57 protein-coding genes and 1 pseudogene (2 of these 58 only partly in view) are annotated in these 56,020 nt (G+C 69.5%); 23 read left to right on the forward strand and 35 right to left on the reverse strand.

All coding sequences use genetic code 11. The annotated features are described in order from the left end of the window. The 3 genes in view from MCHUDSM44219_RS16690 to MCHUDSM44219_RS16700 are tightly spaced (each overlapping or abutting the next) and all read left to right on the forward strand, a layout consistent with a single transcriptional unit that may run on beyond the window. Positions 1-1,170: the 3' portion of a bifunctional o-acetylhomoserine/o-acetylserine sulfhydrylase gene (locus tag MCHUDSM44219_RS16690; protein ID WP_048419374.1), read on the forward strand. Its footprint begins 183 nt before the window's first position; only the last 1,170 of its 1,353 coding nucleotides appear in the window; its start codon lies beyond the left edge, outside the window; the stop codon is at positions 1,168-1,170. Next, on the forward strand, positions 1,167-2,294 hold the full coding sequence (gene metX, locus MCHUDSM44219_RS16695; protein ID WP_048419375.1) for a homoserine O-acetyltransferase MetX: 1,128 nt from the start codon (positions 1,167-1,169) through the stop codon (positions 2,292-2,294). Before MCHUDSM44219_RS16690 ends, metX begins: the two co-directional genes overlap by 4 nt. Then, on the forward strand, positions 2,291-3,022 hold the full coding sequence (locus MCHUDSM44219_RS16700; protein ID WP_048419376.1) for a class I SAM-dependent methyltransferase: 732 nt from the start codon (positions 2,291-2,293) through the stop codon (positions 3,020-3,022). The genes metX and MCHUDSM44219_RS16700 overlap by 4 nt, the downstream gene beginning before the upstream one ends. Before the next feature lie 21 nt (positions 3,023-3,043). Here MCHUDSM44219_RS16700 and MCHUDSM44219_RS16705 read toward each other — a convergent pair whose 3' ends face one another. The 5 genes and pseudogenes from MCHUDSM44219_RS16705 to MCHUDSM44219_RS16725 form a co-directional block, all read right to left on the reverse strand. Continuing rightward, complete coding sequence (locus tag MCHUDSM44219_RS16705; RefSeq protein ID WP_048419377.1) at positions 3,044-4,246, reverse strand: fatty acid desaturase family protein; 1,203 nt, start codon at positions 4,244-4,246, stop codon at positions 3,044-3,046. Between the two features lie 10 nt (positions 4,247-4,256). Further along, positions 4,257-4,772, reverse strand: a 516-nt coding sequence (locus tag MCHUDSM44219_RS16710) for a flavin reductase family protein (RefSeq protein ID WP_131722322.1), incomplete at its 5' end; no start/stop codon positions are given. A gap of 1 nt (position 4,773) precedes the next feature. Continuing rightward, positions 4,774-5,532: pseudogene (locus MCHUDSM44219_RS29020) on the reverse strand (ferredoxin reductase); the annotation flags it as partial. A 75-nt stretch (positions 5,533-5,607) separates the two neighbouring features. Then, on the reverse strand, positions 5,608-7,107 hold the full coding sequence (locus MCHUDSM44219_RS16720; RefSeq protein ID WP_048419379.1) for an FAD-dependent monooxygenase: 1,500 nt from the start codon (positions 7,105-7,107) through the stop codon (positions 5,608-5,610). Next, entirely contained in the window at positions 7,100-7,705 is a 606-nt protein-coding gene (locus MCHUDSM44219_RS16725; protein WP_048419380.1) for a TetR/AcrR family transcriptional regulator, read from the reverse strand. Before MCHUDSM44219_RS16725 ends, MCHUDSM44219_RS16720 begins: the two co-directional genes overlap by 8 nt. 103 nt (positions 7,706-7,808) lie before the next feature. Between MCHUDSM44219_RS16725 and MCHUDSM44219_RS16730 the strand changes: the two genes are divergently transcribed. Further along, entirely contained in the window at positions 7,809-8,585 is a 777-nt protein-coding gene (locus tag MCHUDSM44219_RS16730; protein WP_236695493.1) for a ZIP family metal transporter, read from the forward strand. Here the strand turns inward: MCHUDSM44219_RS16730 and MCHUDSM44219_RS16735 are convergent. Both MCHUDSM44219_RS16735 and MCHUDSM44219_RS16740 read right to left on the reverse strand, forming a co-directional pair. Further along, a complete protein-coding gene (locus tag MCHUDSM44219_RS16735) occupies positions 8,582-8,866 on the reverse strand; it encodes a DUF3017 domain-containing protein (RefSeq protein ID WP_048419381.1) in 285 nt (94 codons plus the stop codon). The two genes, MCHUDSM44219_RS16730 and MCHUDSM44219_RS16735, sit on opposite strands and share 4 nt — an antisense overlap. Further along, positions 8,863-9,720, reverse strand: a complete 858-nt coding sequence (locus tag MCHUDSM44219_RS16740; RefSeq protein WP_201778151.1) for a bifunctional methylenetetrahydrofolate dehydrogenase/methenyltetrahydrofolate cyclohydrolase — start codon at positions 9,718-9,720, stop codon at positions 8,863-8,865. Before MCHUDSM44219_RS16740 ends, MCHUDSM44219_RS16735 begins: the two co-directional genes overlap by 4 nt. A 27-nt stretch (positions 9,721-9,747) precedes the next feature. On the opposite strand from MCHUDSM44219_RS16740, the gene MCHUDSM44219_RS16745 reads away from it, so the two are divergent. Then, positions 9,748-10,953, forward strand: coding sequence for an NADH:flavin oxidoreductase (locus MCHUDSM44219_RS16745; RefSeq protein WP_048419383.1), 1,206 nt, complete (start codon positions 9,748-9,750; stop codon positions 10,951-10,953). Here the strand turns inward: MCHUDSM44219_RS16745 and MCHUDSM44219_RS16750 are convergent. Then, positions 10,937-11,500 carry a TetR/AcrR family transcriptional regulator gene (locus tag MCHUDSM44219_RS16750; protein ID WP_048419384.1) on the reverse strand — a complete coding sequence of 188 codons (564 nt, stop codon included), beginning with the start codon at positions 11,498-11,500 and terminating at the stop codon, positions 10,937-10,939. The genes MCHUDSM44219_RS16745 and MCHUDSM44219_RS16750 overlap by 17 nt on opposite strands. Positions 11,501-11,548: 48 nt before the next feature. Here MCHUDSM44219_RS16750 and MCHUDSM44219_RS16755 point away from each other — a divergent pair, with 48 nt between their 5' ends. The 3 genes from MCHUDSM44219_RS16755 to MCHUDSM44219_RS16765 all read left to right on the forward strand — a co-directional run bounded on the left by MCHUDSM44219_RS16755 (position 11,549) and on the right by MCHUDSM44219_RS16765 (position 15,220). Continuing rightward, a complete protein-coding gene (locus MCHUDSM44219_RS16755) occupies positions 11,549-11,950 on the forward strand; it encodes a nuclear transport factor 2 family protein (protein ID WP_048419385.1) in 402 nt (133 codons plus the stop codon). Between the two features lie 54 nt (positions 11,951-12,004). Next, positions 12,005-14,575 carry an FHA domain-containing protein gene (locus tag MCHUDSM44219_RS16760; RefSeq protein ID WP_048419386.1) on the forward strand — a complete coding sequence of 857 codons (2,571 nt, stop codon included), beginning with the start codon at positions 12,005-12,007 and terminating at the stop codon, positions 14,573-14,575. Between the two features lie 78 nt (positions 14,576-14,653). After that, the gene (locus MCHUDSM44219_RS16765; protein WP_048419457.1) at positions 14,654-15,220 is read left to right on the forward strand and encodes a TetR-like C-terminal domain-containing protein; all 567 of its coding nucleotides are present in this window, start codon (positions 14,654-14,656) and stop codon (positions 15,218-15,220) included. Here MCHUDSM44219_RS16765 and MCHUDSM44219_RS16770 read toward each other — a convergent pair whose 3' ends face one another. From MCHUDSM44219_RS16770 to MCHUDSM44219_RS16805, 8 genes are all read right to left on the reverse strand, one after another. Next, positions 15,221-16,444 (reverse strand): globin domain-containing protein, encoded by a 1,224-nt coding sequence (locus MCHUDSM44219_RS16770; protein WP_048419387.1) that lies wholly within the window; start codon positions 16,442-16,444, stop codon positions 15,221-15,223. It lies immediately after the preceding gene. Next, positions 16,441-16,899 (reverse strand): RrF2 family transcriptional regulator, encoded by a 459-nt coding sequence (locus MCHUDSM44219_RS16775; RefSeq protein ID WP_048419388.1) that lies wholly within the window; start codon positions 16,897-16,899, stop codon positions 16,441-16,443. The genes MCHUDSM44219_RS16770 and MCHUDSM44219_RS16775 overlap by 4 nt, the downstream gene beginning before the upstream one ends. 93 nt (positions 16,900-16,992) lie before the next feature. Beyond that, the gene (locus MCHUDSM44219_RS16780) at positions 16,993-17,343 is read right to left on the reverse strand and encodes a nuclear transport factor 2 family protein (protein WP_109777806.1); all 351 of its coding nucleotides are present in this window, start codon (positions 17,341-17,343) and stop codon (positions 16,993-16,995) included. A gap of 42 nt (positions 17,344-17,385) precedes the next feature. Further along, a complete protein-coding gene (locus MCHUDSM44219_RS16785) occupies positions 17,386-17,937 on the reverse strand; it encodes a pentapeptide repeat-containing protein (protein WP_048419390.1) in 552 nt (183 codons plus the stop codon). A 5-nt stretch (positions 17,938-17,942) separates the two neighbouring features. Further along, positions 17,943-18,512, reverse strand: a complete 570-nt coding sequence (locus tag MCHUDSM44219_RS16790) for a GTP-binding protein (RefSeq protein WP_048419391.1) — start codon at positions 18,510-18,512, stop codon at positions 17,943-17,945. Further along, the gene (locus tag MCHUDSM44219_RS16795) at positions 18,493-18,855 is read right to left on the reverse strand and encodes a DUF742 domain-containing protein (RefSeq protein ID WP_048419392.1); all 363 of its coding nucleotides are present in this window, start codon (positions 18,853-18,855) and stop codon (positions 18,493-18,495) included. The genes MCHUDSM44219_RS16790 and MCHUDSM44219_RS16795 overlap by 20 nt, the downstream gene beginning before the upstream one ends. After that, positions 18,852-19,238 carry a serine protease inhibitor gene (locus MCHUDSM44219_RS16800; protein WP_048419393.1) on the reverse strand — a complete coding sequence of 129 codons (387 nt, stop codon included), beginning with the start codon at positions 19,236-19,238 and terminating at the stop codon, positions 18,852-18,854. Before MCHUDSM44219_RS16800 ends, MCHUDSM44219_RS16795 begins: the two co-directional genes overlap by 4 nt. Further along, on the reverse strand, positions 19,231-21,720 hold the full coding sequence (locus MCHUDSM44219_RS16805) for a sensor histidine kinase (protein WP_048419394.1): 2,490 nt from the start codon (positions 21,718-21,720) through the stop codon (positions 19,231-19,233). The genes MCHUDSM44219_RS16800 and MCHUDSM44219_RS16805 overlap by 8 nt, the downstream gene beginning before the upstream one ends. 237 nt (positions 21,721-21,957) lie before the next feature. Here MCHUDSM44219_RS16805 and MCHUDSM44219_RS30335 point away from each other — a divergent pair, with 237 nt between their 5' ends. Together MCHUDSM44219_RS30335 and MCHUDSM44219_RS16810 are read left to right on the forward strand one after the other, a co-directional pair. Continuing rightward, positions 21,958-22,110 carry a hypothetical protein gene (locus tag MCHUDSM44219_RS30335; protein WP_165762021.1) on the forward strand — a complete coding sequence of 51 codons (153 nt, stop codon included), beginning with the start codon at positions 21,958-21,960 and terminating at the stop codon, positions 22,108-22,110. 39 nt (positions 22,111-22,149) lie between these two features. Beyond that, complete coding sequence (locus tag MCHUDSM44219_RS16810) at positions 22,150-22,614, forward strand: tRNA (cytidine(34)-2'-O)-methyltransferase (RefSeq protein ID WP_048419395.1); 465 nt, start codon at positions 22,150-22,152, stop codon at positions 22,612-22,614. A 1-nt stretch (position 22,615) separates the two neighbouring features. Here MCHUDSM44219_RS16810 and MCHUDSM44219_RS16815 read toward each other — a convergent pair whose 3' ends face one another. Beyond that, on the reverse strand, positions 22,616-23,257 hold the full coding sequence (locus MCHUDSM44219_RS16815) for a nitroreductase family protein (protein ID WP_048419396.1): 642 nt from the start codon (positions 23,255-23,257) through the stop codon (positions 22,616-22,618). Positions 23,258-23,281: 24 nt separating this feature from the next. On the opposite strand from MCHUDSM44219_RS16815, the gene MCHUDSM44219_RS16820 reads away from it, so the two are divergent. Next, complete coding sequence (locus MCHUDSM44219_RS16820) at positions 23,282-23,695, forward strand: TIGR03667 family PPOX class F420-dependent oxidoreductase (protein WP_048419397.1); 414 nt, start codon at positions 23,282-23,284, stop codon at positions 23,693-23,695. A 10-nt stretch (positions 23,696-23,705) separates the two neighbouring features. On the opposite strand, the gene MCHUDSM44219_RS16825 is transcribed toward MCHUDSM44219_RS16820, so the two are convergent. The 3 genes from MCHUDSM44219_RS16825 to MCHUDSM44219_RS16835 form a co-directional block, all read right to left on the reverse strand. Further along, positions 23,706-27,002, reverse strand: coding sequence for an error-prone DNA polymerase (locus MCHUDSM44219_RS16825; RefSeq protein ID WP_048419398.1), 3,297 nt, complete (start codon positions 27,000-27,002; stop codon positions 23,706-23,708). 31 nt (positions 27,003-27,033) lie between these two features. After that, positions 27,034-28,200 carry a GGDEF domain-containing protein gene (locus MCHUDSM44219_RS16830; RefSeq protein WP_048419399.1) on the reverse strand — a complete coding sequence of 389 codons (1,167 nt, stop codon included), beginning with the start codon at positions 28,198-28,200 and terminating at the stop codon, positions 27,034-27,036. Between the two features lie 117 nt (positions 28,201-28,317). Further along, positions 28,318-29,184, reverse strand: a complete 867-nt coding sequence (locus MCHUDSM44219_RS16835; protein WP_048419400.1) for a MaoC/PaaZ C-terminal domain-containing protein — start codon at positions 29,182-29,184, stop codon at positions 28,318-28,320. A 110-nt stretch (positions 29,185-29,294) separates the two neighbouring features. Here MCHUDSM44219_RS16835 and MCHUDSM44219_RS16840 point away from each other — a divergent pair, with 110 nt between their 5' ends. Continuing rightward, positions 29,295-31,292, forward strand: a complete 1,998-nt coding sequence (locus MCHUDSM44219_RS16840) for an SDR family oxidoreductase (protein WP_201778152.1) — start codon at positions 29,295-29,297, stop codon at positions 31,290-31,292. Then, positions 31,289-32,323: a nucleoside hydrolase gene (locus MCHUDSM44219_RS16845; protein WP_048419401.1), complete on the forward strand. Its 1,035-nt coding sequence runs from the start codon at positions 31,289-31,291 to the stop codon at positions 32,321-32,323. The genes MCHUDSM44219_RS16840 and MCHUDSM44219_RS16845 overlap by 4 nt, the downstream gene beginning before the upstream one ends. On the opposite strand, the gene MCHUDSM44219_RS16850 is transcribed toward MCHUDSM44219_RS16845, so the two are convergent. The 4 genes from MCHUDSM44219_RS16850 to MCHUDSM44219_RS16865 are packed head-to-tail and all read right to left on the reverse strand — an operon-like array spanning position 32,310 to position 35,488. After that, a complete protein-coding gene (locus tag MCHUDSM44219_RS16850; protein WP_048419402.1) occupies positions 32,310-32,732 on the reverse strand; it encodes an organic hydroperoxide resistance protein in 423 nt (140 codons plus the stop codon). The genes MCHUDSM44219_RS16845 and MCHUDSM44219_RS16850 overlap by 14 nt on opposite strands. Then, complete coding sequence (locus MCHUDSM44219_RS16855; protein ID WP_048419403.1) at positions 32,729-33,175, reverse strand: MarR family winged helix-turn-helix transcriptional regulator; 447 nt, start codon at positions 33,173-33,175, stop codon at positions 32,729-32,731. Before MCHUDSM44219_RS16855 ends, MCHUDSM44219_RS16850 begins: the two co-directional genes overlap by 4 nt. A gap of 48 nt (positions 33,176-33,223) precedes the next feature. Then, positions 33,224-34,801: a DNA polymerase Y family protein gene (locus MCHUDSM44219_RS16860; RefSeq protein ID WP_048419404.1), complete on the reverse strand. Its 1,578-nt coding sequence runs from the start codon at positions 34,799-34,801 to the stop codon at positions 33,224-33,226. Beyond that, positions 34,802-35,488 carry a DnaE2-dependent mutagenesis accessory factor ImuA' gene (locus MCHUDSM44219_RS16865; RefSeq protein ID WP_048419405.1) on the reverse strand — a complete coding sequence of 229 codons (687 nt, stop codon included), beginning with the start codon at positions 35,486-35,488 and terminating at the stop codon, positions 34,802-34,804. A gap of 157 nt (positions 35,489-35,645) precedes the next feature. Between MCHUDSM44219_RS16865 and MCHUDSM44219_RS16870 the strand changes: the two genes are divergently transcribed. The 5 genes from MCHUDSM44219_RS16870 to MCHUDSM44219_RS16890 are packed head-to-tail and all read left to right on the forward strand — an operon-like array spanning position 35,646 to position 40,805. Then, on the forward strand, positions 35,646-36,638 hold the full coding sequence (locus MCHUDSM44219_RS16870; RefSeq protein ID WP_172506325.1) for an alpha/beta hydrolase: 993 nt from the start codon (positions 35,646-35,648) through the stop codon (positions 36,636-36,638). Position 36,639: 1 nt separating this feature from the next. Beyond that, positions 36,640-37,479, forward strand: a complete 840-nt coding sequence (locus tag MCHUDSM44219_RS16875) for an SDR family NAD(P)-dependent oxidoreductase (protein WP_082162249.1) — start codon at positions 36,640-36,642, stop codon at positions 37,477-37,479. Positions 37,480-37,489: 10 nt separating this feature from the next. After that, on the forward strand, positions 37,490-38,419 hold the full coding sequence (locus MCHUDSM44219_RS16880) for a hypothetical protein (protein ID WP_048419406.1): 930 nt from the start codon (positions 37,490-37,492) through the stop codon (positions 38,417-38,419). A gap of 3 nt (positions 38,420-38,422) precedes the next feature. After that, positions 38,423-39,922, forward strand: a complete 1,500-nt coding sequence (locus MCHUDSM44219_RS16885) for a flavin-containing monooxygenase (protein WP_048419407.1) — start codon at positions 38,423-38,425, stop codon at positions 39,920-39,922. Positions 39,923-39,932: 10 nt separating this feature from the next. Then, on the forward strand, positions 39,933-40,805 hold the full coding sequence (locus tag MCHUDSM44219_RS16890) for a MerR family transcriptional regulator (RefSeq protein WP_048419408.1): 873 nt from the start codon (positions 39,933-39,935) through the stop codon (positions 40,803-40,805). Between the two features lie 7 nt (positions 40,806-40,812). Here MCHUDSM44219_RS16890 and MCHUDSM44219_RS16895 read toward each other — a convergent pair whose 3' ends face one another. The 5 genes from MCHUDSM44219_RS16895 to guaB all read right to left on the reverse strand — a co-directional run bounded on the left by MCHUDSM44219_RS16895 (position 40,813) and on the right by guaB (position 48,007). Then, positions 40,813-41,784, reverse strand: a complete 972-nt coding sequence (locus MCHUDSM44219_RS16895; protein ID WP_048419409.1) for an alpha/beta hydrolase — start codon at positions 41,782-41,784, stop codon at positions 40,813-40,815. 48 nt (positions 41,785-41,832) lie between these two features. Further along, on the reverse strand, positions 41,833-43,401 hold the full coding sequence (gene guaA, locus MCHUDSM44219_RS16900; protein WP_048419410.1) for a glutamine-hydrolyzing GMP synthase: 1,569 nt from the start codon (positions 43,399-43,401) through the stop codon (positions 41,833-41,835). 29 nt (positions 43,402-43,430) lie between these two features. Then, positions 43,431-45,197 (reverse strand): GMC family oxidoreductase, encoded by a 1,767-nt coding sequence (locus tag MCHUDSM44219_RS16905; protein ID WP_048419411.1) that lies wholly within the window; start codon positions 45,195-45,197, stop codon positions 43,431-43,433. A gap of 88 nt (positions 45,198-45,285) precedes the next feature. Beyond that, on the reverse strand, positions 45,286-46,413 hold the full coding sequence (locus MCHUDSM44219_RS16910) for a GuaB3 family IMP dehydrogenase-related protein (RefSeq protein WP_172506364.1): 1,128 nt from the start codon (positions 46,411-46,413) through the stop codon (positions 45,286-45,288). A 40-nt stretch (positions 46,414-46,453) separates the two neighbouring features. Continuing rightward, complete coding sequence (guaB, locus tag MCHUDSM44219_RS16915; protein ID WP_048419413.1) at positions 46,454-48,007, reverse strand: IMP dehydrogenase; 1,554 nt, start codon at positions 48,005-48,007, stop codon at positions 46,454-46,456. A 146-nt stretch (positions 48,008-48,153) separates the two neighbouring features. On the opposite strand from guaB, the gene MCHUDSM44219_RS16920 reads away from it, so the two are divergent. Next, positions 48,154-48,558, forward strand: coding sequence for a DUF5319 domain-containing protein (locus MCHUDSM44219_RS16920; protein ID WP_043406106.1), 405 nt, complete (start codon positions 48,154-48,156; stop codon positions 48,556-48,558). An 18-nt stretch (positions 48,559-48,576) separates the two neighbouring features. Here the strand turns inward: MCHUDSM44219_RS16920 and MCHUDSM44219_RS16925 are convergent, their stop codons facing one another. The 3 genes from MCHUDSM44219_RS16925 to MCHUDSM44219_RS16935 all read right to left on the reverse strand — a co-directional run bounded on the left by MCHUDSM44219_RS16925 (position 48,577) and on the right by MCHUDSM44219_RS16935 (position 51,198). Then, the gene (locus MCHUDSM44219_RS16925; RefSeq protein ID WP_048419461.1) at positions 48,577-49,737 is read right to left on the reverse strand and encodes an anti-sigma-D factor RsdA; all 1,161 of its coding nucleotides are present in this window, start codon (positions 49,735-49,737) and stop codon (positions 48,577-48,579) included. Then, positions 49,730-50,308, reverse strand: coding sequence for a sigma-70 family RNA polymerase sigma factor (locus tag MCHUDSM44219_RS16930; protein ID WP_048419414.1), 579 nt, complete (start codon positions 50,306-50,308; stop codon positions 49,730-49,732). Before MCHUDSM44219_RS16930 ends, MCHUDSM44219_RS16925 begins: the two co-directional genes overlap by 8 nt. A gap of 122 nt (positions 50,309-50,430) precedes the next feature. After that, the gene (locus tag MCHUDSM44219_RS16935) at positions 50,431-51,198 is read right to left on the reverse strand and encodes a tetratricopeptide repeat protein (protein WP_048419415.1); all 768 of its coding nucleotides are present in this window, start codon (positions 51,196-51,198) and stop codon (positions 50,431-50,433) included. A gap of 394 nt (positions 51,199-51,592) precedes the next feature. On the opposite strand from MCHUDSM44219_RS16935, the gene MCHUDSM44219_RS16940 reads away from it, so the two are divergent. From MCHUDSM44219_RS16940 to MCHUDSM44219_RS16955, 4 genes are all read left to right on the forward strand, one after another. Beyond that, positions 51,593-51,883 (forward strand): WhiB family transcriptional regulator, encoded by a 291-nt coding sequence (locus MCHUDSM44219_RS16940; RefSeq protein WP_043406099.1) that lies wholly within the window; start codon positions 51,593-51,595, stop codon positions 51,881-51,883. Between the two features lie 69 nt (positions 51,884-51,952). Then, positions 51,953-52,789 carry an SH3-like domain-containing protein gene (locus tag MCHUDSM44219_RS16945; RefSeq protein ID WP_048419416.1) on the forward strand — a complete coding sequence of 279 codons (837 nt, stop codon included), beginning with the start codon at positions 51,953-51,955 and terminating at the stop codon, positions 52,787-52,789. Positions 52,790-52,862: 73 nt separating this feature from the next. Continuing rightward, positions 52,863-53,525: a thiocyanate hydrolase subunit gamma gene (gene scnC / locus MCHUDSM44219_RS16950; protein WP_109777818.1), complete on the forward strand. Its 663-nt coding sequence runs from the start codon at positions 52,863-52,865 to the stop codon at positions 53,523-53,525. Positions 53,526-53,582: 57 nt separating this feature from the next. Next, complete coding sequence (locus MCHUDSM44219_RS16955) at positions 53,583-53,864, forward strand: thiocyanate hydrolase (protein WP_236695497.1); 282 nt, start codon at positions 53,583-53,585, stop codon at positions 53,862-53,864. On the opposite strand, the gene MCHUDSM44219_RS16960 is transcribed toward MCHUDSM44219_RS16955, so the two are convergent. From MCHUDSM44219_RS16960 to groL, 3 genes are all read right to left on the reverse strand, one after another. After that, entirely contained in the window at positions 53,861-55,288 is a 1,428-nt protein-coding gene (locus tag MCHUDSM44219_RS16960) for a threonine/serine exporter family protein (protein WP_236695494.1), read from the reverse strand. The two genes, MCHUDSM44219_RS16955 and MCHUDSM44219_RS16960, sit on opposite strands and share 4 nt — an antisense overlap. A gap of 120 nt (positions 55,289-55,408) precedes the next feature. Further along, positions 55,409-55,795, reverse strand: a complete 387-nt coding sequence (locus MCHUDSM44219_RS16965) for an Rv1352/Rv1906c domain-containing protein (protein ID WP_236695495.1) — start codon at positions 55,793-55,795, stop codon at positions 55,409-55,411. 49 nt (positions 55,796-55,844) lie between these two features. Beyond that, on the reverse strand, positions 55,845-56,020 hold the 3' portion of the coding sequence (groL, locus tag MCHUDSM44219_RS16970) for a chaperonin GroEL (RefSeq protein ID WP_048419419.1). It continues 1,456 nt past the right edge of the window; the window shows 176 of its 1,632 coding nt (coding positions 1,457-1,632); its start codon lies off the right edge, out of view — the gene reads right to left on this strand; its stop codon occupies positions 55,845-55,847.

The following is a 56,020-nucleotide window of genomic DNA, read 5'->3' on the forward strand; positions in this document are numbered from 1 at the left end:
GGCAACATCTACACCCGCATCATGAACCCGACGCAGGACGTCGTCGAGCAACGCATCGCGGCGCTCGAGGGTGGGGTCGCGGCGCTGCTGCTGGCCTCCGGCCAGGCCGCCGAGACGTTCGCGATCCTCAACCTCGCCAACAGCGGCGACCACATCGTGTCGTCCCCGCGGCTGTACGGCGGCACCTACAACCTGTTCCACTACACGCTGCCCAAGCTGGGCATCGAGGTCAGCTTCGTGGAGAACCCGGACGACCCGGAGTCGTGGCGGGCGGCGGTGCGGCCGAACACCAAGGCGTTCTTCGCCGAGACGATCTGCAACCCCCAGATCGACGTGCTCGACATCCCGTCGGTGTCCGCGGTCGCGCACGACAGCGGTGTCCCGCTGATCGTCGACAACACCATCGCCACCCCCTACCTGATCCAGCCGATCAGCCACGGCGCCGACATCGTCGTGCACTCGGCCACCAAGTACCTGGGCGGGCACGGCACCACGATCGCCGGCGTGATCGTCGACAGCGGCACCTTCGACTGGACCAACGGGCGCTTCCCCGGTTTCACCGAGCCGGATCCCAGCTATCACGGCGTGGTGTTCGCCGAACTCGGCCCGCCCGCCTACGCGCTCAAGGCGCGCGTGCAGCTGCTGCGGGACCTCGGCTCGGCCGCGTCGCCGTTCAACGCGTTCCTGATCGCCCAGGGCCTGGAGACGCTGAGCCTGCGCGTCGAGCGGCACGTGGCCAACGCCCAGCGCGTCGCCGAATACCTCGCCGGCCACCAGGACGTCATCTCTGTGAACTACGCCGGGCTGCCCAGCTCACCCTGGTACGAGATCGGGAAGAAGCTGGCGCCCAAGGGAACCGGTGCGGTGCTCGCGTTCGAACTGGCCGGCGGCATCGCCGCGGGCAAGGCGTTCGTCGACGCGCTGACACTGCACAGCCATGTCGCCAACATCGGTGACGTGCGCTCGCTGGTGATCCACCCCGCCTCGACCACCCATCAGCAGCTCTCCCCCGAGGAGCAGCTCGCCACCGGCGTGACGCCCGGGCTGGTGCGGCTGGCGGTCGGCATCGAGGGCATCGACGACATCCTCGCCGACCTCGAGCGGGGCTTCGCGGCCGCCCAGCAGGTCGGCGCCACCGCCGATGCGCAGGTCCTCGAGGTCCAGACGTGACGATCGTGGATGTGGCGAACGAACGCGTGGCGCTGCCGCCCGAGGGTGAGATCGGCATCGTCGACATCGGACCGCTGACGCTGGAGAACGGCGCCGTCCTCGACGACGTCTCGATCGCGGTGCAGCGGTGGGGCGAGTTGTCGCCCAACCGCGACAACGTCGTGGTGGTCCTGCACGCGCTGACCGGTGATTCGCACATCACCGGGCCCGCCGGGCCGGATCATCCGACGCCGGGTTGGTGGGACGGGGTGGCCGGCCCCGGCGCCCCGATCGACACCGACCGGTGGTGCGCGATCTCGACCAACGTGCTGGGCGGGTGCCGCGGCTCGACGGGCCCGAGCAGCATTGCGCCCGACGGAAAGGCCTGGGGGTCAAGGTTTCCCGTCACCACGGTGCGTGACCAGGTGGCCGCCGACGTGGCGGTGCTCGAGCGGCTGGGCATCACCGAGGTGGCCGCTGTGATCGGCGGCTCGATGGGCGGCGCCCGCGCGCTCGAGTGGATCGTCACCCATCCCGACAATGTCCGCGCCGCGCTCGTGCTCGCAGTTGGCGCGCGCGCCACGGCCGATCAGATCGGCACGCAGAGTAGCCAGGTCGCGGCGATCACCTCCGACCCGAACTGGTGCGACGGCGACTACCACGACACCGGCCGCTCCCCAGACGCCGGCATGGAGATCGCGCGCCGGTTCGCGCATCTCACCTACCGCGGCGAGGCGGAACTCGACGAGCGGTTCGGCAACGCCGCGCAGCCCGGCGAGGACCCGACCACCGGCGGGCGGTACTCGGTGCAGAGCTACCTGGAGTATCAGGGCCGAAAGCTGGTGGCGCGCTTCGACGCCGGTACGTACGTCGCGCTGACCGACGCGCTGTCCAGCCACGACGTGGGGCGCGGCCGCGGCGGGATCGAGGCGGCACTACGCGGCTGCCGGGTGCCCACGGTCGTCGGCGGCATCACCTCCGACCGGCTGTATCCGCTTCGGCTGCAACAGGAACTGGCCGATCTGCTACCCGGCTGTGACGGGCTGGATGTCGTGGACTCGATCTACGGGCACGACGGCTTCCTCGTGGAGACCGACGCGGTGGGCAAGCTGATCCGGCGCACGCTGGAGTTGGCCGCGCGGTGAGCGGTTCGGCCGAACAGCGTTCGCTGTCCTTCGGCGCGGAGGCCGCCGCCTACGAACGCGGTCGCCCGTCCTACCCGCCGGAGGCGATCGACTGGCTGCTGCCTCCTGGCGCGCGCGACGTACTCGATCTGGGCGCGGGTACGGGCAAGTTGACCACCCGGTTGGTCGAGCGCGGTCTCGATGTCGTTGCCGTGGACCCGATTCCGGAGATGCTGGAACTGCTGAGCAGCTCGCTTCCCGACACACCGGCGCTGCTGGGCACCGCCGAGGAGATCCCGCTGGCCGACGACAGCGTGGATGCGGTGCTGGTCGCGCAGGCGTGGCACTGGTTCGACCCCGAGCGGGCACTCAAGGAGGTGGCACGCGTGCTGCGGCCCGGCGGCCGCCTGGGTCTGGTGTGGAACAACCGCGACGAACGGCTGGGCTGGGTGAAGGATCTCGGCCGGATCATCGGCCACGAGGTGGATCCGTTCAGCCAGACCGTGGACTTGCGCGCACCGTTCACCGAGGTCGCCCGCCACCAGGTCGAGTGGACCAGTTACCTGACGCCGCAGGCGCTCATCGATCTGGTCGCCTCGCGCAGCTACTGCATCACCTCCCCGGAGCAGGTGCGCACCCGCACGCTCGACCGGGTGCGCGAACTGCTCACCACGCACCCCGCACTCGCGAACAGCACGGGCCTGGCGCTGCCGTACGTGACGGTGTGCGTGCGCGCCACGCTGTCCTAGCGCTCGGCGAAAGCGCCGCGCTCAGGCCGCCTTCGTGCGCTCCCGGATCGCGGTGCGCAGGCCCCGCTTCGGCGTGCCGGGGCTGCGTTCGATGCGTCGGAAGCGCCGCTCGGAGTGCGTCTCGGGCGCATCGTCGCTGTCAGCCTTCAGGTACTTGTCGGGCAGCGCGAGTTTGAGAATCGTCCAGAACGACTGCCAGTACTGCCGGAGCAGCGGCCCGGTGGTGTAGGGCAGGTCGTACTTCTCGCACAGCTCTTTGATCCGCACGCTCATCTCGGCGTACCGGTTACTGGGCAGGTCCGGAAACAGGTGGTGCTCGATCTGGTAGCACAGGTTGCCGCTCATGAACGCCATGACCGGGCCGGCGTGAAAGTTGGCCGAGCCGAGCATCTGTCGCAGATACCACTCACCGCGGGTCTCGTTCTCGAACTCCTCCACGGTGAACTTCTCCGCCCCGTCGGGGAAGTGCCCGCAGAAGATCACCATGTAGGCCCAGTAGTTGCGGATCAGGTTGGCCACCGCATTGCACTTCAGCGTGTGCTTCCAGTTGGTTCCGGTCAGCGCCGGGAACACGATGTAGTCCTTGCCGACCTGCTTGCCGATCTTGCGGCCGATGACCTTGAGGTCCCTGCGCACCTCGCCGATCGACTTCTCGCCCTTGCGGTACTTGGTCACTTCGACGCCGTGCAGGGCGACACCCCACTCGAACAGCGTGCCCAGCATGAGGTTGTAGATCGGGTTGCCGATCATCCACCGTTCCCATTTCTGGTCCCGGGTGAGTCGCATGATGCCGTAGCCGATGTCGTCGTCGAGTCCGACGACGTTCGTGTACTTGTGGTGGATGAAGTTGTGGGACTTCTTCCACTGCACCGAGGGCGACGTGGTGTCCCACTCCCACTCGGTGGAGTGAACCTCCGGATCGTTCATCCAGTCCCACTGCCCGTGAGTGATGTTATGGCCCAACTCCATGTTCTCGATGATCTTCGCCGACGCCAGCATCGCCGTCCCCGCGACCCGCGCGATCCGGCTGCTGCTGGCGAACAGTGCGATGCGGCCGCCGGCGGCCAATGCCCGCTGCAGCTGGATGGTGCGCCGGATGTAGCGAGCGTCGCGCTCACCGCGGGACTCCTCGATGTCGGCGCGGATCTGGTCGAGTTCCGCCGTGAGCTGCTCGATGTCCTCATCGGTCAGGTGCGCGTAGACCTTGATGTCGGTGATCGCCATGGAAGTCTCCTCAGATCTTGATGGTGCAGTCGCCGGATGCGGTGGACACACATGTCTGGATGCGGTCACCCGCACCGTGTTCCTGCCCGGAGCGGATGTCCCGGACGTGCCCCTCCTCGAGCGGGAGCACACAGGTCTGGCAGATGCCCATCCGGCAACCGAACGGCATCTGGATCCCGGCGTCTTCGCCGGCCTGCAAAATGGTTGTCGCACCGTCGATCTCGGCGGACTTGTCCGAGATCCCGAAGTGCACGGTGCCGCCCTCGCCGCCCTTGTCGGTGGCGGCGATCGTGAACCGCTCCATGTGGAGCTGATCGGCCAGACCGTTGTCGTCCCAGACCTTCTCGGCAGCATCGAGCATCGCCGAGGGGCCGCACACCCATGCTGAACGCTCCTGCCAGTCCGAGACGATCTCGTCGAGTTCGGTCAGCTCGACCTTGCCGTCTTCCTGGGTGAGCTGCAGATGCAGGCGATAGCCTCGCTGTCGGCTCTCCAGTTCGCGCAGCTCGTCGTGGAAGATCACCGANGGTGTCGATGTAGGCCTCCAGCGCCCGCTTGGCCTCCGGGGTGTTCAGCTCGACCTTGCCGTCTTCCTGGGTGAGCTGCAGATGCAGGCGATAGCCTCGCTGTCGGCTCTCCAGTTCGCGCAGCTCGTCGTGGAAGATCACCGACTCGGCCGAGGGCGCCGAGTGGATGTGCACGATGTCGGGCTCTTGGCCGCGGACCCGCAGCGAACGCAGCATCGCCATGATCGGCGTGATGCCGCTTCCCGCCGTGATGAACAGCAGCTGTTTCGGTGGCGGATCCGGCAGCGTGAACTCCCCCTGGGGGGCGGCCAGCCTGATGATCGTTCCCGGTTCGACGCCGCCGACCAGATGCGTGGACAGGAATCCTTCGGGGGTCGCCTTGACGGTGATCGAGATCTCGCCCTCGGTCTGCTCGGGGACCGAGGTGAGCGAATACGACCGCCAGTGCCAGCGGCCGTCGACCCGCAGGCCGATGCCGACGTACTGGCCGGGCTGGTAGTCCCGCGCGAAGCCCCAGCCCGGACGGATGATCACCGTCGCCGAGTCCTCGGTCTCCGACCGGACGTCGATGATCTCACCGCGCAGTTCCCGCGCCGACCACAGCGGGTTGAGCAGAGACAGGTAGTCGTCGGGCAGCAGGGGCGTCGTCGCGCGGGCAGCGAGCCCGCGGACCATGTTGACCCAGCCCCCGGTGGGCGCCTCGACATCCCGGGCCGGCGCCTTGGTCCAGCGTGTCACCGTCTTCACCAGTCCGGCCATGGATCTCCCCGATCACGTCGCTGAAAGTTCGCTGTGACTACGGTCACAGCGACGAAGGACGGACGGGGAGTATCCCTACCTACCGGTAACTAAACATTTGTTCACCCAACGCGCGAGCGCCGCCTGCAGGCCGGGGTGGGAACGGTCGTCGGTCGCCCAGGCGACGTAGCCGTCCGGCCGGATCAGCATCGCCACGGGTCCACCCCGGAGGCCGGCCCGCACCACCTCGACCGCACCGGCGGCGGGCACCGTGGCTCCAACGAGCAGCGGCCGCGCGCTGTGCAGCAGCTCGGCGACACGTCGACCGTCGTCGAGCTGCATATCGGGCACCAGGTATCCCGACAGGGGGTGGTCGTCGCCGATGTCGTAGCGAACATCGGAGCCCGCCAGCAGCCCGGCCATATGGCGGGCCACCTCGGGCAGCGCTAGCAACTCGTCGAAAAGCTCTCGCAGTGCACCGATCTCCGGCCCGGGCGAGAACAGCGCGGTCTGCGCCATCGACTGCAGCATCACGCGCCGACCGACCGGGTGCCGCTCGGTGTGGTAGGTGTCCAGCAGGCCGGGCGGGGCCCCGCCGCGCACCGTCGCGGCCAGTTTCCAACCGAGGTTCATCGCGTCCTGCAACCCCAGGTTGAGTCCCGGGCCGCCCATCGCCGAGTGCACGTGGGCGGCGTCCCCGAGCAGCAGTACGCGCCCACACCGGTAGCGCTCGGCCTGGCGCGTGTTCTGCCCTGCGATGCGCCGCAACGCGTGCGGGCCGTCGCCACGCGGCGGACCGAAGGGGACGTCGACACCCAGCACCCGGCGCGCGCTGCGGTGCAATTCCGGCAACGTCAGCGGTTCAGTGTCGTCGACGTCGTCGCCGGCGCCGAACTCGATGGTGCCGAGCATCGGGTTGCCGTGCCCGAAGTCGGCGAAGATGATGCCGCCGTGAGCCAGCCGGGTGTGCCCGAACGGCAGCCTGCCGTAGCCCGGCACCTCCAATCCGCCGCCGGTGATTCGTAATTCGTCGGGGACGGCGACGTGCGCGACCCGCGAGACGGTGTCGGAGGTGTGCCCTGGGAACGGGATGCCCGCCAGCTTGCGGACGGTGCTGCGGCCGCCGTCGGCGCCGACGAGGTATCGCGCGTCCAGCGTGATGCCGCCCTGCGGTCCGGACAATGCCACGCGGACACCGTCGGGTCCGTCCGCCAGGTGCTCCACTGCGTGACCCCAGCGAACGTCGACGCCGAGTTCCGCGGACCGCTCGAGCAGCAGGCGCACCAGCGTCGGCTGGGCGATCATCATCGCGTACATCGGGTTGTCGGCCAGACCGGCCAGCGGCACCTGCATGCCCGAGAAGATCCACGCATCAGTCGGTTCCGGCGCGGCGGCCGCACCACTGAAGCGGCCGTAGAGTCCGCGCATGTCGAGCTGACGCACGACCTGGCCTACCAGCCCGTTGGCCTTCGGTTCGGCACTGGGCCCCGGCAGACGGTCCAGCACGACGGGCCGGACGCCCGCCAGCGCGAGCTCGCACGCCAGCATCAGCCCGTTGGGACCCGCTCCGGCGATCACGACCTCGACGTCAGGCATCGGCGCGCTCCTCGGGCAGACCCGCGCGGACGGCGGCGAATCCGCGCCGCAGCAGGTCGACGAACGGTACCGGCGGGTCGGCGCCGACGTAGGCGTCCATCGCCGCCTCGCTGACCGCACGGATGACGCCGGCGACCAGACGCGGATACATGTCACGCGTCGGATCGGCACCCACCCGGTCCGCGATCGCGGCGACCCAGTCGTCGAGGAGTTGCGCGGACATCGCCCGCCGGGACTCCGGCGCCGCCACCACGTCCATGATCGCGGCGCGCTGGGCCGCCGTCGGCACCATGTCACCGGCACCTTCGGCCTCCAGCGGTGCGACGATCGCGGCCTCGATCGCCGACCACAGCGGCTCGGATGCCGGACGCTCGCCGAACAGGCTCAGCGCGAGACGCATTCGCTCGGTCTGCCGGTACGCGACGGCCTCGAACTTGTTGGTGAAGTAGTTGTTGAACGTTCGCAGGGAGACTCCCGCCCTGGCGGCGATGTCCTCGCGGGTGACCGCCTGTAGGCCGCGCTCGAAGGCGAGTTCGAGTGCGGCGTCGCTGAGCGCTCGGCGGGTGTCGAGCTTCTTGCGTTCGCGCAGTCCGGTCATGAGGCCACCGTACGCCGAACTTGCCTACTGGGCAATTTTGCATAGAGAGCAAGATTCGTGTGCGGTCGCGTAGAAGTGCCGACAGCGGGCAACACCGGCAGTCGTGACCACACTCGCGCAGTCCGCGGTGCCCGGCTGGCTCGCGGCCGGCGGGTGGGGTCTGTTCGCCGGGGCGGCGCTGGTGGTGGGCGCCGTCATCGCCTGGACCGTGCGTGTGCCCGCGCGCGTGGTGGCGAGTGTCATGGCGTTCGGCGCCGGGGTGCTGATCTCAGCGCTGGCCTTCGACCTGATGGACGACGCCGAGCGAACCGGTGGATTGCTGCCCACCGCATGCGGTTTCGTCGGCGGAGCACTGGCGTACGTCCTCGCCAACGCCGTGCTCGCGCGACACGGCGCACGACACCGAAAGCGCTCCCACGACAGGCAGCCGAGCGAGGGCCAGTCCGCCGGCAGCGGCGCGGCGATCGCGATCGGGGCGCTGCTGGACGGCGTGCCCGAATCGGTGGTGCTCGGCATCTCGCTGATCGGTGGCCAGGGCGTCGGCCTGCCCGTCCTCGCGGCCGTGTTCATCTCCAACCTGCCCGAGGGGCTGTCCAGCGCCGCAGGCATGAAGCAGGCCGGCCGCAGCGCCCGCTACGTGTTCGGCGTCTGGGTCGGGATCGCCGTCATCAGCGGCGCCTCGGCCATGCTCGGTAACCTGCTGCTGGCCGGCGCCCCACCGTCGGTGGTCGCGGTCATCACCGCGGTCGCGGCGGGCGCCATCCTGGCGATGATCGCCGACACGATGATGCCCGAGGCGTTCGAGGAGACACACCTGTTCACCGGGCTCATCACGACGCTCGGCTTTCTGGTCGCCTTCGCGATCGAGCGGTTCAGCTAGCTGGTGCCCAGCGGGTCGATCGTCCACGCGATGTACAGCATCGCCGCACTGACCGACGCGGTCGTCGCGACGTCGACGATCCTGCTGCGCACCGCGAGCAGCCCCACCCGGTCCTCCGGCAACGCCAGCCGCAACGCCGAGGCGAGCCCGACGCCGATGGCCATCACCAGCGCGCCGCGGCGCCAGTAGCCGGCAGCGACCAGCACAAACGCCGCCACCAGGCACAAACCGACGGCCAGGATCGGCCACTGCCCGGCGAACACCCTGCGCGCGAACCTCACGACGCGGCGGCGGCCTCGGCGCGCTCGACGACGTTGGTGAGCAGGAACGCGCGCGTCAGCGGACCCACCCCACCGGGGTTGGGCGAGACGTGACCGGCCACCTCCCAGACATCCGGGTGCACGTCGCCGACCAGCTTGCCCGCGTCGTCACGGCTCACCCCGACGTCGACCACCGCGGCGCCGGGCCGCACCATCTCCGCGGTCACCATGTGCGGCACGCCCGCCGCGGCGATGATGATGTCGGCCTCCCGGGTGATCTGCGGCAGGTGCCGGGTTGCGGTGTGGCACAGCGTCACCGTGGCGTTCTCCGATCGCCGGGTGAGCAGTAGACCCAACGGACGGCCGACGGTGACGCCGCGCCCGATGACCACGACGTGCGCGCCCGCGATCTCCACCTGATAGCGCCGCAGCAGATGGACGATGCCGCGCGGGGTGCACGGCAGGGGCGCCGGCTCGTTGAGCACCAGCCGGCCCAGGTTCATCGGGTGCAGCCCGTCGGCGTCCTTGCCGGGGTCGACGCGCTCGAGTGCCGCGTTCTCGTTGAGATGCTTGGGCAGCGGCAGCTGCACGATGTAGCCGGTGCACTCCGGGTTGGCGTTGAGTTCGTCGAGCGTGTCGAGCAGTTCGGCCTGGCTGATGTCGGCGGGCAGGTCGCGGCGGATCGAGTTGATGCCGACCTTCGCGCAGTCGGCGTGCTTGCCCCGCACATACGCCTGCGACCCCGGGTCGTCGCCGACGAGCACGGTGCCGAGCCCCGGCGTGCGCCCGGCCTCGGTCAACGCAGCGACGCGCTTGGTGAGGTCGACGAAGATCTCGTCGCGCGTGGCCTTACCGTCCAAAGTGATCGCACCCACGGCGAACATTGTGACAGGCTCACCGACATGACAGCTGTCCGCGATGTGTTCAGTCCCGCCGCGCTCGGTCCGATCACGCTGCGCAACCGCGTCATCAAGGCGGCGACGTTCGAGGCGTCGACCCCGAACGCTCTGGTCACCGACGACCTGATCACCTACCACCGGCTGCCTGCCGCGGGCGGCGTCGGCATGACCACCGTGGCCTACCTCGCGGTGGCACCGGGCGGGCGGACCGAGGGCAATCAGATCTACTGGCGGTCCGAGGCGATGGCGGGGCTGCGCCGGCTCACCGACGCCATCCACGCCGAGGGCGCCAAGATCAGCGCGCAGATCGGCCATGCCGGGCCGGTGGCCAACGCCCGGTCGAACAGAGCGACCGCCTACGCGCCGGTGCGCTTCTTCAATCCGCTGTCGATGCGATTCGCCAAGCGGGCCACCCGCGAGGACATCCTCGACATCACCGAGGCGCACGCCCAGGCCGCGCGGATGGCCATCGAGGCCGGCTTCGACGCGGTCGAGGTGCATCTGGGCCACAACTACTTCGCCAGCTCGTTCCTGTCCCCGCTCATCAACCGGCGCGACGACGAGTTCGGCGGCTCGTTGGCCAACCGAGCCAAGGTCGCGCGCGGCACCGTGCTCGCGGTGCGCCGGGCGGTGGAGAAGGCGGACTCGCCGATCGCCGTGACGGCCAAGCTCAACATGAGCGACGGCGTGCGCGGCGGCATCTCCACCGAGGAGGCGCTGCAGACCGCTAAGTGGCTCGAAGAAGACGGCGGGCTGGACGCCATCGAGTTGACCGCGGGCAGTTCCCTGGTCAACCCGATGTACCTCTTCCGAGGCGACGCCCCCATCAAGCAGTTCGCCAACGCGTTCAAACCGCCGCTGCGCTGGGGCATCCGGATGACGGGGACGAAGTTCCTGCGCGAGTACCCCTACCGCGACGCCTACCTGCTGCGCGACGCGCGACTCTTCCGCGCCGAACTGTCGCTGCCGCTCATCCTGCTGGGCGGCATCACCAACCGCGAGACGATGGACCTGGCCATGGCCGAGGGCTTCGACTTCGTGGCGATGGGACGCGCGCTGCTCGCCGAGCCGGACCTGCTGCACCGCATCCAGGCCGACAGCAGTGTGAAGTCGCTGTGCACGCACTGCAATCAGTGCATGGCCACCATCTACAGCCACACCCACTGCGTGGTGACGGGCTCGCCCTCGGTGGTCAGCTCGGGCGGATGAGCGCCCGGGCGCAGTCCTCGACGATCGCGTCCGCGCTGGCCGGGATGGTCTGCCGGGCGCGTAGGTGACGGCGCACGATCGCGTACGGCACGTCGATCACGGCGGCACTGACCCGTCCCGCGTCGTCCGGGATGTCTCCGAGCGCTTTTTTCAGCCTGCGCTGCAAGCGTTTCCGGCGGCCGGTGAGCTGTTCGGGCCACTCCGCGATGCCCAGTTCGTCGGGGCCGGCCAGCAGCACCTCGGCCTCCACGGGATGCGCGCGACACCACGCCACGATGCTCAGGGCGCCGGACACGCACCGCTGCTGAGGGTCGTCCTCGGCGACGAGAGCCTCGATCAGTCCGTCCTGGAAGCGCTCCTCCGTGCGCACCCACAGCTCGCCGCACAGCGCCGCCCGCGTCGGGAACCGGTGGTACACCGAACCACTCGGCGCACCGGTGCTCCGCGCGACCGCCGACATGGTGACCGCAGCCGGGCCGTCGGCGGCCAACAGGTCCGCCGCGGCGTCGAGCAGAGCGTCGACGGTGTATCGGGCGGGCCGGGGCATTGCTCCACCCTAAAATAGAGGTTACTCTCTAATAAAGAAGGAGCCGCCGTGCCGACCGCAACAGACGTCGCCCAGAGCTTGTACACCGCCCTCGCCGACCATGATGTCGACGCACTATTCGCCTTGCTCACAGAGGATTTCGAGGCAAAGGTCAGTGCAGGCATGCCCCGCGGCGTAGGAGGTGATCACCATGGGCGTGTCGCGATGATCACCGGCGTGTGGGGTCGCATCGCCGCCGACTACGACATCGCCGTCGAGCCGGCGGAGTTCCTGGAGGTGCCCGACGGAGACGCGCGCCGCGTCGTCGTGCTCGGCACCTACCGCGGATGCGCTCACGACGGTGCATCGGCGGTCGACGCCGCCTTCGCCCATGTGCTCACCATCGAGAACGACCGGATAACAGCGCTGCAACAGATCACCGACACCGTCAGCTGGCACATTCGTCCCTGACTGCCTACCGATAGAGTTGGCCGCGATGTCTAATGTCGCCGCCGGAGCGGCTCCGTGAGCCGACCGACACCCCCTGCGCTGACCGTCCGCTACGACGGATCCACACGCACCTTCGCGGCCGGCAACGACGTCGTCGTCGGCCGCGACCTGCGCGCCGACGTCCGGATCGCCCACCCGCTGATCTCGCGCGCCCACCTGGTGCTGCGCTTCGACCAGGGCCGTTGGCTGGCGATCGACAACGGATCGCTCAACGGAATGTTCGTGAACGGGCGTCGGGTGCCGGCCGTCGACATCGCCGACGGGGCGCAGATCCACGTCGGCAACCCGGACGGTCCGCTGCTCACCTTCGAGGTGGGCCGGCACCAGGGCTCGGCGGGAAGCCCGCCGCCCACCACAGCGGTTCCGGTGGCGGCGGCCCGGCCCAGCGCCACGTGGCCGAGCCAGTCGCCGACGACGCGCCCTCCGGCGCCGCGGTCCTATCCCACCGGTCCGCGCACCGGGTATCCCCCGCCACCGCCGTCGCGGCCCCTACCGTCGCCGGCTCCAGCGCATCAGCAGATCTCGTCACCGGCGATGGAGCCGGCCACCCAGATGGGGCCCGCCGCGGCGCCCCGCTCGGGCGGCGACGGCAACCTCGCCACCAGCATGCTCAAGATCCTGCGGCCCGGCCGCGCGCCGGAGGTGCCGCCCGGGTCGATCAAGATCGGCCGCGCGAGCGACAACGACATCGTCATCGCCGACGTGCTGGCCTCGCGCCACCACGCCACGCTGGTCTCGACCCCGACCGGGACCGAGATCCGGGACAACCGCAGCATCAACGGCACGTTCGTCAACGGGTCCCGCGTCGAGACCGCCCGGCTCGACGACGGCGACACCGTCACGATCGGCAACGTCGACCTGGTGTTCCGGGACGGCACCCTGGTCCGTCGGACCGAGACCGCCGCCGCCACCGCCACCGGCGGCCTCGAGGTGCACGGCGTGACGTGGACGATCGAGAACAACAAGACGCTGCTCGACAACATCTCGATGTCGGCGCGGCCCGGCACACTGACCGCGGTGATCGGCCCGTCGGGTGCCGGCAAGTCGACGTTCGCCCGACTGGTCGCCGGCTACACCCATCCGACCGCCGGGCAGGTGTCGTTCGAAGGCCACGACGTCCACGCCGAGTACGCCTCGCTGCGCTCCCGAATCGGCATGGTGCCGCAGGACGACGTCGTACACGGGGAGCTCACCGTCCGCCAGGCACTGATGTATGCCGCCGAGCTCCGACTGCCCCCCGACACCACCAAGGCCGACCGCGAACAGGTCGTCAACGAGGTGCTCGAGGAACTCGAGATGACCAACCACCTCGACACCCGCGTCGACAAGCTCTCCGGCGGACAGCGCAAACGCGCATCGGTCGCACTCGAACTGCTCACGGGCCCGTCGCTGCTGATCCTCGACGAACCGACCTCGGGTCTGGACCCCGCCCTGGACCGCCAGGTGATGACGATGCTGCGCCAACTGGCCGACGCCGGACGCGTGGTTCTCGTCGTCACCCACTCGCTGACCTATCTCGACGTCTGCGATCAGGTGCTGCTGCTCGCCCCGGGCGGCAAGACCGCGTTCTACGGTCCGCCCAATCAGATCGGCCACGAATTGGGCACCACCAACTGGGCCGACATCTTCAGCTCGGTGGCCAGCGATCCGGACAGCGCCAAACGGCGCTACCTCGAACGCCACGGTCCACCGCCACCCCGGCCGGCGACCCAACAGCCGGCAGACCTCGGCTCGCCCACGCGCACCAGCGTGCGAAAACAGTTCTCCACGATCGCTCGCCGCCAGATGCGGCTCATCGTCTCCGACCGCGGTTACTTCATCTTCCTGGCGTTCCTGCCGTTCATCATGGGCGCTCTGTCGCTGTCGGTACCGGGCGACGTGGGCTTCGGCGTACCCGTGCCCGCGATCCAGGGCGGGGAGGCGCCCAATGAGCCGGGGCAGATTCTGGTGCTGCTCAACGTCGGCGCCATCTTCATGGGCACGGCACTGACGATCCGGGCGCTCATCGGCGAACGGGCGATCTTCCTGCGCGAGCAGGCCGTCGGATTGTCGACGACCGCATACATGTTCGCCAAGGTCGTCGTCTTCGCCGGGTTCGCACTGCTGCAGTCGGGCATCGTCGTGGCCATCAACATCTGGGGGAAGGGCTGGGGTCCCGGCGCCGTCGAGAGCGGCGTGGTGATCCCCAGCCGGTCCCTCGAGTTGTACGTCGATGTGGCGGCCTGCTGCGTGGGCGCAGCCATGGTCGGCTTGGCCCTGTCGGCCATTGCCAAGTCGAGCGAGCAGATCATGCCTCTGCTGGTGATCGCGATAATGTCGCAGCTGGTGTTCCAGGGCGGCATGATCCCGGTGACCGGACGCATCGGTCTCGACCAGCTGTCCTGGGTCACGCCGGCCCGATGGGGATTCGCCTCCACGGCATCGACGATCGATCTGCTCAGGCTCGTACCCGGCCCGCTCACGCCGCAGGACTCGCACTGGAAACACGAAGCAGGCACGTGGTGGTTCAACATGGCGATGCAAGGGGCGATCTGCATCGGGTATCTGAGCCTGGTTCGCTGGAAGATCCGGCTGAAAGCCGCGTAACGCGCCTGAATTGGTGTTCAAGGTTCGTTGCGGGCGCAATAGGATCGACACCGGGTGTTCTGCGAGGGGGACGTGCCGGTGAGCGATACCGATTCAGCGATGCGTGCCATCGCCCTGGACGCGGCTCTCGCGGAGTTGCAGCAGTGGGGCATGGACCGCTTCAGCATCGAAGGTGTCGCCCAGCGCTCCCGGCTCGAGCACGACTACATCCAGAGAACGTGGGGCGGCAAGCAGCAACTCATCCTCGACGCGCTGCTCAGCTACAGCGAGATGATGACCACCACCCCCGACACCGGCACACTGCAGGGAGACCTGACCGAGCTGGCGCTGTGGGTGGGGCACTACCTCAACGAGCCCGTGGGCCGCCGGATCGTCCGGATGCTCGTCATCGACTCCAAGTCCTACACCGTGGACATCGAGAGCCGGCTCGCGTTCTGGGCCCTGCGTCGGGACGTCATCGAGACGGTCCTCGAGCGCGCTGCCCGCCGCGGCGAGTTGCGCTCCGACGTCCGACCCACGGTCGCGTTGCACCTGCTGACCGCGCCGCTGCACACGTTCGCGTTGTTCAGCAACGACGACGTCGACCCCGACTACTGCCGGGCGATCGCCGAGTTGGTGACCCGCGCGGTCAGCGCCGGGGACTGATCAGCCGAGCAGCCAGTCGTTGGGGGCGAACAGCTCGCAGTGCACGCGCGCCGCATCGACGCCCTTGGCCGCCAGTTGCTTGCGGACCGCCTGCACGAAGCCGTTGTTGCCGCACAGGTAGACCTGCACGTCGCCGGCGATCGCGACGCCGTCGAGGTTCAGCAGACCCGGGTGAGCTCCCGATGTGCCGGCGGTCAGCCCGTCCTCGTACCAGACGTCAAAAGTCGCGTGGGGCAGCGCGGCGATCAACTCGTGCTGACGCTCGCGCAACGGGTGCGCCCGGTCGCTGCGGTCGGCGTGCAGAACGTGCACGGGGGTGTGCGGCGCCGCCGAGGCGAGGTGCGCGAGGATGCCCACCATCGGGGTCACCCCGATGCCTGCGGAGATCAGCATCAGCGGTTCTCGGCCGGTCGGGGCCGGCAGATCGCCGAACGGCACCGTCACGTCGAGCAGATCACCGACACAGACGTGGGCCGCGATCCAGCTGGACACCTCGCCGGCGGGCCGGCCGTCGACGGCGGCGACGGGCTTCACCGCGAACGTCAGCTCCCCCTCGCCTGCCGCGTCGACGAGGCTGTACTGCCGCAGCTGCCGCGCCCCGTCGGCCATCGTCACACCGACCGAGACATATTGTCCTGGAACGTAATCGGCGAGGGGATGACCGGCACAGCGCACCGTGATGAGCACCGCACCCGACGGATCGTCCACCCGGGACACCACGCGTGCGCGGCGGAACACGTCGCCCTCGGCCACGCCGGCACTGCGGTAGAGATCGCGCTCCATGTCGATCAGCGTCTCGGCCATGATCCAGAACACGCGGTCCCACGCTTCGGCGACGTCGGGGGTGACCGTGTCGGCCCCGAGCACCTCGACGATCGCGGCGAAGAGGTTGTCGTGCACGATCGGGTACTGGTCGGCGGTGACGCCGAGAGACGCGTGCTTGTGCCCGATGCGGGACAGCAACTCCACCGGGTGCGGCAGATCCGGGTCGACGAGATGGGTGGCGAAGGTCGCGATGGACGCGGCGAGCGCGCGCTGCTGCGCACCCTGGGCCTGGTTTCCGCGGTTGAACAGGTTTCGCAGCAGTTCGGGGTGCGCGGCGAACATCCGGCGGTAGAACTCCGTGGTGATCTCGTCGATGTGGGCGCCGATCAGCGGGAGCGTCGCGGACACGATCTGCGCGTGCGCGGGTTCCAGTGCGACCGGAGCTGCGGTGAGGGTCATCGGGGGTTCCTTTCGGGGATCGTCTGCGGGGAGCCCAGCAGCACAGTGAAATTCGGCGACCGCGTCAGGTCGGCGACGGTGTAGCGATCGAGTTCGGCGTAGAACGCCTCCTTGGCCTCGGCGAGCGCGCGCCGCAACCGGCAGGCGGGCACCAGCGGGCACGGGCGCTCGCCACCGCACTCGATGACCTCACGGTCGCCCTCGAGGCTGCGTACGAGCCCGCCGATCGAGGCGACGCGGCCCTGTTCGGTCAGCTCCAGGCCGCCGATGCGCCCGCGCCGCGCCGACACCATGCCGAGGTCGGCCAGCCGGGACACGGCCTTGGCGATGTGATGCTCGGAAGCGTTGGCGCCGGAGGCGATGGACCGGGTGGTCACCCGCCGCCCCTCGGCCTCCCCGGCCGCGAGCAGCATCATGGCCCGAAGTCCAAGATCGGTGAACCGGGTGAGCTGCATGCCGCTGACGCTAGTTAAATACGCACCGCGAATACGACTTTTCGGTTGTGGGGTCAAACACCCCGTCACGTGCGGTTTTTTGACCTGCCGATTTCAGTGGACGTCGGGGTGCACCCGGGCCAGCTGTGCACTGTCCCAGTAGCCGCGTTGGTGAACGATCACCCCGTCGCGCACGCAGAAGAACCCGCAGCCGCGGAAGCCCTCGGGGTCGGTCCACTCGAGCGCGCCCCAATCACCGTCGACGACGAGGTTGACAGGGATACAGGTCAGGGGGCCGCCGGCGAAGGTGTCGCGGTGGAAGTCCGCGATCGCGGGCCGGCCGACCACCGGCGACAGCGGGATCTGGTGATTGACCGCATCCTCGGCGTACAGGTCCGCGATGCCGTCGGCATCACCTGCATTGAACAGCGTCAGCCACCGCTCCATCACCGCACGCGTACACACAGCTTTGTCCTACCCGAGAACTACGCGCCGCCGCAACCGATTTCAGCCGCCGCGGATGTCAAGACCGTGCGCCGCGGCGAAGGCCAGCGCCTGCTCGATGTCGATCCGGGCGCCGCGCAGCGCGGCCGTCGTCCAGAACGTCGGATCGGCGCGGGCGCCGCGCAGGTCGGCCTTTTCCAACCGCGCTCCCTGCACCCGCGCCCCGGTCAGGTCCGCGCGCGCCAGCACCGCCTCCCGCAGGTCGGCGCCGACCAGGCCGGCTTCGCGCAATCGGCAGTCGGACAGATCGACCTTGCGCAGGTCGGCCCCGCCCAGCACCGCCAGAGTGAAGTCCGCCTCGACCACGGTCAGCGGCCGCATGCGACACTCGACGAACGTCGACCCGAGAAAGCTACAATGACGAAAAGTGCTGTGCCAGAGAGTAGTCCGGCGGAACGTGCAATTACGGAACGCCGAGCCGATGTGCTCGGACTCCGCCATGTCGACTCCGGAGAAGTCGCAGCCGTCGAACACCACCCGTTCGGTGCGGATCCGGCTGAAGTCCTCGTCGCGGAAATCGTGGCCGTCGAACTCCCTGTCGGTCTGATCGTCCATCCCGGTCAGCCGGTCGGCGCCAACCGGCTCAGTGCGTATTCGGTGACGGCGATCAGTGCGGCCTTGGCCGATTCGCGGCTACGGGCGTCGACGCTGATGAGCGGCACGTGGTCGGGAAGAGCGAGAGCGGTCCGCACCGCCTGCAACGAATGCCTTGGGGCGCCGTCGAACTCGTTGACCGCGACCAGGAACGGCAGGTTGCGGGCTTCGAAGAAGTCGACCGCGGCGAAGCTGTCGGCCAGGCGGCGGACGTCGACGAGGATGATCGCGCCGATCGCGCCGCGCACCAGGTCGTCCCACATGAACCAGAATCGGCGCTGCCCCGGCGTACCGAACAGGTAGAGCACCAGGTCGTCGGCCAGGCTGATGCGGCCGAAGTCCATCGCGACGGTCGTCGTCGACTTGTCCGGGGTGGCGGCGAGTTCGTCGTGTCCTTCCGAGGCGTCGGTGACCAGTGCCTCGGTGCGCAGCGGCACGATCTCCGACACCGCGCCGACGAACGTCGTCTTGCCGGCGCCGAAGCCGCCGGAGATGACGATCTTGGTCGAGGCGGTCCTAGAGTGCCTTGAGGCCACGCAGTGTCCTTCCGATCAGTTCGCGTCGTTCGTCGGCCGTCGTCGCGTCGGCCAGGGTGTCGTGCACGGTCACATAACCCTGCATCACCAGGTCGCCCACCAGCACGCGCGCCACGCCGAGCGGCAGACCCAGATGCGCGGCGATCTCGGCGACCGAGGGCCGTCGCGCACACAGCGCCACGATCTGGGCGCGCACGTCGGCGCCCGGCCAGTCGGGGGGCTGCGGCGGCGTCGCCGCTGCGACCGGGGCCTCCCACGGTAACTCGACACGTGAGTCGGTCCGGCCCGCCGTCAGGGTGTACGGGCGGACCAGTCGCGGCGCCGGATCCGCGCCCTCGGTCACAGCGTGCTTCGCCGCGCCGATGCGACCACCGCGCCCACCCGTTCCACCAGGATCGCCATCTCGTAACCGATCTGGCCGATGTCGGAGGTCCGCGCCGCCAGTGTCGCCAGGTTCGAGCCGTCGCCCACCCGCATCAGCAGCAGGTAGCCGTTCTCCATCTCGACCACCGACTGCAGCACGTAGCCGCCGTCGAACAGTTGCGCGGCGCCGGTCGACAGGCTGGCGAGCCCCGACGCGACGGCGGCCAGCTGATCGGCCCGCTCCCCCGGCATGTGCTCGCTCGCCGCCACCAGCAGGCCGTCGGCCGACACCAGGATCGCGTGCGAGACCCCCGGCGTCTCGCGGGCGAACCGCGCCACCAGCCAGTCGAGCGACTCACTCACCGGGGGTCCCCCGCTCCTGTTGGGCCCGCAGGCGTCCGGCGTGCACGCCGCCGAAGTGGTTGACGATTCCGGCGCGCACGGCGTCGGGATCCCGGGCGGCATGGGCGCCGGAACCGTTGCCGGCATCGTCGGGGGCTCCGGGCACCAGCCGCGCGCCGGGGCGCCGCACCGGCAGCCCCTCGACGGTGTGGTCGAGCACCGGTGCGTTGTCCGCGGCGGCGGCCGCCGACCATCCGTGGTCCCAGACCGTCTGCCAGTTCAGGTCGGCGCTGTGGGACAGCTCGTGCGGGTCGACCAGCCACTCGGAAAGCATCTTCTGATAAATCGCGTCGTCGTCGGCGCTGTCGTCTTTCGCGTGCCGAGCGTGCCGGGCCTGCCCGTTGCCGTCGGACGGACGCGGCGCGAAGAACGCGGCGACGTCGGACCGTATCGGCTCGGGGCGAGGCTCGGGCTCGGGGGCCCGTGCAGGCGGCTGAGGCGGTACCGGCTCGGCGATGCCGCTGGCCCCCGGCCGGCGCTGGGGCAGCAGACCGGCCGGAGCGGGCTCGGGGGGCGCCTCGATCACCGGCGCGGCGACGGCGACGGGTTCCACGGGGGCCGGCGCGGGCTCGGGAGACGGTGAGGGTTGGGCCGCCGCGACCAGCAATTCGGCCGGGACGTAGACGCCCGCCGTGGTTCCCGAGTCGCGCTGACCGGAGACGGTGGTGCGCAGCCGGACCACCAGCCCGTGCTGGGCGGCGAGCCGGCCCACCACGAACAACCCCATGTGGCGCGCGGTGTACGGATTCACCTCACCGCCGGACTGCAGCCGCGTGTTGGCGACCCGCAGGTCGGATTCGGTCATGCCCAGACCGGTGTCGGCGATCTCGAGGACGAGGCCGCCGTTGCCGGTGTACACGGCCGACACCCGCACCTGCGTCGCCGGCGGCGAATAGCGCAGCGCGTTGTCGAACAGTTCGGCGAGCAGGTGCATCAGGTCGCCGGCGGCGGCACCGGTGACCGCGCTGTCGGGCAGGCTCTCGGCGATGATCCGGGTGTAGTCCTCCACCTCGGAGGCCGCGGCGTTGACCAGCTCCACAATCGGCACCGGCTCGGCCTGGTCGCGGGCGATACGCGCCCCGGCGAGCACCATCAGGTTGGCGCCGTTGCGCCGCATTCGCGCAGCGAGGTGATCCAGGCGGAACAGGCTGTCGAGCCGGTCGGGGTCCTGCTCGTTGCTCTCGAGCCGGTCGATGAGCGCGAGCTGCTGGTCGACCAGGGATCGATTGCGCCGCGAGAGTGTCTCGAACATGTCGGTGACCTGCATCTGCAGCCGGGCCTGTTCCCCTGCGAGCAGGATGGCCTGCTCGTGCAATTCGTCGACGGCGTGGGCCACCTGGCCGATCTCCTCGGAGGTGTGCACCCCGATGGGCTGCACCGGCGGGGTCTTGCCGTCGGCGCGGACCTGTTCCACTTCGCGGGCGAGGTCCTCGTGGGCCACCTTCAGCGCGCTGGTGCGCAGCGTGCGCAGCGGCCGGATCAGCGACCGCGCCACCAGGGTGACGACCAGCAACGCCACCACGATGGCGGCGCCGACGAGCACGGCGTCCCGCAACGCGGCGGTGCGGGCGGCGGCGGCCTGGTCCTCGACAGTGGCCGGGATCGTGCGGGAGGTCTCAGCGATGACGCCCTCGGCGATGCCGCGGGTGATCCGCTGCGAGGACAGCAGGTCGGGGTTGCCGGCGAGCACGACGGCGGGGTCGGACAGCAGCGACATGCGCTTGACCATCTCCGACCGCAGCGAGGCGGCGGGGTCGGACGAGCCGCCGAGGTAGGCGCCCATCGCCGAGACGTTCGAGGGCTCGGTGCCGGCGAGCGTGATCATCGACGACCGCAGGTCGGGTTCGGGCAGATCGCCACCGCGGTCGACGAGCATCTGCTGCATCGTCATCTGGCCGCGGGCGCCGACAGCGCGGGCGAGCGCATCCCCCGCCGAGCGCACCGTGTCGTCGTCGCCGGACACCAGGCCGGTGATCGCGGTCTCGGCGGTGATGAGCAACGGCGCGTAGGTCATCACGCGGGTGCGCAGATCGATCGCGTTCGCGACGGTCTTGTCGGCCAGGTCCTTGCCGTAGTCGAGCAGTGTGTTGGTGGCCAGCCGCACGGCGTCGTCGACCTCGGTGCTGTCGAGTCTGCTGCGCAACGCCGACGTGCGGTCACCGAACGTCGTCACCGCAGCCGGGACGTCGCCGCCGGCGGTGGCCGCCGACAGCACGCCTTCCAGCGCGGCCATGTAGTCCGCGACCGGGGGGACCATGTCGGCGCGGGTGGCGGCGACGCGCAGATCCCGGGCGGCAGAAACCGATGCCGAGATGCGCAGGCCGCCGAAGGCGCACGCCAGCAGTAGCGGTACCAGCACGATGGCCAGGACCTTCGCGCGGACCGGCCAGTTGGACAGCGCCAACCGCGGCGGCCGCTTGATCGGGGATCGAGCGTCGTTCATAAAGCTTCCTGCTGAGGGCGCCCTCGTCGGGCGGGCGTGAAGCGCCTGGCAATTCGATGAGTATGCCAGCCCGAACACCGTGTTTCCACAGTTCGACATCCGAACGTGATTTCAGCAAAGGCCCTGAACAGAACGCCCTTGTGGGCGTTGCCGTTTCGTTTCCGACCCGTTGCGTGTCACCGATACGGGCGGGCCCGCGAGCAGGCACAATCGAGGGAGACGAACTGGAGGAGTGCAATGATCCACAACGGCGTGGAGATGGCTCTGCTGGCCGATGCCTCGGAAATCGGTGATTCACCCCTGATGCGAGCGATGAGCAGCGAGATGGTCGACGTCGACACTCTCGCCGGGCTGATCTCGATCGCGACCTACGAGACCTGTCTGGACTGACACCGAACGGGGCGTCGCCGGAGAACTACCCTGCCAAGGGTGTTCCGGGTGATGTTCTACTCCCCGCGCATCGCGCCCAATACCGGCAACGCGATCCGCATGGTGGCGGGCACCGGGTGCGAACTGCACCTCGTCGAGCCACTGGGCTTCGACCTGTCCGAACCGAAGCTGCGCCGCGCCGGGCTGGACTACCACGACCTCGCGTCGGTCACCGTGCATCCCGATCTGAGCGCGGCGTGGGCGGCCGTGATGCCGGCCCGGGTCTTCGCGTTCACCGCTCATGCGACCACGTCGTTCGCCGAGATCGCCTACCAACCGGGTGACGTGCTGCTGTTCGGGCCGGAACCGACGGGTCTCGACGAGACGACGCTGGCGGATCCGCACCTCACCGCGCGGGTGCGGATCCCCATGCTGTCGGGACGGCGGTCACTGAACCTGTCGAATGCGGCCGCGGTAGCCGTCTACGAGGCGTGGCGCCAGCACGGTTTCGCCGGCGCCACGTGAGTCACCAGGTGTCCCAGTGCGTGACCTGCTCGGCGGGAAGCCGCTTGGCCTTCTTGAAGTCGGTGCCCTTGGTATAGGCGATCGGGAACAGCCCGGCCTGGCTGTAGGAGTCGAACGGGATCCCCAGCAACTCGGCGGCCTGGCGCTCGCCGTCGCCGAGCAGATGCAGTGACGTCCACGCCGAGCCCAATCCGCGCGAACGCAACGCCAGCATGAAGCTCCACACCGCAGGCATCAGCGACCCCCAGAATCCGGCGCTGGCGCCCGACACCGCGTCCTGCGGCTTGCCCTCCAGGCACGGAATCAACATGACCGGCACCTTCTCCAGGTGGTCGTTGAGGTAGCGCGCCGAATCCTCCACCCGTGGGCGCTGCTCGTCGCGAATATCGCCCATCTGCGGCTTGGCCTGGTTCAGGTAGGGCGTGGCGTTGGTGCGGTAGATCTCCGCGAGCGCGAGCTTCTTGTCGGGGTCGGTGACGAACACCCACTGCCAGCCCTGGCTGTTCGAACCGGTCGGCGCCTGCAACGCGATGTCGAGGCATTCCATCAGCACCTCGCGGGGTACCGGCTTGTCGAAATCGAGGCGCTTGCGCACCGAGCGAGTAGTCGTCAGAACGTCATCGGCGGAGAGGTTGAGCGTCATTGTGCCGAGACTACATTCGGTCGCATGGCAGCTGAATTTCCCTACGAGGTCGTTCACCGTCTCACCTCCGATCAGTTCGGATGGCTCACCACCGTGGCGAAATCCGGCCAACCGGTACCGAGGTTGGTGTGGTTCCACTTCGACGGTGCCGGCATCACCGTCTACACCGAACCGTCCGCGGCGAAGGTGCGTCACATCCAGGCACACCCACGGGTGAGTCTGAACCTGGACTCCAACGGGCAGGGCTCGGGCATCATCGTCGTCGGCGGCATCGCGACCATCGACGCGCGGGACGTCGACCCCCGCGAGGACGGTCCGTACTGGGAGAAGTACCGCGCACAGGCCGAGCAGATCGGCTTGGCCGACGCAATGGCGAGTTACGGCACGCGTCTGCGGATCGACGTCGACAAGGTGTGGACGACGCCGACCCCGGGCTGAGAGTCACCCCTCATCGGAAGTCGCGGGACTTCGAGGCCACCCGCAGGCTCAGCGGACCCATCCGGTCGGCGACCACGGTCACCGCACCGGTGGCGTTCTGCACGATGCCGCGGATCAGCAGCGCCGACGCGGTCTGCGCCAGCCTGCGGTGCCGCGCCCAGACCGCAGGCATACACAGCACATTGACCATCCCGGTCTCGTCCTCGAGGTTGACGAACGTCACCCCCTGCGCGGTCGCGGGACGCTGCCGGTGCGTCACCGCCCCCGCCACCAGCACCCGGGTGCCGTCGGGTACCGACAGCAGTTGATCGGCAGGCACCACCCCCATCGCATCGAGGTCCTCCCGCAGGAACTGGGTCGGGTAGCGGTCGGGTGACACCCCGGTGGCCCATACGTCGGCGGCGGTCAGCTCCAGTTCGGTCATCCCCGGCAACGACGGAACGTGCGAGGACGACCCGACGCCGGGCAGCCGGTCCGGACGCTCGGCGGCCGCGGCGCCCGCCGCCCACAGCCCCTCACGCCGGGTGATCCCGAAACATCCCAGCGCTCCGGCGGTGGCCAGCGCCTCGGTCTGGGGCACCGACAGCTGCACCCGCCCGGTCAGGTCCAGCAGAGAGGTGAACGGGCCGTGGGCTTTCCGCTCCTCGACCAGCCGCTCGGCCAGCTCCTCGCCGATGTGCCTGACACTGCCGAGGCCGAGCCGCACCTCCATACCCGCGTTCTCCAGCGTGGCGTGCGCGAGGCTGGCATTAACGTCCGGACCGTGCACGGTGACCCCGTGCCGGCGCGCGTCGGCCACCAGTGACTGCGGCGAGTAGAACCCCATCGGCTGCGCACGCAACAGCGCCGCGCAGAACGCCGCGGGGTGGTGCAGCTTGAACCACGACGAGTAGAACACCAGCGACGCGAAGCTCAGCGAATGACTCTCGGGGAAGCCGAAATTGGCGAACGCCTCCAGCTTCTCGTAGATCCGCTGCGCCACCTCCCCGGTGATGCCGTGCACCTCGGCCATCCCGTCGAAGAACCGGCCGCGCAGCCGGCGCATCTTCTCCGTCGAGCGTTTGGAGCCCATCGCGCGGCGCAACTGGTCGGCCTCGGCCGCCGAGAACCCGGCGCAGTCCACCGCCAGCTGCATGAGCTGCTCCTGGAACAGCGGCACGCCCAGTGTCTTTCGCAGCGCCGACTCCATCGACGGATGGTCGTAGGTGACCGGCTCCTCCCCGTTGCGTCGCTTGATGTACGGGTGCACCGACCCGCCCTGGATCGGCCCGGGCCGGATCAGCGCCACCTCCACCACGAGGTCGTAGAACACCCGCGGTTTGAGCCGGGGCAGGGTGGCCATCTGCGCGCGCGACTCCACCTGGAACACCCCGACGGAATCGGCGCGCTGCAGCATCTCGTACACGGCGGCCTCGGACAGGTCCAGCGTGGCCAGATCCACCTCGATACCCTTGTGTTCGGCGACCAGGTCGATGCAGTAGTGCAGCGCCGAGAGCATGCCCAGCCCCAGCATGTCGAATTTCACCAAACCGATGGCCGCACAGTCGTCTTTGTCCCACTGCAGGACACTGCGGTTCTCCATGCGGGCCCACTCGACCGGGCACACGTCGGCGATCGGTCGGTCGCAGATCACCATGCCGCCGGAGTGGATGCCCATGTGGCGCGGCAGGTTGGAGATCTGCGTGGCCAGCTCGATGACCTGTTCGGGGATGCCTTCCACATGGGTGTCGTCGGTCAGGTTCCCCCACTGGCTGAGCTGTTTACTCCACGCGTCCTGCTGGCCCTGAGAGAAGCCGAGTGCGCGCGCCATGTCCCGGACCGCACTGCGACCACGGTAGGTGATCACGTTGGCCACTTGCGCGGCGTATTCGCGGCCGTATCGCTGATAGACGTACTGGATCGCCTGCTCGCGCAGATCCGATTCGATGTCGATGTCGATGTCGGGTGGCCCGTCGCGGGCCGGGGACAGAAACCGTTCGAAGAGCAGGTCGTTGGCCACCGGGTCGACGTTGGTGACCTTCAGCGCGTAGCAGACCGCCGAGTTGGCCGCCGACCCCCGGCCCTGCGAGAGGATGTCGTTCTCCCGGCAGAACCGCGTGATGTCGTGCACCACCAGGAAATAGCCCGGGAAGTTCAGCGCCTCGATGACCCGCAGCTCGTGTTCGATCTGGGCGTACGCGCGGGGCGCCCGCTCGGGAGGTCCGTACCGTTCCCGGGCGCCCTGCATCACCAGGTGCCGCAGCCAGCTGTTCTCGGTGTGGCCGGGCGGTACGTCGAACGGCGGCAGCTGCGGCGCGATGAGCGCGAGACCGAATGCGCACTGCTCCCCGAGTTCGGCGGCGGCGCTGACCACCTCGGGGCAGTGGGCGAACACCCGGGCCATCTCCTCCCCTGAGCGCAGATGCGAACCTCCAAGCGGGGCAAGGTAACCCGCGGCCTCGTCCATCGAGTTCCTGGCCCGGATCGCACCCATCGCCATGGCCAGCCTGCCGCGGGCCGGCTCGGCGAAATGCGCCGCGGTGGTGGCCACGACGTCCAGACCGAACCGCGGCGCGAGCACGGCCAACGCGGCATTGCGTTCGTCGTCGTGCGGATGGCCGTGATGGGTGAGTTCCACGGTGACGCGGTCCCTGCCGAACCGGTCGACCAGGTCGGCGAGCGCGGCGTCGGCCGCCTCCGGGCCACCGGCCGACAGCGCCTGCCGGACATGACCTTTGCGGCATCCGGTGAGAATCTGCCAGTGCCCCCCCGCGGCCTCGGTCAACGCGTCGTAGTCGTAGCGCAGCACGCCTTTCTCGCCGCCGGCCAGATGCGCGGCGGCCAGCTGCCGCGACAGCCGCCGGTACCCCTCCGGGCCCCGCGCGAGCACCAGCAGGTGCGGCCCGGGCGGGTCGGGATCGTCGGTGCGGCTGCCCCCGCCCAGCGACAGCTCCGCGCCGAACACCGTCGCGATGTCGAGTTCCCGGGCCGCCTCGGCGAACCGGACCACCCCGTAGAGGCCGTCGTGGTCGGTCAGCGCGAGAGCACGCAGCCCGAGCCGCGCCGCCTCCTCCACCAGTTCCTCGGGCGTGCTCGCCCCGTCGAGGAAGCTGTAGGCGGAATGGGTGTGCAGTTCGGCATACGGCGTCGACGACCCCGCACCGGTGGGCGGGTCCGGCGGTTGGTACCGCCCCCGCTTCCGCGACCAGGCGGGACTGTCACCGCCGTCACCGATCTGGCCGTCGATGGGCCAGCCGGCGCGGCGGGGCTTGCTGTTGAGGACGCGCTCCATCTCGCCCCAGCCCGGCGGACCGTTGTGCCAACCCACCGGGCCAGTGTATCGAACACGCGTTCGATCGTCAGGCGCTCTTTCCGGTATCGGGCCGGGGATCGTCGCCGTCGTTGTCCGGGTCCTCGTCCAGCGTCGGCCGCAGCACGTAGCGGACCTGGTTGCCGCCCGCCATCCGGGCCTGCTCGATGGCCTGGGTGGCGATCGCGATGAGCTTGTCGAGCACCTCGTCGGGCGGCTCGGCGGCCAGCGGCGGCAGCGGGGTGCACACCACCCCGATGCTCGCCGTGAGCCGCTGAGGCGTCGCGGCGATCGCCCCGCGGATCCGCTCGACCAGAGGTGAGGCGTCGGCGGTGGTGAAGCTGTCGGCGATGAGGAAGTCGTCGTCGGAGACGTGCGCGACGATCGCGTTGTGCCGGACGGTCTCGCGCAGCGCCTGGCCGACCGTCACCCGCGCGCGGTTCCCGCCGCTCGGTCCGGACAGCCCGAGCAGCAGCGAGAAACTGTCGATGTTCACCGCGACGACCACGAGGTACTTGTCCGCGCTGCGGCTCCGCGAGGCGAGCAGCGTGGCGACCGACTGATAGAAGGCGTCCCGGTGCAGCAGGCCGGTGAGCTGCTCGATGTCGCCGTGATGGGTGTCGGGCTGAATCAGCAGGATCATCGCCCGACAGGCGAACGCGACGAAGACGTTGAGCAGGATGATCATGCCGGCCGCGCAGATCGCCAGTGCCAGATCCGTCGCCGCCAGCCGCACGATCAGCACGCCGAGTGCGAAGACGGCGACCGTCCACACCAGCGCCAGCAACCGCTGGGTGTGGAAGCACACCACGAACGCGGTCAGCACGGCATAGCTGGCGGCCCCGGTCAGCCCGACAACCGGATTGGTCTGGATCAGCGCCGACACCGCGATGCCGACGGACCCGACCAGCACGCACAGCAGCGATTGCGCGCGCGTCGGCCAGTGGTCCCGCAGCCACACCGTCGCCAGCCCGAAGCAGGCCACCGCGATCACCACGGCAGCGGTCCGTCCCACCGTGCCCTGAGGACCCGTGGGGCTCGCCAGCAGCCCCACCGGGATCAACCCGAGTGCCGCAATGCAGACCGCGACCAGTCGGCATGTCGCCGTCTGCATCCCGCGGGCGGCCAGCACGGCAGTAAACCAGTAGTACTGATCGGAGCCCCACAGTGCTGGGCCGATCGAACGGGCGGAGGAACTCCGCAAACCGTCAAACATCGGCCCACCCCTGCCGGACGCATCCGCGGTCCAGATCAATACCCCCGCCCACAGGCGAAGGCTACCAGCCCAGCAAACCGTTTCCCAGGGCAACCAGCGTCTTCGTCGCGATCCCGATCATTCGGCGAACTCGGCGGTGCCGTCCTCGAGCACCAGGCGGGCATCGGATCCGTCGGGGCCCGCCGCCTCGGTACGGAACACCGCGGCACCGGCATCCAGCCGCCAGATCGACGTCGACAAGGTGTCGCCGGGGAACACCGGCGACGTGAAGCGGGCCGAGATCGCGGTGATCCTGGTGGCGTCACCGCCCCCCAGAGCCGCCACCAACGCGCGGCCGGCAACGCCGTAGGTGCAGAGCCCGTGCAGGATCGGCTTCGGGAACCCGGCCAGCGCAGCGAACCACGGGTCGCTGTGCAGGGGGTTGCGATCGCCGGACAGCCGGTAGATCAGCGCCTGGTCCTCCCGGGTGGGCAGGGTGACCGTCGCGTCGGGTTCCCGCTCGGGGATCTGCGGCGCCACCGGCCGCTGGCCGGGTTGGCCGCCGAACCCGCCTTCGCCGCGGATCACCAGGGTGGTGAGCGTCTCGGCCACGGCGGCTCCGGTGTCGGGATCGCTGCCGGTCGCCTTGAGCATCACGATCGCGTTCTTGCCCTCGCCCTTGTCCTGGATGTCGGCGACTTCGCTGACGACGCTCAGCGCGCCCGCGGCCGGCAGCGGCGCGAACAGCCGGATGCTCTGCGAGCCGTGCAGCAGCCGGCTGAAGTCGAACGAGCCGATGCTCCCGGCCGCGGCGAACGGGGAACACGCGATCACGGCGTAGGTCGGCAGCACCTGCTGGGAGATGTCGTGACTGTTCTCGGTGGTGAAGGCGAGGTCGGCAGTGCCCGCGCCGACGCCGAGCGCGTAGAGCAGCGTGTCGCGGTCCTTCCAGCGGAAGGTCTGCGGCGGGGGGGTGACGCCAACGGCGTTCGGATCGATCGGCATGTGTCTCTCCTATGCCATGCCGCTGTCGGTTGGCAAGCCTCCCGCCGTGTTCCGGGCTCGCCGTCCGGCAGGTGTTGACCTTTCCCCGGTCAGAGGTGACCATGTCCCGCATGCGCTATGTCGTTACCGGCGGTACCGGGTTCTTGGGCCGCCATCTCGTGACCCGACTGCTGGCTCGCCCCGGCACCGAGGCGGTGCACGTGCTCGTGCGCCGCGAATCCCTCGGCCGCTTCGAACGGATGGCCCAGCGCTGGGACGGGCGGGTGACGCCGCTGGTCGGCGACCTCACCGCGCCGGACCTCGGGGTGACCGACGACGACGTCGCGACGCTGGGAACCGTCGATCATGTCGTGCACTCCGCGGCGATCTACGACATCACCGCTCCCGAGGAGCGGCAGCGGGAGGCCAACGTCGAAGGCACGCGCGCGGTCATCGCGCTGACCCGCCGCCTCGGCGCGACAATGCACCACGTGTCGTCGATCGCGGTCGCGGGCAGCTTTCGCGGTGAGTTCACCGAGGACGACGTCGACGTCGGACAGGAGCTGCCCACGCCCTATCACCGGACCAAGTTCGAGGCCGAACTGCTGGTCCGGGCGGCCCCCGGATTGCGGTTCCGCGTCTACCGGCCCGCGGTCGTCGTGGGCGATTCGCGCACCGGGGAGATGGACAAGATCGACGGTCCCTACTACTTCTTCCCGATCCTGGCCGCGCTCGCCACGCTGCCCCGATTCACGCCGATGCTGCTGCCCGACACCGGACGCACCAACATCGTGCCGGTGGACTTTGTCGTTGAAGCGGTCGACACACTCATGCACCTCGACGGCCGCGACGGTGAGACGTTCCACCTGACCGCGCCGACCACGATCGGCCTGCGCGGCATCTACCGCGGCGTCGCCTCCGAGGCCGGGCTGCCGCCCCTGGTCGGATCGCTGCCCCGCGCGACCGCAGCCCCACTGCTCGGGGCGACCGGGCGCGCAAAGGTGTTGCGCAACATGGCCGCCACTCAGCTGGGCATCCCGGGCGAGGTCCTCGATGTCGTCGAACTCGCCCCGACCTTCACCCGCGACCACACCGACGACGCGCTGCGAGGCACCGGAATCGTGGTGCCGGAGTTCGCGAGCTACGCACCACGACTGTGGCGGTACTGGGCCGAGCACCTCGACCCCGAACGGGCCCGGCGCGAGGATCCGGCGGGACCGCTGGTCGGCAAGCACGTCATCATCACCGGGGCGTCGAGCGGGATCGGGCGTGCCTCGGCGATCGCGGTGGCCGCCCGCGGGGCGACGGTCTTCGCGTTGGCGCGCAACGGCGACGCCCTCGACGAACTGATCGCCGAGATCCGCGCGGCCGGCGGTGATGCGCACGCCTTCACGTGCGACGTCACCGACTCGGCCGCGGTGGAACACACCGTCAAGGACATCCTCGGCCGCTTCGGCCACGTCGACTATCTGGTCAACAACGCCGGCCGGTCGATTCGGCGGTCGGTGGTCGCTTCGACCGATCGGCTGCACGACTACGAGCGGGTGATGGCGGTCAACTACTTCGGGCCCGTGCGGCTGGTGCTGGCGCTGCTGCCGCACTGGCGCGAGCGACGGTACGGCCACGTGGTCAACGTCTCCAGTGCCGGGGTGCAGGCCGCCAGCCCGAAGTACAGCGCCTACGTCGCCAGCAAGGCCGCACTGGATGCGTTCACCGAAGTCGTTGGCACCGAAACCCTTTCGGACCACATCACTTTCACCACCATCCACATGCCGCTGGTCGCGACGCCGATGATCGCGCCGTCGCGTAGGCTCAACCCGATGCCTCCGATCTCCGCCGAACACGCGGCCGCGATGGTGGTCCGCGGCCTGATCGACAAACCGCCGCGCATCGACACCCCGGTCGGCACGCTGTCGGATCTCGGCACGTACTTCACCCCGCGGCTGACGCGGCGCATTCTGCACCAGCTTTACCTGGGCTATCCCGACTCGGCGGCCGCGCGCGGTGTGGCCGAGAGCCGGCCCGCGGTGGTACGGCGCCCGCGACGGCCCGCCCGGCCGGTGCCCTCGGTGCGGGTCCCCCGCCAGGTCAAGCGGGCGGTGCGGTTGGTGCCCGGCGTGCACTGGTGAGCACCGAACGCCTGCCGGTATTCCTCGACGTGGACACCGGCGTCGACGACGCGATGGCCCTGGTGTACCTGTTCGGCAGCCCGGAGGCGGAGTTGGTCGGCATCGCCTCCACCGCGGGAAACGTCGGCGTGCATCAGGTCTGTGAGAACAACCTCGGACTGCTCGAACTGTGCGGCATCACCGATGTGCCGGTGTCCAAGGGATCGGAGTCGCCGCTGACGGCCCCGCTGCGCACCGCGGAGGACACCCACGGACCGCAGGGCCTCGGATATGCCCGGCTGCCGGCCACCTCGGCCCGGCTCACCGACCACGACGCCGCGCAGGCCTGGATCCGGGCGGCACACGCCCATCCCGGCACGCTGATCGGCATCGCCACCGGGCCGCTGACCAACCTGGCGCTCGCCCTGCGCGCCGAACCGGCGCTGCCCCGGCTGATCCGGCGGCTCGTGATCATGGGCGGCGCGTTCGACTACCGCGGCAACACCACCCCCGTCGCGGAGTGGAATACCAGCGTGGACCCGGAGTCGGCGGCCGAGGTGTTCGCCGGCTGGGCGGACGCGCCGAGCCTGCCGATCGTGTTGGGCCTCAACGTCACCGAGAACATCGCGCTGACCCCGGAATTGCTGAGTCGGCTCGCCGACGCCGCGGGGGCGCCGTCTGCCCCGATGTCGGTACACGACACCCGCGGCACGGCCTCCGCAGCCGGCAACGCGCTGATCCGGGTGCTCGAAGACGCGATGCGGTTCTACTTCGAGTTCCACCACGATCAGGGCGAGGGCTATCTGGCCCACCTGCACGACCCGCTGGCCGCCGCGGTCGCGCTGGACCCGGAGCTGGTGGCGTGCCGCGCCGCCCCGGTCGACGTCGAACTGACCGGCACGCTGACGCGCGGGATGACGATCGCCGACTGGAGCGGGCACTGGGGACGGGAACCCAACGCGCTCATCGGTGTCGAGGTCGATCCTGCGGCGTTCTTCGACCGGTTGATCGACCGGGTCGGCGCGTTCGCGCAGACACTCAGTCGTCGGTGACGTTGAGCGTGACGTCGATGTTGCCGCGGGTGGCGTTGGAGTACGGGCACACCTGGTGGGCCTTCTCGGTCACCTGACGGGCCGTCTCGGCGTCGACGTTGGGCAGGGTGACCTCCAGCTCGACCGCCAGGCCGAAGCCGCCGTTGTCGAGCTGACCGATCGAGACCCGTGCTCCGACAGACGAATCGGAGACGTCGACCTTGTCCTGCCGAGCGACCAGTCGCAGCGCGGAGTGGAAGCAGGCGGCGTAGCCGACGGCGAAGAGCTGCTCGGGGTTGGTGCCGTTGCCGCTGCCGCCCATCTCCTTGGGGATGGCCAAGTCGAAGTCGAGCCGGCCGTCGGAGGACCGGCCGTGGCCGTCGCGTCCCTCGCCGGTGGCCAGGGCCTCTGCGGTGTACAGCGTCTTCATGGGTGTTCCTTTCCGTGGTTGTGAACAAGGGTCTGCGTGAGCGTGTGGATCGCCTCACGAAGCTCGGCAGCCTGCGTGGCGGTCAATCCGGTTGCGGGAAAGAGCTTTTCGGGTATGCACTCGGCCTTGGCGGCTGTCCGCCGGCCCGCCGCGGTGAGGGTCACCTCGACCTGGCGCTCGTCGTCGGCGCTGCGCTCCCGCCGGACGATGCCGCCGGCCTCCATCCGCTTGAGCAGCGGCGACAGGGTCCCCGAATCCAGCTGCAGGCGCTCGCCGAGGTGACCGACCGACACCCGGCCTTCCTCGCGCAGCACCAGCAGGGCGAGGTACTGGGGGTAGGTCAGCCCCAGTTCGGCCAGCAGGGGCCGGTACGCCGCCGTCATCGCCCGCGACGCGGAGTACAGCGCGAAGCACAGGTGGTCGTCGAGGGCGAGCGTGGCCATGCCTCAGACTATAGGGCACAATTTAATTGTGCACAACCAATTGTGTGCTCACTCATATCGGCCTTCGACGTACCACCGTCGCTGGCGGTAGCACAGCAGCAGGGCCTCCCCCTGGTCGCGGTCGCCGCCGACCAGCACCTGGGCCCGCGCCGTCCGGCCACTCGGGGACGCCGCGGTGTCCCACCAACGTTCGTCGACGGGCCACGGCCCGGTCCACCACGACAGCCGGCCCGCCCGCCCGGGCGCGTCCAGCCGGGCGGGGGTGGCCGAGAACAGTCCGCGGGAGGTGACCCGCACCGGATCGCCCGCCTCGTCGAGCAAGTCGACCGGATCGTCGAGCAGCACCGTCGGTGACGGCTCGGGCAGCTGCCCGGGCCAGGGCGCCGCGGGATCCGCGCGGGGCACCAGCTCATCGCCGAGCGGGGTCAGCGTGATGCGTTCGGCCGGACCCCTCCCCCCGCTGAGGACCGGAACCTTCACCGCGTCGGGACCGAGCAGTCCCTGCACCCGCACCAGCGCCCGCCGCGCGCGCAGTCTGTCCTCCTCCCCGATCCCACCCCACAGCGGCAGCTGCAACGCCTCGGCCGACACCACCTCTACCGGGCGCAGCCGCAGCATGGTGATCGGCGCCCCGGGCCGCTCGTCGGGACGACGGCGGTTCAGCCAGCCGTCGAGTTGCCAGCGCACCCGGTCGGCGGTGGCATCCTCGGTCAGCGGTTCCGCACAGCGCCAGACACGTTCGAGCTCCGCGCCGGTGGCGGTCACCGCGTGGATGGCCAGCCGGGTGCATCCCACGCCCGCGGCCTCGAGGGTGCGGTGCAACCGGCCCGCGAGCGACCGGCCGGCGAAGGCGGCCGCATCCACCCGGTCGATGGGCGGATCGCAGTCCAGCACGGCATCGAGTTCCTGCTCGGGGTCGCGGCCGGACGGTCCGCGACCGGGCTCCCCCCGTGCCAGGCGGTGGGCGGCCACCGCATCGACCCCGAAGCGGGAGGCCACATCGCTGCGGGACAGCTCGGCGAACTGTCCGATCGTTCGAATACCCATGCGCCACAACAGATCCACCAGGTCTGCTCGACTCCCGGAGGCCAGGCTGGGTTCGGTGGCCAGCTGCCGGATGGAGAGCCCGGACAGGAACTCCGCATCCCCACCCGGGTCGATGATCCGACCCGCCCGGGCGGCGAAGACCGCCGTGGGCAGCTGATCGGCGATGCCGACCTGACATTCGGCGCCCACCGCGGCCACCGCATCGACCAGCCGTTCGGCGGTGGCCTGTTCGGAGCCGAAGTACCGCGCCGCCCCCCGCACCGTCAGCGCCAGCAGCCCCGGGCGCAGCACCTCCGCCCTGGGCACCAGGTCGTCGACGGCCGTCGTGACATGTTCGAAATGCCGCGCGTCGCGGGCCGGATCGGCGGTGACGACGTGCAGTTCCGGGCAGCGCGCCTGCGACTCCCGCCGCCGCAGCCCGCGCCGCACCCCCGCCGCCCGCGCGGCCGCCGAACACGCGACCACCCGGTTGGCCAGGGTCACCGCGACCGGCACCGTCGGCGGCAGCCCGGCCGCCGCCGCGGCGGCGACAGCAGGCCAGTCCATGCACCAGAGCGCCAGCACCCTGGACGCGGACATCTAGCCGTTCACCGCACGGGCCGGCCGGGTCGCACGTCCCCGGGTCCGCATCGCCAGCCGCACCCGGCTGATCCGGCCGCACCCCGGCGTGGGCGTCCCGCCACCGGCACCGGCGATGTCGTAGCCGCTGACCTTCGCCTCCAGCCGGGCCGAGGCCCCCTGCCAGTTCCCGTCCGTGACGAGCAGCGTGCAGCCGCGCTGACGGGCCCGGGCCACCACCGCCCGGGCCCGGGAGGGCGGGACCGACCGGCCACCCAGACCGAGGACCACCAGATCCATCCCGTCCATCAGGACCGCGGCCACCTCGACAGGGTCGGCGCCCGGCTCGGGGATCACCGCGATCCGGCTCAGGTCCGCCCCCATCTCCACCGCCGCGAGCAAGCCGACGTCGGGCTGGCCGATGATCGCGACATGGCCCCCCTCGGCCGTCACGGCCGCCACGATGCTCAACTCCAGCGACCGCGCCCCCGACAGAATTGCCACGGTTCCCCGAGGCAAGGACAGCGAATCAGGCATAGGCAGCAAAGAATCCGGGGGCGAAAAAGCCGCGGGCTCCGCGGCCGCCGCGGGCTCCGGACGACGGCCGGTACCCACTTTCCCGGACACCGCCGCCATCTGCCGACGAAGCTGTTCCAGCTGCTCAGCACGGGTGACCGAGGGTCGATCCAGTGCTTTCACCCCCGTCACAGCAGCACCTTGCACATCATCGGCCTCACCCTGTGTTCGAATATGTGTTCGATACGGCCAGTAAACACCGGGCCACCGACAACGTCAACCGGCGCAACCATGACACTGCCGAATAGTGTCATTGACAAATGTCATCATTGGGCGTTGTATCCGATCCGTGCTCATCGACGAGACGGCAGCCGCGCTGCCGCAGCGCGGTTCCTGGCGATCCCGCGGCGCCGCCGCCCTGGCCGGCCTGACCCTGCGCCAACTCAGCCTCGTGATCCCGCCCGGCCAGCCGTGGGGACTGTGGACCTCACGTCAGATCGTCGCCCGACTGATGGACACGTTCGGACCCTCCCTGGCTGGGACCCGGGTCGAGCCGGTCGACGTCCACACTCCCGACGGGCACCGCGTGAAAGGCGAATGGGTCTGGGGCGCGGGCGTTCCCCGCGACACCTCCCGGGCGATCTACTTCGTGCACGGCAGCGGCTACGTCCTGTGCTCGACCCGCACCCACCGGCGGTTGGTCTCCTGGCTCTCCCGGCTGACCGGAGTCGGCGTCTTCAGCATCGACTACCGCCTGGCGCCGCGGCACCGGTTCCCCACCGCCGCAGACGATGTCCGCCACGGCTGGGATTGGCTGACCGGGCACTGCGGTATCACGCCCGACCGCATCGTGCTGGCCGGTGACTCCGCAGGCGGCCACCTCGGCGTCGACCTGCTGCTGCAGCCCGACGTCCGCCACCCCGCCGGCGTGGTGCTGATGTCGCCGCTGGTGGACCTGACGTTCACCCTTGCCCGGTCGCGGGAACGCACCCGTCCCGACCCCACCATGCGTTCGCACCACGCCATCCGGCTTGTGGACTTGTATTGCACCGGAACAGAATCCGCCCATCCCCGGCTGACCCTCGACGTCGCCGGCGGACGACCGCTGCCACCGACGCTGATCCAGGCCGGTGAGGCCGAGATGCTCTCCGCCGACGCGATCGCGCTCACCGAGGATCTGCGCGCCGCCGGCGGCCGCGCTCATCTGCAGCTCTGGCCCGACCAGGTCCACGTCTTCCAGGCGCTGCCGAGGCTGATCCCCGAGGCGGTGCCCGCGATGCGCGTCGTCGCCGCGTTCGTCACCGACGTCCTGGCCGACAACGCCGTCGAACAGGCCGGCTGACATGGGGCTGTTCGGTTCCCGACGCAGCCACCGCGCCGACGCGGTGATCACCGGAGCGGGCAGTGGCATCGGCGCCGCGTTCGCCGCCGAGCTCGCCCGCCGCGGCGGCCGGGTGCTGTGCAGTGACATCGACCTCGACGCCGCCCAGGTGACCGCCGATGCCCTGGTCGCCGACGGCGGGACCGCACAGGCCGTCCGCTGCGACGTCACCGACGTCGACGACGTGTACCGGCTGGCCGAGGCGGCACACTCATGGTTCGGCGGAGCGCCGACACTGGTGGTCAACAACGCCGGGGTCGGCGCGGGCGGGGCACCGATCGGCGAGACCGACCTCGCCGACTGGCGATGGGTGCTGGGGATCAACCTGTGGGGCCCGATCCACGGGTGCCACGTGTTCGCCCCGATCCTGCGCGACGCCGGCCGGCCCGCGGGCATCATCAACGTCGCCTCCGCCGCGGCGTTCGGCGCCGCGCCCGGCATGGCCGCCTACAACGTCAGCAAGGCCGGCACGCTGTCCCTGTCGGAGACGCTGGCCGCCGAACTCGCCGGCACCGGCGTCAACGTCACCGTGCTGTGCCCGACGTTCGTGAAGACCAATATCATCAGATCCGGCGGCGCCGCAGGCCGGATCTCGGACCGGTCCACCCAGCTCGCCGACAACCTGATGCGCTGGATCGGCTTCTCTCCCCAGCGCGTCGCCCGCACGTGCCTGGACACCCTCGACCGCGGCGGGCTCTACTGCATGCCGCAACCCGAGGCCCGAATCGGCTGGGGCATCAAACGTTTCACCCCGACGGTGTACACCCGCGCCGCCGGTCTGGTCACCCGCGTCACCACCTGAGAGGATCACCATGGCCACCGCATCGATCGACATGGACGCCATGCTGGCGAAGATCAAGGACCGGCAGTGGGCGCTGGCCGACATCGACTGGGCCGCACCCGGTGCGGAGAGGATCACCGACGAGCAGCGGCCCAAGCTCAAGGCGTTCATGGCCGACCTGTGCTGGATCGAGAACATCGGCGCACGCGGCTTCGCCGCGCTGGCCAAGAAGGCGCCCACCCCGACGATCGCCGAGATCTACCGTTACTTCCACGCCGAGGAGCAGCGGCACGCCAATGCCGAACTGGCGCTGATGAAGCGGTGGGGCATGCTCGACGACGGCGAGATGCCCGAACCGAACGTCAACATCCGGCTGGCGATGGACTGGCTGGACCGCTACGCCGACGGCATGTCGCTGTCGATCCTGGGCACCGTGATCCCGATGCTGGAGGTGGCACTCGACGGCGCGCTGCTGAAGTTCCTGCTCGAGGAGGTCGACGATCCCGTCTGCCATCAGGTGTTCGAGAAGATCAACAACGACGAATCCCGGCATCTGGTGGTCGATTTCGCGGTGCTCGACATGATCGGTCACGCCGACGTGCGGCGGCTGGCCATCGAGTTCGTCGGCACCGTCGCCTCGCCGAGCCTGATCATCGGCGCGCTGATGTACATCCCGCTGCTGAACCGGGTGGTCGACGAGATCGCGGCGATGGGCCTGGAGCCCGAACGCCTGCACCAGGCGATGCTGCGCTTCAAGTCGCTCGGCGATCGCGGCGAGAACACCTGGCGCGTACCGACCTACCAGGTGCTCAAGCGTCACGCCGCGGTGGTCGTCAACCCGCGCCATCCCTACCACCTGCTGGCCAACACGATGGTCCGGCTGTCGGACTTCTATCCGCGGTCCCTGCTCAAGCCGATCCCCAGCTGGTTCAAGGAACTCACCCACGAGCCGGCGGCCTGACCCGTGGCCCGACCCCGCATCCATGACACCCTGATCGTCGGCGCCGGCTTCTCCGGACTGGGCGCCGCGGTCAAACTGCGCCAGGCCGGTGTCGACGACGTCGTGATCGTCGAACGCAGCGACCGCGTCGGCGGTACCTGGCGGGACAACACCTACCCCGGCGTCGCCTGCGACATCCCGACGATGCTGTACTCGTTCTCGTTCGCCGACAACCCCACCTGGTCACGGATGTACCCGTCGGGCGGTGAGATCTACGCCCACATCGAAGACCTGACCGACCGGCACGGGCTGCGGCCGCTGATCCGGTTCGACACCGAGATCACCGGCCTGAGCTTCGACGAGCGAGCCGGGGTGTGGACCGCGACGACCAAGGGCCGCAAGCGCTTCGCGGCCCGCACCGTCGTGTTGGCCGCCGGACCGCTGGCCGACCACAAGCTGCCCGACATCCGCGGCATCGACACCTACCGAGGCCGCACGATCCACAGCGCGGCCTGGGATCACGACTTCGACGTCACCGGCAAGCGGGTCGCGGTCATCGGCACCGGCGCCAGCGCCGTGCAGATCGTGCCGGAACTGGTCAAGACGGCGGCCTTCGTCAAGGTGTTCCAGCGCACCCCGGGCTGGGTGCTGCCCCGCCCGGACGTCGAGATGCCCACGTCGGTCCAGGCGCTGTTCGCCAAAGTGCCTGCCGCACAGGAGCTGGCACGCCAGGTACTGTTCTGGGGACACGAGGCGTGCGCGGCGGCGCTGGTGTGGAACACGCCGCTGAGCGGGCTGGTCGCCGCGCTGGGCAAGGCGCATCTGCGGGCGACGGTCAAGGACGCCTGGCTGCGGCGGCAGCTCACCCCGGGCTTCACGCCGGGCTGCAAACGCATGCTGATCTCCAACGACTACTACCCCGCGCTGCAGCGCGACAACTGCAAGCTCATCGACTGGCCGATCGCCACGATCAGCCCGGCCGGCATCCGCACCAGCGACGGCGTCGAACACCATCTCGACGCGATCGTGTTCGCCACCGGATACGACGTGCACCTTTCGGGTCCGCCGTTCCCGGTCACCGGGCTGGGCGGCCGCTCGTTGCAGCAGGAGTGGGCGGATCACGCCGAGGCCTTCAAGAGCGCCAGCGCGCACGGCTTCCCGAACCTGTTCTTCATGACCGGCCCCAACTCCGGACCGGGGCACAATTCCCTGCTGGTGTACATCGAGGGCCAGATCGACTACGCGGTCAGCGCCGTCACCACGATCCTGGGCCAGAACCTGCGCTACCTCGACGTCCGCGCCGACACGCAGCGCCGCTACAACGCCGCGATCCAGCAGCGGTTGACCAGGACGACCTGGATGTCGGGCTGCCGCAGCTGGTATCTGACCGCCGACGGGTTCAACGCGTCGATGTACCCGGGGCTGGCGACGCAGTATCTTCGACAGATGCGCCAATTCCGGCTCGACGACTACCACGCGGTGGCACACGAGGTGCGGGCACGCACCGTCACCTCCACTGCCTGAGCACCCCGGGATGTCCCAGCCGAAGTCCAGCGGGCCGATTCCGACCATCCTGCGCCGCATCCGGCGCGGCTCCCGCGACGTCGTCGAGACCGCGGTGTCGCAGTTGTTCGACGCCGCGGTGCAGCCGCACGGCGCCGCGGAATCCGGCGAGTACCGCATCGACGAACTGGCCCGGCTGGCCGGCACCACCACCCGCAACATCCGCGTCTACCGGGACCGCGGGCTGCTCCATCCGCCGCTGCGGGTCGGCCGGATCGCGCTGTTCAACGACACCCATCTGACCCGGCTGCGGCTGATCACCTCGCTGCTCGACCGCGGGTACAACCTCGCGCACGTGCACGAGATGCTCTCGACGTGGGAGCAGGGCAAGGATCTGGGCGACATGCTCGGTCTGGAGTCGGCGATCGCGGGCAGCTGGGCCACCGAGAAGCCGCAACGGATGACGCTCGCCGAGGCGCGGCGGCTGATCGACGACGACGGCGCCTTCACGCGGCTCGTCGCGCTCGAGATCATCCGTGTCGAGCAGGAGCACGCCACCGTCGTGCGGCCCACCCTGGTCGATGCGTTCACCGAGATCCACCGGTACGGCGTCGCCTACGACAAGCTCATCGACATCCACGAGCAGGTCAGCCCGCTGCTCGATCAGATCAGCGCGATCCTGGTGCAGGCCGGCCTCGACGAAGTGCTCGACAAGATCAACCCGGGCGCCGCGATGCCCGACGACGTCAAGGTCGCCGAGCTGATCACCACGTTGGTGCGATTCCGCACTCAGGCCGTCACCGCCGTCGCCGCCACCCTGGCGTTCTCGATCGAGACCGCCGTCGAGACGACCGTCGCGCAGATGCTGGGCGACCTCGTCGAGAAGAACACCGACCCCGAGTGAGCAGGCCCTAGGCGCCCAACGCCGGGCCGATCGTGGTGTTCCAGGACTCCTGCATCTCGGACTCGAAGAGCCCCCAGGTGTGCGAGCCGTCCGGGCGCACGATGTAGGTGATCGGAATGCCCGCCGCCGCAGCGGAATCGGCGAACACCCGGGTGCTGTCGGCGATGATGCGCTCGATGAATCCACCGGTGATGTTGGGGCCGAACCCGTCGGGCAACCGATCGACCGCGCCCACGTTGCCCGAGCCTGACGCGGCCACGTACACGGCCGTGCCCGCCAGCTTCGCGACGTTCTTCGACGGATCGTGCGCGATCCACAACGGGCCGCCGGGCGGGCCCCACATCGCGTCGGCACTCGCACCTCCGGACCCCAGCGTCAACGCCACCTGCTGGGCGTTGTCCGCCGGGGTGAGGAAACCGCTGTAGGAGCCGACGGCCCGATAGAGGCCGGGCGCCTGGACCGCATAGTCGACGGCGGTGCCGCCGGTGCTCGACAACCCGCCGACGGCGTTGCGCCCGTTGGCCTTGTATTCGGCGTTGATCAGTGGCGGCAGTTCGCGCGTCATGTACGTCTGGTACTGCTTGCCCGGGTCGGCGACCCAGTCGGTGTACCAACTGAACGCACCCCCCAGCGGGGAGACCACGTTGACGTTCTTGTTCGCGAAAAAGCCCTGGATGTCGGTCATTCCGAACCAGCTCTTGGTCCCCGGCGGCCGGGGACCGTCGAGATCGTCGCCGCCGTCGATACCGGGCAACAGGTAGAAGGTGGGAGCCCCCGCTTTCGAGGCCTTGAACACGTCGTTGACGATGACCTTGTTCATCGACGGGGAGGACACCGAGACCTTGTCCCACCGGTCGTTGACGTGCTCGATGCCGGTGATGTGCGCCCCCTGCGGCTGCGCGTGCGCCGGAAGGGGCACTCCCAGAACGGCGATCACGAAAGCGATCACGACAGCGACGATGCGGCCCCGGCTGATCATGACGGAATTATGACAAGACTCGCCATTTCCGCTCGAGAATTGGAGACATTACTCCCATTCGATGGTGCCGGGCGGCTTGCTGGTGATGTCCAGCACCACCCGGTTCACCTCGCGCACCTCGTTGGTGATGCGCGTCGAGATCCGTTCCAGCACTTCGTACGGCACCCGAGTCCAGTCGGCCGTCATCGCGTCCTCGCTGGAGACCGGGCGCAGCACGATCGGATGTCCGTAGGTGCGGCCGTCGCCCTGTACACCGACCGACCGGACGTCGGCCAGCAACACCACCGGGCACTGCCAGATCTGGTGGTCCAGCCCGGCCGCGGTCAGTTCCTCGCGGGCGATCGCGTCGGCACGGCGCAGCGTGTCGAGCCGGTCCGCGGTGACCTCACCGACGATCCGGATCCCCAACCCTGGCCCCGGGAAGGGTTGGCGCGCAACGATTTCCTCAGGCAGACCGAGCTCCCGGCCCACCGCGCGCACCTCGTCCTTGAACAGCAGACGCAGCGGCTCGACGAGCCTGAACTTCAGGTCACCGGGCAGCCCGCCGACGTTGTGGTGGCTCTTGATGTTCGCCGTGCCCGCGCCGCCGCCGGATTCCACGACGTCCGGATACAGCGTGCCCTGCACCAGGAACTCCACGGATACATTGGAACCCTCCGCGCCCTCCAGCGCGTCGCGCACCGCGCCCTCGAACGCCCGGATGAACTCACGGCCGATGATCTTGCGCTTGCCTTCGGGGTTGGTGACCCCGGACAGCGCCTCGAGAAAGCGGTCGGCCACGTCGACGGTGACGAGGTTCGCCCCCGTCGCGGCGACGAAGTCGCGCTGCACCTGGGCGCGCTCCCCGGCGCGCAGCAGACCGTGGTCGACGAAAACGCATGTGAGCCGGTCGCCGATGGCGCGCTGCACCAGCGCCGCCGCGACGGCGGAGTCCACGCCGCCGGACAACCCGCAGATCGCCCGTCCGTCGCCGATCTGGGCGCGCACCTGCTCGACCAGCGCGTCGGCGATGTTGGCCGGCGTCCACGCCGCGTCGATACCGGCGAATTCGTGCAGGAAGCGACTGAGCACCTGCTGGCCGTGCGGGCTGTGCATGACTTCGGGGTGGTACTGCACGCCGGCCAGGCGCCGCGACCGGTTCTCGAACGCCGCGACCGGAGCGCCGGAACTGGTGGCCACCACCTCGAACCCGGCCGGCGCCTCGGTGACCGCGTCACCGTGGCTCATCCACACCGGCTGCGTCTCGGGCAGGTCAGAATGCAGCTCGCCGCCAACGACTTTCAGCTCGGTGCGGCCGAATTCGCTGGTGCCGGTGTGCGCGACGGTGCCGCCGAGCGCCTGCGCCATCGCCTGGAATCCGTAGCAGATCCCGAAGACCGGGACGTCGAGGTCGAACAGTGCCGGGTCGAGCTGCGGCGCTCCCTCGGTGTAGACGCTGGCCGGCCCGCCCGAGAGCACGACGGCGCGCGGGTTACGCGCCTTGATCTCGTCGACGGTCGCGGTGTGCGGGATGACCTCGGAGAACACCCGCGCCTCACGCACGCGACGCGCGATGAGCTGGGCGTACTGGGCACCGAAGTCGACCACCAGTACCGGGCGGGGAGCAGCAGAATCCACCCGCACAGTCTAGTGGGGATGCTCGCGGGTCAGGCGCCCTGCGCCTCGGCGGTGGTCGGATCCCGCCGGTTCACCGTCTCGGCGCTGACCCCCCAGTCCAGGGCCGCGGGCGCACCCGCGGGCACCACCGGATGCGCGGGCTCGATGGGATCCAGCCGCCGGTACGGCTGGCCCTGCGCGGGCCGCAGGTCCTCTTCACCCTTGTTCGGCCACAGCGAGGCGGCCCGTTCGGCCTGAGCGGTGATCGAAAGCGAGGGATTCACACCGAGATTGGCCGAGATCGCCGCGCCGTCGACCACGGACAGCGTCGGATAGTTGTACACCCGGTGGTACGGATCGATGACGCCGCGAGCGGCGTCCTCACCGATGGCCGCACCGCCGAGGAAATGCGCGGTGAGCGGGATGTTGAACAACTCACCCCAGGTGCCGCCCGCGACACCGTCGATCTTCTCGGCGATGCGGCGGGTGACCTCGTTGCCCACCGGGATCCACGACGGGTTCGGTTCCCCGTGGCCCTGCTTGCTCAGATAGCGGTGGAACCCGAACCGGGTGCGCTTGGTGAACGTGGTGATCGAGTTGTCCAGGTTCTGCATGACCAGAGCGATCATCGTGCGCTCGCTCCAGCGCCGCGGGTTGAGCAGCCGCAGTGTGCCCTTCGGATCGTTGCGCGCGGTGCGCACGAGTTGCTTCCACCGGGGCACGTCGGTGCCTTCGGGTCCGGCACCGTCGGTCATCAAGGTCTGCAGCAGACCCATGGCGTTGGACCCCTTGCCGTAACGGCACGGCTCGACATGGGTGTCGGAGGTGGGATGGATGGACGACGTGATCGCCACGCCGTGGGTCAGATTCAGGTCGTCGGTGGCGCGCAGTCGGCCGGCCCCGACGATCGACTCGGAGTTGGTGCGCGTGAGCATGCCGAGCCGGTCGGAGAGTTTCGGCAGCCGGCCGGTGTCGCGCATCTTGAACAGCAGCCGCTGCGTGCCGTAGGTGCCGGCGGCCAGGACGACCTGGTTCGCGGTGAAGGTGCGCCGGGTGCGGCGCAACCAGCTTCCCGTCCGCACGGTGCGGATCTGCCAGGTGCCGTCGGGACGCTGGGAGAAGTCGGTCACCGTGGTCATCGGGCGCACCGTCGCGCCGGCCCGCTCGGCCAGCCCGAGATAGTTCTTGACCAGGGTGTTCTTGGCGCCGAAGCGGCAGCCCGTCATGCAGGAGCCGCACTCGATGCACCCGGTGCGCTCCGGCCCGGCACCACCGAAATAGGGATCGGGCACGGTCTTGCCGGGTGTCTTCTCGCCGTCGGGACCGAAGAACACCCCGACCGGCGTCGGCACCCATGTGTCGCCGACCCCCATGTCGTCGGCGACCTCCTTCATGATGCGGTCGGCGTCGGTGAACGTCGGGTTGGTGACCACGCCGAGCATCCGCTGGGCCTGGTCGTAGTGCGGCAGCAGCTCGGAGCGCCAGTCGGTGATGTCGCGCCACTGCGGGTCGTTGAAGAACGGCTCCCTCGGCACGTAGAGCGTGTTGGCGTAGTTCAGCGACCCGCCGCCCACCCCGGCGCCGGCCAGGATCATCACGTTGTTGAGCAGGTGGATGCGCTGGATGCCGAACATGCCGAGCCGCGGCGCCCACAGGAACTTGCGCAGGTTCCACGAGGTCTTGGCGAACTCGGGGTCGGCGTAGCGCTTGCCGGCCTCGAGCACGAGGACCTTGTAGCCCTTCTCGGTCAGGCGCAGCGCGCTGACGCTGCCGCCGAAGCCGGAGCCGATGATGACGACGTCGTAGTCGGTCTGCATTCGACCATTATGAACTTACCGGCCGGTAGATCTCTAGACAGGGCGGCCTAATTTGTAAAGTGAGCCCTTTCACACTGGCGCCGAAGCCTCAGCTGCCGACCGTGAGACCGACCTTCTGGAATTCCTTGAGGTCGCAGTAGCCGGCCTTGGCCATCGACCGGCGCAGGCCGCCGACCAGGTTGAGCGCTCCGAACGGATCGTCGGACGGGCCGGTCAGCACCTGCTCGAGCGTGGGACGTTCCCCGACAGCCACCTGCAGCAGCGCGCCGCGCGGGAGCGACGGGTGCGCCGCCGCGGCGGGCCAGAACCAGCCCCCGCCCAGCGCCTCGGCGGCCGAGGCCAGCGGCGTGCCGAGCACCACGGCGTCGGCGCCGCATGCGATCGCCTTGGCCAGGTCGCCGGAGGTGTGGATGTCCCCGTCGGCCAGCACGTGCACGTACCGGCCGCCGGTCTCGTCGAGGTACTCCCGGCGCGCGGCGGCGGCGTCGGCGATCGCGGTGGCCATCGGCACGCTGATGCCGAGCACCTCGTCGGACGTCGTCACCCCGGTGGTCGAGCCGTATCCGACGATGACGCCCGCGGCGCCGGTGCGCATCAGGTGCAGCGCGGTGCGGTGGTCGAGCACGCCACCCGCCACCACCGGCACGTCGAGTTCGGAGATGAAGGTCTTGAGGTTCAGCGGCTCCCGGTCCTGCGCGACCCGCTCTGCCGAGATGATCGTGCCCTGGATGACCAGCAGGTCGATGCCGGCCGCCACCAGCGTCGGCGTCAGCGCCTGCGCGTTCTGCGGCGAGACACGCACCGCGGTGGTGACCCCGGCCTCCCGGATCCGCGCGACGGCTGCGCCCAGCAACTCGGGATCCAAAGGCGCAGAATGCAATTGCTGCAGCAGGCGGATCGACGCCGACGGGTCGGGCTCCTTCGACGCGGCCTCGATGACCTCGGCGATGCGGGCCTCGACGTCGGCGTGGCGCCCGATCAGGCCCTCGCCGTTGAGAATTCCGAGCCCACCCTGGCGTCCCAGCTCGATCGCGAATTCCGGTGACACCAGCGCATCGGTCGGGTGGGCGAGCACCGGGATCTCGAACCGGTAGGCGTCGAGCTGCCAGGCCGTCGACACGTCCTGGGACGAGCGGGTGCGCCGCGACGGCACGATGTTGATGTCACCCAGTTCGTAGGTTCGTCGCGCCGTCCGACCCATGCCGATCTCGACCATGTCTCGCATTTCTCGCTCCCCTGTTCAGCCCGCAACGACCCTAGCGGGTGGTGTAGTTGGGGGCTTCCACCGTCATCGTGATGTCGTGGGGATGACTCTCCTTGAGCCCGGCCGCGGTGATCTGCACGAATTGTGCCTGCTGCAGCTGCTCGATGGTGGCCGAACCGGTGTAGCCCATCGCCGCGCGCAGACCCCCGACGAGCTGGTGGATCACCTGCGACAGCGGGCCGCGGAACGGCACCCGGCCCTCGATGCCCTCGGGCACCAGCTTGTCCTCGGAGAGCACATCGTCCTGGAAATAGCGGTCTTTCGAGTAGCTGCCGCGCAGGTTGCCGCCTGCGCCGCGCCCCTGCATCGCGCCCAGCGACCCCATGCCCCGGTAGCTCTTGAACTGTTTGCCGTTGACGAAGATCAGCTCACCGGGCGACTCGGCGGTACCGGCCAGCAGCGACCCCAGCATCGCGGTGGACGCGCCGGCCGCCAGGGCCTTGGCGATGTCGCCGGAGTACTGAAGCCCACCGTCGGCGATCACCGGCACGCCGTGCGGCGCGCATGCGGCGACGGCCTCCAGGATCGCGGTGATCTGAGGAGCGCCCACACCGGCCACCACGCGCGTGGTGCAGATCGAGCCCGGGCCGACGCCCACCTTGACCGCGTCGGCACCCGCCTCGACCAACGCCAGGGCCGCCGCACGCGTGGCGACGTTGCCTCCGACGACCTCGACCCGGTCCCCGACGGTGACCTTGAGCCGGTGCACCATCTCGAGCACGCCGCGGTTGTGCGCGTGGGCGGTGTCGACGATCAGCACGTCGACCCCGGCGTCGGTCAGCGTCATGGCGCGCGCCCACGCATCGTCGCCGACGCCGACCGCGGCGCCGACGAGCAGGCGCCCGTCGCTGTCCTTGGTGGCCAACGGGAACTGCTCGGTCTTGACGAAGTCCTTGACCGTGATGAGCCCGGTGAGCTTGCCGTGCCCGTCGACGATCGGCAGCTTCTCGATTTTGTTGCGGCGCAACAGACCCAGCGCCGCCTCGGCGGACACGCCCTCCTGCGCGGTGATCAACGGCGCCTTGGTCATCACCTCGGCCACGGCCTTGGACTGGTCGACCTCGAAGCGCATGTCGCGGTTGGTGATGATTCCAACAAGGGAGCCGAGGGCATCCACCACCGGCAGGCCGGAGATGCGGAACCGCGCGCACATCGCGTCGACCTCGGCCAGCGTGTTGTCCGGCGAGCAGGTCACGGGGTCGGTCACCATGCCGGCCTCGGACCGCTTGACGGTCTCCACGGCGCCTGCCTGCTCGGCCACGGGCAGGTTGCGGTGCAGCACGCCCATCCCGCCGGCGCGGGCCATCGCGATGGCCATCCGCGACTCGGTCACGGTGTCCATCGCGGAGCTGACCAGCGGCACCTTCAGCCGGATCTTGCGGGTCAGCTGACTCGAGGTGTCGGCCGTGGCGGGGATCACATCGGAGGCCGCGGGCAACAGCAGGACGTCGTCGAACGTGAGCCCGAGCATCGCCACCTTGGTCGGGTCATCGCCGCCGGTGGGCACGGGCACGGCCAGGGGAATGCTGCTCTCGGCGATCGACATGGGAGCCTCCAGTAACCAGACACGGGACAGGCGACAGACGCGACCTGAAAGCCCATCTTATCGGCATCAAGCTCGGCATTTCTGTTCGCCATGACGTGCCGGGCGAGTGCTGGCGCGATCCCCCGGGGGCTGCGTACTCTTGTGTCGTGCGAGACCACCTGCCGCCAGGATTACCGCCTGACCCGTTCGCCGACGACCCGAGTGATCCGTCGGCGGCGCTGGATGCGCTGGAGCCGGGTCAGCCGCTGGATCCGCAGGAACGCACCGCCGTGGAGGCCGACCTGGCCGACCTGGCTGTCTACGAAGCGCTGTTGGCGCACAAGGGGATTCGCGGTCTCGTCGTCTGTTGCGACGAATGCCAGCAGGACCACTACCACGACTGGGACATGCTGCGCGCAAACCTGTTGCAGCTGCTGGTCGACGGAACCGTCCGCCCGCACGAGCCGGCCTACGATCCCGAGCCCGACTCCTACGTCACCTGGGATTACTGCCGCGGCTACGCCGACGCGTCCCTCAACGAGGCCGCCTCGGAGTCCGACGGCTATCGCTGACGGCTGAACCGACTACGGTCAGCGCACCTGTCCCGGCGGCGTCGCCGGGATCACCGGAGCCGCAGGCTCTGCGGGAATCACCAGCAATGTCGTCGTGGTCGGCACCACCTGCTGGACCGGTGAGGGCACCGTGGTGGCCGGCGCCAGCGTCGAGGTCGGTAGCGGTGTCGGCGACGGCTGGGGTGTCGGCTGGGGTGTCGGCGTCGCCCGAGGGGCGGACGTCGCCGACGCGGTCGTCGACTGCTGAGTCACCACCGACGTCGACGTGGGCGTCGGCGCCACGGTCGTCGTCGGCGTCGGTGACGGCGCCGCGGTCGTGACGGTGGTCGTCGGTGTCGGGCTCGGTGCGGCCGTCGTCGATGACGGTGTCGGTGTCGGCGACGAGGCGCCGACCGAGGTGGACGTCTCCGACGACGGCGCCGGCGAACCGCTGGTCGACGTCTCCGACGACGGCGATGTCGCCGACGGGTCGGTCGACGAACTGGTCGACGTCGTCTCCGTCGGCACGGTGAGCGACAACGTGTTCGGGTCGACGCTGATCGACGGGAACGTGGGCAGCGGGGCGCCCGGAGACACCGTCGCAGCCGGATCCTGAGCCTCGACCTTGACGGTCAACTCCTGCCACTGGGACACGAGCTCGGCCTTGCGCTCGTCGTTGCCGACTCCGGCGACCGTGGTGGTGACGGCCTCGAGCTTGGCCTGAGCGCCCTGCCAGTCGCCCTGTTCGATGAGCTTCTGCACCTGCTGCATCTCGGTCTGAGCGGCCAGCGCCACCGCGTCGTCACGGGCCTGGGTCTGCTCCCCGAACAGCACGGTGCGCAGACCGTAGAGAGCATCGCCCGGTCCGGATCCGGCGATCACGGCGCCGAAGCCACCCAGGCACAGCACGGCCGCGGCTGCCGAGCCGACCACCGCCAGCGACAACCGCCGCCGTCGGCCCGGGGACGACGCGCGGTCCAGCGCCGCCGCGGCCTCCTCGGTGGTCAGCACCGATCCCATTGGGGTCTCACGCACATCGTCGCGCCAGCCGGCCAGCAGGTACGCCAGCTCGGCGTCGCCGCGGTCGGTGGAGTAAACGGGTTGCTGCGACGCCAGCGCGTCGAGGAACTGGTCGGTGCGGTTGATCTCGTTCAGCGACGGATCACCGCCATTGGCGTTCCAGCGTCCGAAATCAGGCATGGTCACGTCCTGTCGCCATGATCTCCGCCTTGAGACGCGACAGCGCGCGGTGCTGGGCCACCCGCACCGCACCCGCGGTACTGCCGACGGCCTCGGCGGTCTCCTCCGCGCTCATCCCGACGACCACGCGCAGGATCAGGATCTCGCGCTGCTTCTCGGGGAGCACCTGCAGGAGGGCGTTCATGCGGGCCGACGATTCGGATTCGATGGCCTTCTGCTCGGGACCGGCCTCACCGGAGAAGCGCTCGGGCACCACATCCATCGGATCGGCCTTGTTCCGCCCGGCGGCGCGGTGCGCGTCAGCAACCTTGTGCGCTGCAATGCCGTACACGAAGGCCAGGAACGGTCGTCCCTGATCCTTGTACCGCGGCAGCGCCGTGATGGCAGCCAAGCACACCTCCTGAGCAACGTCATCAGCTGAGAGACCGCTACGTTCCGCGGTCCCCACGCGCGCCCGGCAGTACCGGACGACGAGGGGGCGGATGATCTCCAGCACCTCCCGGAGCGCGTTCCGATCACCGGCGATCGCTTCAGCAACGACAGCATCGAGACGTTCTCCCGAAATTGTCATCGTGAGCAGGCTCTCCAGCGTTACGTCGGGGACACATCCCGGAAGGGGAGGTGGCTGTACCAACCGGTACCTATCGGTGCCGGCTCAGACAAACAATAACGACCGGGATGGGCGCAACCGCGTTAGCGCGAGCGCCACACGCCGCCTCGTCTGATCACGGTTTCGGCGCAAACGTCGCGGATGTCCGTGACCTGGGCGGGGGAATACTCGGCGCTGCCGATGCCGACGAGCAGCGATGCGACCGCCCAGCGCAGAGGCACGAGACCGTGCTCGCCGGTCTCGGCCAGCGCGCGGTCGCCCTCCCGGCGGGCCGCGTCGAGATCGCCGGCGGCGCAGTGCGCGGCGGCGAGGACCACCCGTGACTTGACCCGGTGCCGGACCGAGGGAGCCGCGTCGGCCAGGCGCACGGCGCGTTCGGCGTGCGCGAGCGCGGCGCCCTCGCCGCGTGCCATCGCCAGCTCCGCCGACACCCACGCCAGCCGGATCGGCAACCGCGCGCACGGGGTGGCGGCGACGAGTTCGGCGGCGCGCTCCAGCGCGCGCTGCGAGGCGGCGAACCGCCCCACCCCGAGCGCATCGGCGGCCAGACCGATGAGAGCGTCGGCTCCGGCCTCACCGGTCCCGCCGGAGCGCGCCCACGCCGCGCCGTCGAGCGGGCGGGCGCGGTCGTGCCAGCCGAGTTGACGAAGGAAGGAGGCGCGGGTGCTCTGCGCCAGCGACCCGAGCCGGCCGCCCGGGCGCAACCGCATCAGCGCATCGAGATCGGAGTTGGCGCACGCGTAGCGGCCCTGCCCGGCCGCGGCGACGGCACGCAACCACAGATCCTCCGGCGTCGCTGCGCCCGGCAGCGGCCACGCACCGGGGTTGCTGCCGAAGGCCTCGTCGTCCATCTCAGGACGCGACGCTATCAACCCCGCCGATCTGTTGAGCGCGTCAGTTAACAGTTCGTGGTGACCATGTTACGAACAGGAAAACTGATCGACGAATGTCGACTTCGATTCGGGCAGCGCGGAATTAACTGACCGGGAGAAATGGCGCCTAAAGAGGCGGTGGATCGGTCGGCGATATCACCTCACTCGTTGCGAACGGGTCGCACCGATGAACGTGATGTAAATTTTCTGCCTGCGCGTATGCGGTTTCGCACACAGGGGCGGTATTGACGGAAATTCGTGAGCCCTTCTACGTTGTGTGCACGAGTGGTCATCGGCGACTGTGCTCGGATCTTTTCCACGACTGACACAACCACGTCGTCCGCGAAATGGGTGTGCAGAGAGGGGTTTCGCAGTGCCACAGCCGCAGCAGCTTCCCGGTCCGAACGCCGACATCTGGGATTGGCAGATGCAAGGCCTTTGCCGGGGAGTCGATTCCTCGATGTTCTTCCATCCCGACGGGGAGCGTGGCCGGGCCCGCGCCCAGCGGGAGATGCGCGCCAAAGAGATGTGCCGCAGTTGCCCGGTGATCACCCAGTGCCGTTCGCACGCGCTGGCCGTCGGTGAGCCCTACGGCATCTGGGGCGGGCTGAGCGAGTCCGAGCGCGAGCTTCTGCTCAAGCGGGGGATCCGCCGGTCGGCCTGATCGCGGCGCGGCCGCGGCTTCGGCGCGAAACCGCCCGAGACGGCCGGACCCGACGTTAGGCTGCGACAGGTGAGCACGGCCGCTGAACGCGCTGCCCAACTCGACCTCGTCGCCCGGCTGAAGTCGGCGTTCCCCGAACTCCCCGACGCTCCCCCGCCCGACATGCTCGATCCCGCGCGAATCAAGGCCTATCTCAAGCCGGTTCACGATGTCGGCGGGGAACCCGACGCGCCGATGAAGTACGAGAACAAGCAGTACGAAACCTGGGAAGAGCTCACCTACGTCATGTGCGAGGTGCTGGCCTGGCGCGGCATCTGGCTCTCCGAGGAACGTCGCCGCATCGGCAACGTCGACGTCGGCCGGGCCGAGTACCTGGGACTGCCCTACTACGGCCGGTGGCTCCTCGCGGTCGCCCGGGTGCTGGTGGAGAAGCACCACATCGGCCTCGGTGAGCTCAGCGAGCGCATGGCCGAGGTCAAGGACCGCTACGCCGGCGGACTCGACGGCCGGACCCCTGACGCCGCGCCCAAGTCGGAGGGCGACGGCGCCGGGGTGCGGCGCAACGCCCACCATCGGCACGCCGTCGGCAAAGGCGATCCGCAGGTGTACGCCGGTCTGGCCGGGGAACCGAAGTTCGCGGTCGGCGACGCCGTCGTCGTGCGGGATCTGCCGGTGGTCTTCTACACCCGCACCCCCGAGTACGTGCGCGGGGCGACGGGACGGATCGCCACCGTGGCCTACGAGAGTCCGGCCGCCGAGGACGAGACCTGGGACCGCCCCGACGCCCGGCCCGAGTGGTTCTACGTGGTCGAGTTCAACCAGTCGCAGCTGTGGCACGGCTACACGGGCACCGCCACCGACACTTTGCGCACCGAACTGCCCGAGCGCTGGCTCGCCGCCGTCTGAACGCTGCTGTCGGAGAAGGGAAACCGCCGTGTCCCACGATCATGACCACGATCACGATCGGACCGTGAAGCCGATGGTGGACGAGATCACCGACTTCGAGGTTCTCGAGATCGCATTGCGCGAACTGTGTATCGAGAAGGGTATCTTCACCGCCGAAGAGCACCGGCGGTTCACCGAGTTCGCCGAGCAGATCGGCCCGACGCCCGCGGCCCGCCTGGTCGCCCGCGCGTGGCTGGATCCGGACTTCAAGCGCCTCGCGCTCACCGAACCGATGACGGCGAGCAAGGAGGTCGGCGTCGATTGGATGGAGCCGACCGGATTCGGAACACCCAGCGACTTCACGGCTTTCGAGATCCTCGAGGACACACCCACCGTCCACCATGTGATCGTGTGTGCGCTGTGCTCCTGCTACCCCCGGCCGATCCTGGGCAATTCGCCCGAGTGGTACCGCACCCCGAATTATCGCCGGCGCCTGGTGCGCTGGCCGCGGCAGGTGCTCGCCGAATTCGGCCTGTACCTGCCCGACGACGTCGAGGTCCGGGTGCAGGATTCCAACCAGAAGCACCGCTTCATGGTGATGCCGATGCGCCCCGACGGCACCGACGGCTGGTCCGAAGACCAACTCACCGAGATCATCACGCGTGACTGCCTGATCGGGGTGGCGCTGCCCAAGCCCGGCGTCACCACCAACGTGATCACCGATACCCGCCCGGCCCTGCACCCGATGAGCGACTGAGTCGTGGAGAGCTCAGCGCTGCAGCAGATCGTCGAACGCAACCAGGTGTGGACGCGAATGGCGGCCAAGTACGGCGTCGAGAATCCGGTGCCGCCGTGGAAGACCAGCCTCGACGGACTGTGTGACGCACTCGATCGGGCGGCGTGCGAGGCCGACGTCCCGACCTTCAAGGAGCGTCGCGACGAGGAGGACTCTCTGGTGGCCACGATGTACGCCGAGTTGCCGTACCCGGAGAATCAGCTAGTGGCGCTGGCCCATTCCCTGCTGGCGCGCGGCGTGATCACCGAGGCGGACCTGCAGCAGCGGATAGCCGCGATCCGCGCACGCCTGGAGGCCTAGTCCGCAGAGCTGAGCGCGGTCTGTCCCGGCAGTCGGGTGCGACGGTCGGCGCGGCGAGCCTGCAGCCGGCGTCGGCGCACCTTCCACGAACTCCACTCGCCCAGCGTGACGCCGGCGGCCAGGGCCGTCCCGATCGCGAAAGCGCCGAGAACCGAGGCGAATCCGAGCGCGTGCTGGTCGTTGAGGATCGCGTAGATGCCGTGCAGCAGCGCAAGACCGGGCAACAGCGGGACGATGCCGGCGATCGACACCACCAGCGGCGGTGCCAGGTTGCGGCGCTCCATCAGCCGGCCGACCAGACCGATCGGCACGGCGGCCAGGAACGATGCGACGACGGCGCCCAGACCGGCGCCCTGGGCCAGCAGGAACGCGATGGTGCCCGCGGCCCCGCCGAATGCGGCGGCGATCGCCGCGGAGCGCTCGGCGTAGCAGGCCAGCGCGTAGGCGGCGGCGCTGGCAGCACCGAACGCGACACGAGCCGGGAACTCGGCCAGCGCGGGCGGAGCGTGCGCGTCGATGGCGACGAACGGTGCCCCGAAGCGGTTCGCGAGGTGCAGCACCAGCGCGACGCCGGCGATCGTCGCGCCGGTCATCATGACCAACTCGAAGAACCGGCCGGCCGCGGTGACGGGTGCGCCACTGATGACGTCGCCGACGGAGCCGACGAGCGACAGCCCGGCCAGCAGCACGACGAGGCCTGCGGCGATGGCCACGGTCGGTTCGAAGTGCAGTCCGAGCCGTGGGCTGAGCCAGTACAGGATGATGGGCGGCGCGGCGGCGATCGCTCCGCCGACGGCGTACTGGAAGAAGAACGGGAGGCCGTGGCGGTTGAGCCGCCGGTTCACCCGGTCGATGGTCATCGTGCTCAGCGCGCTGACCACACACGCCAACCAGCTCGCGCCGAGGGTGCCCGCGGTGGCGAACGCCAGCGCGCCCCAGGCGAGCGTCGCGATCCACCGCCGATAGGGATGGGGCGCGGTGATGATGGTGTCGAGTTCGGCGCGGGCCTCCGACGGGGAGACCTCCCCGGCGCGGATCTTGCCGATCAGCCGGTCGACGGCGGCCAGCCGGCTGAAGTCGATAGAGCGCGACTGCACGATGTGCAGCGTGCTGACCGGAGACGACGGCCCGCGGTAGGCCGCGACGTGGATCGTCGTGTTGATGACGTCGACCTCGCAGCGGTCGACGCCGTAGGCGGCGGCGATGGCGGTGACCTGATCCATCGTCGCGGTGGCCGGGGTGCCGGAGGCCATCAGGAGGGCGCCGATGTTGCCGGCGAGATCGAGCACCTCACCGACACGCGCGTAGTAGGCCTCGTCCGCCGCGGTGTCCGACAGCGGGATGCGCGGCATGGCGCCGGTCGGCGGATCGGTCTCCCGAATGATGCGACTCAGGATCCCGCGCTGACGTGACTGCGCGCCCACGACTGTGCCCCTCTTTCCTTTCTCGGATTCACTCAGCCTTCGCGGTCATGAGCAAAACTCATTTTACTCATGGCAGCGGCGTTGACCAGGCCTCGCCGGGGTGAGAGTGGGCACACCAGGTCAGGGGACGCGGACCCAGGGCCGGCAGTTGTGCGACTCGAAGGATTGCACCGTCGGGTTGATGTTCGCGTACATCGGGCCGAGGGACATGTTCGTCGCGACGACGTGGGCCTTGTCCGGGTCCGGCGTGCTGTAGGTGAACCACAGACACATCGAGTCCTGGGTGGGCACGTCGTTGATCCACACCCCGAACGTCGAGGCGGTGCCGTCGGTGCGATACAGACCGAGCCCGACGTCGGGTCCGACGACGAAGAACCCCTCACCCGGAATCGGATCCAGGGGTTCTGCGCTTGCCGGCGGCCCGAGCGCGACCGCGATCACGCCGGCGACGAGCCCGGCCGCGGCGAGCCGTCGCCATGTGCTGGACGACGAAGTCTTGATCGCCACATCAAAACACCCCCGGCCTGACGACCGGGGGTGTTTCGACGTTGCGCGATCAGTGGTGGTGGTGCCCATGACCGTGGCCGTGGCCATGGCCGTCGTCGGCCGCCTCGGCCGGCTTCTCGACGACCGCGGTCTCCGTGGTCAGGATCATCCGCGCGACCGACGCCGCGTTGACCACCGCCGAACGGGTCACCTTGACCGGGTCGACGATTCCGTCGGCGATCAGGT

Origin of the sequence: Mycolicibacterium chubuense (assembly GCF_001044255.1) — a bacterium.
GTDB classification, from domain to species: domain Bacteria; phylum Actinomycetota; class Actinomycetes; order Mycobacteriales; family Mycobacteriaceae; genus Mycobacterium; species Mycobacterium chubuense.

Coding starts and splice junctions, on each gene's coding strand:
- scnC (WP_109777818.1), top strand. CDS start 52,863: ATGGTGGACGAGATCACCGACTTCGAGGTTCTCGAGATCGCATTGCGC.
- MCHUDSM44219_RS16770 (WP_048419387.1), bottom strand. CDS start 16,444: ATGACCCTCACCGCAGCTCCGGTCGCACTGGAACCCGCGCACGCGCAG.
- MCHUDSM44219_RS16745 (WP_048419383.1), top strand. CDS start 9,748: ATGACAGCTGTCCGCGATGTGTTCAGTCCCGCCGCGCTCGGTCCGATC.
- MCHUDSM44219_RS16720 (WP_048419379.1), bottom strand. CDS start 7,107: ATGCCTGACGTCGAGGTCGTGATCGCCGGAGCGGGTCCCAACGGGCTG.
- MCHUDSM44219_RS16880 (WP_048419406.1), top strand. CDS start 37,490: ATGGCCACCGCATCGATCGACATGGACGCCATGCTGGCGAAGATCAAG.
- MCHUDSM44219_RS16860 (WP_048419404.1), bottom strand. CDS start 34,801: ATGTCCGCGTCCAGGGTGCTGGCGCTCTGGTGCATGGACTGGCCTGCT.
- MCHUDSM44219_RS16935 (WP_048419415.1), bottom strand. CDS start 51,198: ATGGACGACGAGGCCTTCGGCAGCAACCCCGGTGCGTGGCCGCTGCCG.
- guaB (WP_048419413.1), bottom strand. CDS start 48,007: ATGTCGATCGCCGAGAGCAGCATTCCCCTGGCCGTGCCCGTGCCCACC.
- MCHUDSM44219_RS30335 (WP_165762021.1), top strand. CDS start 21,958: ATGATCCACAACGGCGTGGAGATGGCTCTGCTGGCCGATGCCTCGGAA.
- MCHUDSM44219_RS16815 (WP_048419396.1), bottom strand. CDS start 23,257: ATGACGCTCAACCTCTCCGCCGATGACGTTCTGACGACTACTCGCTCG.
- MCHUDSM44219_RS16805 (WP_048419394.1), bottom strand. CDS start 21,720: ATGAACGACGCTCGATCCCCGATCAAGCGGCCGCCGCGGTTGGCGCTG.
- MCHUDSM44219_RS16785 (WP_048419390.1), bottom strand. CDS start 17,937: ATGGACGATCAGACCGACAGGGAGTTCGACGGCCACGATTTCCGCGAC.
- MCHUDSM44219_RS16820 (WP_048419397.1), top strand. CDS start 23,282: ATGGCAGCTGAATTTCCCTACGAGGTCGTTCACCGTCTCACCTCCGAT.
- MCHUDSM44219_RS16875 (WP_082162249.1), top strand. CDS start 36,640: ATGGGGCTGTTCGGTTCCCGACGCAGCCACCGCGCCGACGCGGTGATC.
- MCHUDSM44219_RS16890 (WP_048419408.1), top strand. CDS start 39,933: ATGTCCCAGCCGAAGTCCAGCGGGCCGATTCCGACCATCCTGCGCCGC.
- MCHUDSM44219_RS16855 (WP_048419403.1), bottom strand. CDS start 33,175: ATGGCCACGCTCGCCCTCGACGACCACCTGTGCTTCGCGCTGTACTCC.
- MCHUDSM44219_RS16955 (WP_236695497.1), top strand. CDS start 53,583: ATGGCGGCCAAGTACGGCGTCGAGAATCCGGTGCCGCCGTGGAAGACC.
- MCHUDSM44219_RS16850 (WP_048419402.1), bottom strand. CDS start 32,732: ATGAAGACGCTGTACACCGCAGAGGCCCTGGCCACCGGCGAGGGACGC.
- MCHUDSM44219_RS16905 (WP_048419411.1), bottom strand. CDS start 45,197: ATGCAGACCGACTACGACGTCGTCATCATCGGCTCCGGCTTCGGCGGC.
- MCHUDSM44219_RS16835 (WP_048419400.1), bottom strand. CDS start 29,184: ATGCCGATCGATCCGAACGCCGTTGGCGTCACCCCCCCGCCGCAGACC.
- MCHUDSM44219_RS16910 (WP_172506364.1), bottom strand. CDS start 46,413: ATGGTCGAGATCGGCATGGGTCGGACGGCGCGACGAACCTACGAACTG.
- MCHUDSM44219_RS16705 (WP_048419377.1), bottom strand. CDS start 4,246: ATGGCGATCACCGACATCAAGGTCTACGCGCACCTGACCGATGAGGAC.
- MCHUDSM44219_RS16840 (WP_201778152.1), top strand. CDS start 29,295: ATGCGCTATGTCGTTACCGGCGGTACCGGGTTCTTGGGCCGCCATCTC.
- MCHUDSM44219_RS16895 (WP_048419409.1), bottom strand. CDS start 41,784: ATGATCAGCCGGGGCCGCATCGTCGCTGTCGTGATCGCTTTCGTGATC.
- MCHUDSM44219_RS16830 (WP_048419399.1), bottom strand. CDS start 28,200: ATGTTTGACGGTTTGCGGAGTTCCTCCGCCCGTTCGATCGGCCCAGCA.
- MCHUDSM44219_RS16750 (WP_048419384.1), bottom strand. CDS start 11,500: ATGCCCCGGCCCGCCCGATACACCGTCGACGCTCTGCTCGACGCCGCG.
- MCHUDSM44219_RS16775 (WP_048419388.1), bottom strand. CDS start 16,899: ATGCAGCTCACCCGGTTCACCGATCTTGGACTTCGGGCCATGATGCTG.
- MCHUDSM44219_RS16925 (WP_048419461.1), bottom strand. CDS start 49,737: ATGCCTGATTTCGGACGCTGGAACGCCAATGGCGGTGATCCGTCGCTG.
- MCHUDSM44219_RS16725 (WP_048419380.1), bottom strand. CDS start 7,705: ATGACCGGACTGCGCGAACGCAAGAAGCTCGACACCCGCCGAGCGCTC.
- MCHUDSM44219_RS16930 (WP_048419414.1), bottom strand. CDS start 50,308: ATGACAATTTCGGGAGAACGTCTCGATGCTGTCGTTGCTGAAGCGATC.